This window comes from Streptomyces sp. SP17BM10, from assembly GCF_036322405.1.
In the GTDB taxonomy this organism is placed as follows: Bacteria; Actinomycetota; Actinomycetes; order Streptomycetales; family Streptomycetaceae; genus Kitasatospora.
The window spans coordinates 1-57,284 of record NZ_JAQYXB010000556.1 but is presented as its reverse complement, the minus strand read 5'-3'; the positions used below and the strand labels follow the sequence as shown (position 1 = coordinate 57,284).

Genomic DNA, 57,284 nt, shown 5'->3' with positions numbered 1-57,284 from the left:
TGACGTAGTAAGGGGTCTTGCCGGCGGTGAGGTCGGGCAGGAAGCCGAACGGGGCGATCTCGTTCGCGGTGCCCTTGGTGATCGAGACGGCCGTGGCGTCCACGGTCGAGCTCTTGCCGAGGTAGCGGCCGGTGCCGCCGAGCGCGAGCGGGTGGTCGTAGCTGACCTGCGTGACGTTGTTCCCGCCCGCGGTGACCGACGGCTGCGGGCCGTCCCCGGGCGCGACCGCCGCGCCCGACCCGGCGGGCGCGGGGGCGCCGGTGGCCGCGGAGGGGGCGGTGGTGGCGGTGGGCGCCGGGGTCGCGGTCGCGGGCGGCGCGGCCGGGGCGCCGCTGCCCGCCACCGGGTCGGCGTTGTCCGGGCCGCAGGCGGTCAACAGCAGCGCGAGCGCCGCGACCGGAACGGCGGCGCGGGCGGCCCGGGTTGTGAACCGGGTCTTCGTCATGGTCGTTCCCCCGTTGGATGATGTGGGTCGGTGGGCCCCGCCCGCCGGGCGTCCCGCTTTTGACATGTGGGCGCCGAACGAGAGGGGGTTGCGCCGGTGATGCTAGCGGCCGCCGGGGCGGTACCGGCCGGTTTTCTGGTGGCTCCGCTGCTGCGGGGCCTGGTGGCCAGGTTCGCCGTGTCCGAGGGCGAAGCGTGGTGCCGGACCTGCCCGTCGTGCGCGGCACCGACGCGGCTGCTGCCGCCGACCGGGCGCTGCCCGCGCTGCCGGCAACGGCTGGGCGCCGGCGCGTGGACGGTCGAGGCCGCCGCCGCGGCCGTCGCCGTCGCCGTGGTGCTCGCGGCGGACGGTTCGCCGGCGGCGGCGCTGGCCTGGGCGGCCGGGCTCGGCGTGGTGCTCGCCTTCGTCGACGGCCGGGTGCGCCGGCTGCCGTACCGGCTGACGCTGCCGCTGGCCGCCGGGCTCGCCGTGCTGCTGGCGGTGGCCGCCGTGGCCGAGGGCCGGCCTGGGGTGCTGGCGCGCTGCCTCTTGGTGGCGCTCGCGGCCGGGGCGCTGTTCGAACTGCCGGTCTGGCTGGGCCTGATGGGCCCGGGCGACTCCCCGCTGGCGTTCGCGCTGGGCGGTCTGCTCGGCTGGTACGGCTGGGGCGCGGCGTTCGGCGGGCTGTTCTTCACCGTGCTGCTGGCCGGCCTGTGGGCGGTGCTGAGGGCCGGCGCCGCCCTGGCGCGCCGCCGTCCGGTGCGCGGGCTCGACATTCCGGTGGGCCCCTTCCTGCTGCTCGGGACGCTGACGGCGGTGCTGGTGCGCTGAGCGCCGGAAAGGACGTGCGGACGGGGCCCGCAGCACCACGACCGGTACTGCGGGCCCCGCCGCCGGTGCGCGAGCTCCACCCTCAAGGAGCCGCGCGCCGGGGGGAGTTACGACATCCTGTGGACGAACGGGCCGACCGCGTTGGAGAACGCGTTGCCGTTGTTGGCGTCCCAGTTGGTGGACCAGGTCATCGCGCCGCGGATGGTCGGCCACGTGGCCGGCGGGACGAAGCTGCCGCAGTTCTTGCCGGTGGCCAGGCAGTCGAGCGCGTTGTTCACCACCGACGGGTCGACGTAGCCGCCGCCGGCCGCCTTGCCCGAGGCCGGGACCCCGATGCCGACCTGGTCGGGCCGCAGGCCGCCCTGGATGTGGGTGCAGACCTGCGAGGTGATGAAGTCGATCGTGCCCTGGTTGTAGACCTTGCCGTCGCAGCCGTTCATGCCGCCCGAGTTGTAGAACTGGGTGTTGACGACGGTCAGGATGTCCTTGGTGCCGAGCGCCAGCTGGAAGTAGGCGCCGGCGGTGCTGTACATCCCGATCGTCTCGGGCGCCATCGTCAGGACGAAGCCGGGGCCGACCTTGGCCTGCAGGGCGTGCAGCGCGTCGCCGAGCGGGCCGGGCTGGACGCCGTTCTCCAGGTCGACGTCGATGCCGTCGAAGCCGTAGTCCTTGAGGATCGCGGCGGCACTGTCGGCGAACGCGGCGCCGGCCGTGGCGTCGCCGACGTTGATCGCGCCGTTCTGGCCGCCGATGGAGAGGACGACCTTCTTGCCGGCCGCCTGCTTGGCCTTGATGTCGGCGCGGAACTGCGCGTCGGTGTAGCCACCGAGGGCCTTCGACAGGCCCGGGTCCAGCGTGAAGCCGATCGCGCCGGTCCGGGTCGGCACGGCGTCGGCGAAGGAGACCGCGATGATGTCGTAGGCGCTCTGGACGTCGGCCAGGCGCTGCGGCGTCGAGCCGTTGTCGAAGTTCTGCCAGTACCCGGTGACGGCGTGCGCGGGCAGACCGGTCGCCGGCGGCGTGGTCGGCGGGGCGGTCGGGGTCGCGGTGGCGGTCGGCGTGGTCGTGGGGGTCGGCGTGGCCGTCGGGGTGGGGCTCCGGGTCGGCGTCGGCGTCGCGGTGGCCGTCGCGGTCGGGCTCGGCGCCGGGGTGCCGCCCGGGCCCGTCAGGCTCACGTCGTCGGCGAGGTAGGCGGCCTGGCCGTACCAGCCGTGCAGGTAGAGCGTGATGCTGGTGGCGTTCGGGCCGGTGGTGAAGGTGGTGGCCAGCTGGTTCCAGCTGCTCTGGTTCGACCACACGCTCGGGTCGGTGGCGCCGGTGCCGCGCGCGCCGAGGTAGACGTACGGGCCCTGGACCCACGCGCTCAGCGAGTAGCTCGTGTCGGGCAGCACGCTGACGGTCTGGGTGCACTCGGCGGTGTCCGCCGCGCCCGGCGTGGCCTGGAGCGCGGCGCTGCCGGAGTGGACCGGGGAGGTGGCGGCGGTGGCGGTGGCGGTGCAGGTCCAGCCGGCCAGCCCGTTCTCGAAACCGCCGTTGGCGGCGAGCTGTCCGACGGCCGCGCTCGCGCCGCCGGCGAAGAGCGCGAGGCCGGTGCCGGCCAGCGCGAGGGCGGTCGCACCGGCGGCGACGGCCGGGAGGGGGGTGCGCCGGCGCTTGTGCGCGGGCTGGTTCGGCGTACGGGCCATGGGGTGACGCTCCTGGGGAAGGAGCGGCCGCCGCGGTGGGGGTCGCGGCGGCCGCGTGTGGGGGAGGGGAGGTCCGCGAGCATGCTGGAAGGGGAGGGACCGGGACCGTCGCGTCGATCTCGTTCCGTCCCGGATCAAAAGCTGGACTAGACCATTGCCGGGCGTCAAGCACCGGAACGTCGGCTTACGGTTTCCTTAAGGAACCGGAGACCGTTCCGTGGCCGTCGCCGTCGGCCCCGCCCCCCGGTCCGCGCCGCGCTCGCCGCGCTCGCCGCGACAGACTTCGTACAGGACCGTGACCAGACCGCTACCTGCGGCTTTCCCGGTCGCCCGCGCGCCGGAGTAGGCTGCGCCGGGGTGGTGACGCACCCGCCGAAATGAGTACGGAGGGGCCGACAACATGGGTCTGCGCGATGTCGTGGAACGCACGCCGGGGCTGCGCACCCTGCTGCACGGTGCGTACGGGCTCTACGGCCGCCGGGTCGAGGTCCACCTCGCCCGCACCCCCAACCACATCGGCGTGATCCTCGACGGCAACCGCCGCTGGGCCAAGGCCGCCGGCGGCTCCACCGCGTACGGCCACCAGCGCGGCGCCGACAAGATCAGCGAGTTCCTCGGCTGGTGCGACGAGACCAACGTCAAGGTCGTCACCCTCTGGATGCTCTCCACCGACAACCTCGACCGGCCCGCCGACGAACTCGTCCCGCTGCTCGGGATCATCGAGGACGCCGTCACCGGTCTCGCCGCCGCCCGCCGCTGGAAGGTGCACCCGGTCGGCGCGCTGGACCTGCTCCCGCAGCACACCGCCGACGTGCTCAAGCGGGCCGCCGAGGAGACCGCCGGGATCGAGGGCATCACCGTCAACGTCGCCGTCGGCTACGGCGGTCGGCACGAGATCGCCGACGCCGTCCGCTCGCTGCTCCAGGAGCACGCCGAGCGCGGCACCTCGATCGAGGAACTGGCCGGGATCCTGGACCCGGAGCACATCGCCGAGCACCTCTACACCCGCAACCAGCCCGACCCGGACCTGATCATCCGGACCTCGGGCGAGCAGCGGCTGTCCGGATTCCTGCTCTGGCAGAGCGCGCACAGCGAGTTCTACTTCTGCGAGGCGTACTGGCCGGCCTTCCGCAAGGTCGACTTCCTGCGGGCGCTGCGCGCGTTCGAGCAGCGGCACCGGCGCCTGGGGCTGTAGCCCCGGCGCCCTGCGACTGACCCCCCGTAGGGGTGGCCTACCCGGTCGCCGCGCGAGGCCAAACGTTCACCGGCAATGATCCGTCAGTTCGCCGAGGACGCGAATGCACCGCCCCTCGCCTGGGAATACTCCAGTCAGTCCGGTCCCGGGGCCATCGGGGCAGCGGGGCCGGCTTGCCGCGGGTGACGCAGGGTCATCCGCTCTGGAGGCCTAGTGGTCAGTTCCAAGAGCCGCCGGACACCAGACCGGCGCACGTACGTTCTCGACACCAGCGTGCTCCTGGCGGACCCTCTCGCCATGACCCGCTTCGAGGAGCACGAGGTCGTCCTCCCGGTGGTCGTCGTCACCGAGCTGGAGGCCAAGCGGCACCACCCCGAGCTCGGCTACTTCGCCCGCCAGGCGCTGCGCCTGCTCGACGACTTCCGCATCCGCCACGGCCGGCTCGACGAGCCGATCCCGGTCGGCGAGCTCGGCGGGACCATCAGGGTCGAGCTCAACCACTCCGACCTGTCGATACTCCCGGCCGGCTACCGCGCCGGGGGCGGCGAGGCGGACACCCGGATCCTCGCGGTCGCCCGCAACCTGCAGGCCGAGGGCTACGACGTCACCGTCGTGTCCAAGGACCTGCCGCTGCGGATCAAGGCCAGCTCGGTGGGCCTGCTCGCCGAGGAGTACCGGGCCGAGCTCGCGATCACCTCCGGCTGGACGGGCATGGCCGAGCTCCACGTCGCGGCCGACGACGTGGACGCGCTGTTCGCGGCCGGCCACGACGCCGCGGTGGACGTCGAGGGGGCCGCCGAGCTGCCCGTCCACACCGGACTGGTGCTCACCTCGGAGCGCGGCCGCGCGCTCGGCCGGGTGACCGGTGACGGCCGGGTCCGCCTGGTGCGCGGCGAGCGGGAGGCGTTCGGCCTGCGCGGGCGCAGCGCCGAACAGCGGGTCGCGCTGGACCTGCTGCTCGACCCGGACGTCGGCATCGTCTCGATGGGCGGCCGGGCCGGCACGGGCAAGTCCGCGCTGGCGCTGTGCGCGGGGCTGGAGGCGGTGCTGGAGCGGAGGCAGCATCGCAAGGTGATGGTCTTCCGGCCGCTGTACGCGGTCGGCGGGCAGGAACTCGGCTACCTGCCGGGCTCCGAGACGGAGAAGATGAGCCCCTGGGCGCAGGCGGTCTTCGACACCCTCTCCGCCGTCACCACTCCGGACGTGATCGAGGAGGTCATCGCACGGGGGATGCTGGAGGTCCTGCCGCTCACCCACATCCGGGGGCGCTCGCTGCACGACGCCTTCGTGATCGTGGACGAGGCGCAGTCGCTGGAGCGCAACGTCCTGCTGACGGTGCTGTCCCGGATCGGCCAGGGCTCGCGGGTGGTGCTCACCCACGACGTGGCGCAGCGGGACAACCTCCGGGTGGGCCGGTACGACGGTGTGGTGGCGGTGGTGGAGAAGCTGAAGGGGCATCCGCTGTTCGCGCACATCACCCTGACCCGCTCGGAGCGTTCGCCGATCGCGGCTCTGGTCACGGAAATGTTGGAGGACATTCACCCGTGATCCACACCTGACCGGACATAGTCGGACAATTCGGTGAACTTTGCACGTGGGGCCCGTTCCTGACGGAGCGGGCCCCGTCCGTTTCATCACATCGGGTACCTGTCTGTCCGGGGAACTCCCGTGCGGTGAATGTGACATGCGCCACGCGGGCGGGAATTGCGTCGAACGTGCCCGGTGCGGCATGGTGAGGGTTCTGTCAGGCCCCGCGTACGGCGCGGCAGGGCTTCCGGGAGACCGGAATCCGGCCCGGAAGGTCCGCCAACTCCGGTTGGCGGAAGCACAATTGAAAACCGATGAGCCGTACGCCGCCCGATCCAAACGCCCGGTCGCCTCACCTCGGCCGGACGTCGGGCCAGCACCTCCCGTGACCAGAGCATCTGCGGAGGTCCGTGCCAAGGGGCATGTTGCGTCCGCACGGTCACGCGTGGGCGATGCTGGAAGGAAACCATGTGACTCGGATCTCGGTCCGGGGAGTTGCTGTGGCCTCCGCCACCGCCGTCACCGCCGTCGGTGCCGTCGTGGGTGTGGCCTCGGGTAGCGAGGGCAAGACCACGCAGACGGTCGACGTCGCCGGCGCCACCCTGCTCGCCGAAGTCCCCTCCGGCTCCCAGGCGCAGGTCGTCAGCGACAACATCGGCCAGCAGGCGTCCGCCCAGCAGGCCTCCGCCGAGGCTGCCGCCAAGGCCGCCGCGGAGCAGAAGGCCGCCGAGGAGGCCGCGCGCCAGAAGGCCGCCGCCGACGCCCAGGCGAAGGCGGACGCGCAGGCCAAGGCCGACGCCGCCGCCAAGGCAGCCGCGGACGCCCAGGCGAAGCGGCAGGCCGACGAGGCCGCCAACCGCTCCAAGGCCCGCTCGGCCCTGGCCGCCACGGACAACAGCGCGCCGCCGGTCTCGGTCAGTCCGGGCTCGGTGCAGGACATCGCGCGGCAGATCGTCGGCAACGACACCCAGTTCCAGTGCTTCAGCCAGATCGTGAAGCGCGAGAGCGGCTGGGACTACACCGCGACCAACAAGAGCTCCGGTGCCTACGGCCTGGTCCAGGCGCTGCCCGGCTCCAAGATGGCCTCGGCCGGTGCCGACTGGCGCACCAACCCGGCGACCCAGATCCAGTGGGGCCTCAGCTACATGAACAGCCGCTACGGCAGCCCCTGCGGCGCCTGGTCGTTCTGGCAGGCCCACAGCTGGTACTAGGAGCCACCCCGCCCCGGCGGACTCCACGCATTGGTCACGGCCCCCGGCCGCTCACCCGCTGAGCGCCCGGGGGCCGTGTCGTTCCCGACCCCGCCGGGGCGGGCGGGCCGCGCCGCCCGGCCGCGCTGACCAACGCGCTCGCGGGCGGGGCGGTCCTGGGTGCGGACGCGGGGCGCGGGAAGGGGTCCTGGTTTGCTTCCCGCACCGGCCGGTCCGCCGGCGGATGGCTGGGGCCGCTCCGGCTACGGGGTCTCGCTCCGCTCTTGCCCATCGTCGCGCATCCGAAACATCACGTTTCGTTCCCTTTTGAGGGTTTTCGCCCGCCAGGCCGGTGCGTTCGAACCGGATCCCGCCGGGCCGAACCCGCCGGGCGGCCGGACTCGTTCCGTTCCGGGCGGGTAGCGTCATCCCTGACGGCCGTGGCGTGACGCACGGCGTACCGCCGGGCGACGGCGGACCGGCACGGGAGCGGTGGTAGCGAGGATGGCGCGGGGCGGGAAGGCCTTCAAGGCCGTGGCCAAGGGCATGGCCGTGGTGGCGAGCGCGGCCGCCGTGATCGAACGGCGCCGGCGTGCCGCGATGGCGGCCGATCCGCACGACGCCGTCGCGCTCCCGGGCGCCCTCCCGGCGACCGACCCGGCCGACGCACCGGGCGTATCCGGCGCGCCGGCCGCAGCCGCACCGGCCGCGGCCGACGCGGCCGGGCCGCTGCCCGTCCCGCGCACCGACTCCACTCCCGTCGCGCAGGCGCCGCCCGCCCCGGTGGAACCGGCCGGGCCCGCGCCGGTCGCGCCGGGCGCCCAGTTCGCACACCCTCGGGAGTACCACCCCGGTCGGCCCGCGACGCCGGTGGAGGCCGTTCCGTGGGGCCTGCGGGTGGCCGCGGAGTCCACGTGGCGGCTGCTGCTGCTCGGCGCCGCGCTCTACGTCGTCTTCTACGTCGTCGACATGCTGCGGCTGGTCGCCTTCTCGGTGCTGGCCTCGCTGCTGATCTCGGCGCTGCTGGAGCCCTCGGTCTCCTGGCTGCGCCGCCACGGCGTGCCGCGCTCGCTCGCGGCCGTCGGGGTGTTCCTGGGCGGGCTGGCCGGGATAGGGCTGGTCGGCTGGTTCGTGGTCTGGCAGGTCAGCACGAACCTGTCGGACGTCACCAGCCAGGTCCAGAAGGGTGTCATCCAGCTGCGGGACTGGCTGATCGAGGGCCCGCTGCACCTGACCCAGCAGCAGATCACCGACTTCGCCAACCAGATCACCAAGGCGATCACCACCAACACGGACCAGATCACCTCGGCCTCGCTCACCACCGCGCAGATCGCCGTCGAGGTGCTGACCGCGGTGCTGATGACCTTCTTCACCACGTTCTTCTTCATCTACGACGGCCAGAAGATCTGGAACTGGGCCCTGCGCGGACTGCCCCGGCACTCCCGCTTCGCGATGGCGGGCGCCGGGCCGAAGGCCTGGACGACGCTCACCGCGTACGTGCGCGGCACCGTGTGCGTGGCGTTCATCGACGCGGTCTGCATCGGCATCGGGATCGACCTGCTGGGCGTGCCGATGGCGATGCCGCTGGCCGTGATCATCTTCCTGGGCGCCTTCGTGCCGCTGGTCGGCGCGCTCGTCACGGGCACCGCGGCGGTCCTGATCGCCCTGGTCACGCAGGGCCCGTGGACGGCGTTGATGGTGCTGGTCGTGCTCGTCGCGGTGATGCAGATCGAGAGCCACGTGCTCCAGCCGCTGATCCTCGGGCGCGCGGTGCGGGTCCACCCGCTGGGCGTCGTGCTCGGCGTCGCGGCGGGCGGCATCATCGGCGGCATCGGCGGCGCGGTCGTGGCGGTCCCGCTGATCGCCGTCACCAACACCGTCGTGACCCACCTGCGCAAGCGCAACGAGGCCGGGCAGGCCGTCTTCACCGCGCTGGAGAACGCCCGCGAGGCCGCCGAGCGCACGGCGGCGACGCCGGTCGCCGCGCCCGGGTCCGCTCCCGCCCCGGCTCCGGTCGCCGACTGAGACGACGGAAAGGCCCTGCCGGACGAACCGTCCGGCAGAGCCCTTCGCGTGCGTGCGTCCGTCAGGCGTCGACGGCGGCGAGGGCGGCCTCGGAGTCGAGGACGCCGGCCACGGCCTGCAGCACGGCGGCGATCTTCATCGAGGCCTGGATGACCTCGCGCTCGACACCGGCCTTGCGCAGCACGGCCTCGTGCGAGTCGAGGCACTGGCCGCAGCCGTTGATGGCCGAGACGGCGAAGCACCAGAGCTCGAAGTCGACCTTCTCGACGCCCGGAGTGCCGATGATGTTCATCCGCAGACCGGCCCGCATGCTGCTGTACTCCTTGTCGGAGAGCAGGTGCAGCGTCCGGTAGTAGACGTTGTTCATCCCCATGACGGCCGCGGCGCCCTTGGCGGCGTTGTACGCCTCCGGGGAGAGGTTGGCCTTGGCCTCGGGCTCCAGCTCGCGCAGCACGGCGGGGCTGCGGGTGGCCATCGCGCAGGAGAGGACGGTGCCCCAGAGCTGCTGGGCGGGGAGGTCGGAGTTGCCGATGACCGAGCCCAGGTTGAGCTTGAGGTCCTTGGCGTAGTCCGGGAGGGCGGACTTCAGGTCGTCGAGGGCCATGGGTCAGCCCGCCAGCAGGGCCTGGGCGTCGAGGGTGTCCTCGCCCTTGTTCCAGTTGCAGGGGCACAGCTCGTCGGTCTGCAGGGCGTCCAGCACGCGCAGGACCTCCTTCGGGTTACGGCCGACGGAACCGGCGGTCACCATGACGAACTGGATCTCGTTGTTCGGGTCGACGATGAACACCGCGCGCTGGGCGGTGCCGTCGGCGCCCTCGACGCCGCAGGCCTGCATCAGCTCGTGCTTGACGTCGGCCAGCATCGGGAAGGGCAGGTCGCGCAGGTCCTTGTGGTCCTTGCGCCAGGCGTGGTGCACGAACTCGGAGTCGCCCGAGACACCCAGGATCTGGGCGTCGCGGTCGGCGAACTCGTCGTTCAGCTTGCCGAACGCGGCGATCTCGGTCGGGCAGACGAAGGTGAAGTCCATCGGCCAGAAGAAGACGATCTTCCACTTGCCCTCGTAGGACTTGTGGTTGATGTCGGCGAAGGCGTTCGCGGCGTCGAGGTCGACACAGGCCTTGAGGTCGAACTCGGGGAACTTGTCACCGATCGTGAGCACGTTCGCTTCTCCTGAAGTGAGACTGCGGGGAGTTGTCCGGATTGCGGACAGGGGTCCACGATTCCACATCGTGGACTGATCAGGGAAATAGCTACAATCGATGTGTCTGATCGGAGAGAGTTATCAATATCCCGTCCGCCGGCACCCCCGGCCCCGCCCGCAGCCCCCGGACTCCCACGGTCGCCCAGCTCAGGGCGTTCGTCGCGGTCGCCGAGCACCGGCACTTCCGCGAGGCGGCCGCCGCCACCGGCACCAGCCAGCCGGCGCTCTCCGGGGCGGTCGCGGCACTGGAGGAGTCGCTGGGTGCCCAGCTCATCGAGCGTACGACCCGAAAGGTGATCGTGACGCCACTGGGGGAGCGGGTGCACGCGCACGCCCGCCGGGTGCTCGCCTCGCTCCAGGCGCTGACGGAGGAGGTCGAGGCCGCGCGCCGCCCGTTCACCGGGCCGCTGCACCTCGGGGTCATCCCGACCGTGGCACCCTACCTGCTGCCCGCCGTCCTGCGGCTGGTCCGCGACCGCTTCCCCGAGCTGGAGCTGCACGTCCACGAGGAACGCACGCCCTCCCTGCTGGAGGGGCTGGCCGCCGGGCGGCTGGACGTCCTGCTGCTCGCGCTGCCGGCGGGCGGCACCTCGCCGACCCGGGACATCCCGCTGTTCGACGAGGACTTCGTGCTGCTGACCCCGCCCGGGCACCCGCTCGCCGGGCGGATCGACGTCCCGCGCGACGTGCTGCTCGACCTGGACGTGCTGCTGCTGGAGGAGGGCCACTGCCTGCGCGACCAGGCCCTCGACATCTGCCGCGAGGTCGGCGCCGACCCGGCCGGGTCGACCACCCGGGCGGCCGGCCTGTCCACGCTGGTCCAACTCGTCGCCGGTGGACTCGGGGTGACGCTGCTGCCCGCGACCGCCCTGGACGTCGAGGCCGGCCGCGCCGACCGGCTCGCCGCCGTCCGCTTCGCCGCCCCCGCGCCCGGCCGCCGCATCGGCCTGGCCACCCGCCCGGGCTCGGCCCGCAGCGCCGAGTACGACCGCTTCGCCGCGTCGCTGCGCGAGGTCCTCGTCGAACTCCCGGTCCGGATCGTCGAGTAGGGCGTGACCCGGTCAGGCGTGACGGGCGGGGCGTGACCCAGAGGGGCGTGAGTCAGCGGGGGATCTCCGCCGGCGCCCCCAGGCAGAGCCCGACGGTCGTCGCGACCAGCAGGTCGAGCGCCCGCACGGTGTCCGCCTCCGGCTCGGCGGCGGGGTCGGCGCCCAGTGCGAGGTAGCGCGCCGTCAGGCCGTCGAAGCCGCTGAGGAAGTGGACGGCGATCTCGCGCGCCGGCATCGGCAGGGTCAGCCCGTGCGCCGCCGCCAGGGCGGTGAGCATCTCGGTCGCCGTTCCCTCGACCTCGCGCTGGAGCGCGAGCATGATCTCCTGCAGGTCGGCGTCGCGCATCGCCAGCGAGCCGAACTCGCTGAGCAGCACGCAGCGCCCCTCCTCGCCGGTGGCGGCGTCCCAGAGCGCGTGCACGAGCGTGCGGACCTGCTCGCCGAACGGGCCGTCACCGGGGGACGCCGCCCGGACCTGACCGATGAAGTCGGCAGTCAGCTGCTCGACGACGGCTCGGTAGAGGTCCTTCTTGGTGCCGAAGGTGTAGTGCACCGTCGCCTGGGCCACGCCGAGCTCGGCCGCGATCGCCCGGGTGCTGCCGGCCGCGATGCCCTCGCGGCTCATCAGCTCGAGGGCTGCCTGCACCAGCTGGGGCCGCCGTTCTGCGGCGGGGACGTGTGCCATCCAGCCAGGGTATCGCCATGGTCGGACAACTGCGTCGAACGAATCTGTCGCCCGCTCGCGTCGCTCGACTTTGTCATCCGACAAAGTCGAGCGTACGGTGGGTCCGAGACCTGGTCAGGCACCCGCCTGCCCGACGACGGACCGAAGGGTCAGCCATGGCCACCTACCTCTACCGATTGGGCCGCGCCTGCTTCAGGCGCAGGCGGGCCGTCCTGGCCGTCTGGATCGCCGTGCTGATCGCCGTCGGCGGTGCCGCCGGGGCGTTCGCGGGCAAGACCAGCAACGAGTTCAAGGTGCCCGGCACCGAGGCGCAGGCGACCCTCGACCGGATCAAGGGATCCTTCCCGCAGCAGGGCCACGGCTCCGCGCAGATCGTCTTCGCCGCCCCGGCGGCCGACGGCATCAAGGCGCCGGACGCGGGCCGCGCGGTCAGTGAGGCCGTCCACCGGATCGCCGCCGTCCCCGGCGTGGCCGCCGCGCCCGACCCGTACGCCACCGGCGCGGTCTCGCCGGACGGCAGGGTCGCGATCGCGCTGGTCTCCTTCGACCGCAAGCTCGGCGACATCACCGACCGGCAGCGCGACGCGGTGCGGGCCGCCGCCGAACCGGCCCGCGCGGCCGGGCTGGACGTCGCCTTCGGCGGCGACGCGTACAACCGGATGGCCCAGGTCGACGGCGGCGAGGCGATCGGCCTCGCGGTGGCCGGCGTGGTGTTGGTGATCACCCTCGGCTCGCTGGTCGCCGCCGGGCTGCCGCTGCTCACCGCACTGGTCGGGGTCGGGGCGGCGATGGCCGGACTGCTCGCGCTCACCGGCTCGTTCGAGATCATCACCACCGCGCCGGTGCTGGCGCTCATGGTCGGCCTCGCGGTCGGGATCGACTACGCGCTGTTCATCCTCTCCCGCCACCGCCGCCACCTCGACGAGGGCCTGGCGCCCGAGGAGGCCGCCGCCCGCGCCACCGCGACCGCCGGCAGCGCCGTCGTGTTCGCGGGCCTGACCGTCGTCGTCGCGCTCGCCGGGCTCGCCGTCGCGGGCGTCCCGTTCCTCACCGTGATGGGCCTCGCCGCCTCCGGCGCCGTCGTCGTGGCCGTGCTGGTGGCGATCACGCTGCTGCCCGCGCTGCTCGGCTTCGTCGGCCGGCGGATCGACCGGCTGCCGGTCTGGCGGCGGGCCATGCGCACCGGCGGCACGACCACGATGGGCGAGCGCTGGGCCGGCTTCGTCGTGCGCCGTCCGCTGCCCGTCCTGCTCGTCGGCCTGGCCGGGCTCGGGGCCCTCGCGGTGCCCGCCGCGAGCCTCGACCTGGGGCTGCCGGGCGGTGGTTCGCAGGCCGCGGGGACGGACGCGCGCAAGGCGTACGACCTGGTGAGCGAGGGCTTCGGGCCCGGGTTCAACGCGCCGCTCGTCGTCGTGGTGGACGCGAAGGGCACGCCGCAGCCCGAGCGGGCGGTGCAGGGCGTGGCGGCGGAGCTGCAGACGCTGAAGGGCGTGCGGACGCTGCTGCCGCCGGCCGTCGACCAGGCCGGCGGGACGGCCCTGCTGACCGTCATCCCGCGGACCGGGCCCGACGACGAGGCCACCAAGTCGCTCGTCAACGAGATCCGCGACCAGCGCGCGGAGTTGAAGGCCTCGACGGGGGCCGGCATCGCCGTCACCGGCACCACGGCCGCCAACATCGACGTCTCCACCAAGCTCGGCCAGGCGCTGCCGCCCTTCCTCGCGGTCATCGTCGGCATCGCGACGGTGCTGCTGGCGCTGGCGTTCCGCTCGGTGCTCGTCCCGCTCAAGGCGGTGGCCGGGTTCCTGCTCAGCATCACGGCCTCGCTCGGCGCGGTGGTCGCGGTCTACCAGTGGGGCTGGCTGGACGGCCTGATCGACGTGCCGAAGGTCGGCCCGGTGGTGAGCTTCGTGCCGATCCTGCTGATCGGGGTGCTGTTCGGGCTGGCGATGGACTACGAGCTGTTCCTGGTCTCCGGGATGAAGGAGCAGCACGTGCACGGCATGGCGCCGCGCGAGGCCGTGGTGGCCGGGGTGCGGGGCGGTGCCCGGGTGGTGACGGCGGCCGCGCTGATCATGGTGGCGGTGTTCGGCTCGTTCGTCTTCGGCCACGACCCGATCGTCCAGCCGATCGGCTTCGCCCTCGCGGTGGGCGTGCTGGTGGACGCCTTCGTGGTGCGGATGGCGCTGGTGCCGGCCGCGATGGCGTTGTTCGGCAAGGCCGCGTGGTGGTTCCCGAAGAAGCTGGAGAAGCTCGTGCCCAGGGTGGACATGGAGGGCGAGCAGCTGATCGCGCGTCTGGAGCGGGAACAGGAGCGGGAGCCGGGGGCGGCGAAGCAGCCGGCCGGCGTCTGACCGGCCCCACGAGCGGTGCCCGGCGGGAGGAGATCCCGCCGGGCACCGCCGTCGTCAGGGGCGTTGCTGCACGGGCGTCGCTGCACGGGTGACTACTGCACGGGTGTTCCGGCAGGCGCGCTACTGCGGCAGTCGCTGCTCGAACCAGACCACCTTGCCGGTGCCCAGCCGGGTCGCGCCCCAACGGTCGGCGCAGCGGGCCACTATCTGCAGCCCGCGCCCCCGTTCGTCCTCGGGGCCGGTCCGGCGGGGGCGGGGCAGCAGAGGACTGTCGTCGCCGACCTCGCAGCGCAGCCGGGTGGTGCGCACCAGGCTCAGGGTGACCGGCCGGGTCGCGTGCTGGACGGCGTTGGTGACGAGCTCGCTGACCATCAGTTCGGTCGCCTCGCTGAGCTCACCGAGGCCCCAGCGGCGCAGCGTGTGCGCGGCCAGCCGGCGGGCCCGGCCCGGCGTCTCGTTGCGCGGCTGGAGGTACCAGTGCGCGACGTCCCCGGCCGGGATGCCGTCGAAGCACGCGCCGAGCAGGGCGATGTCGTCGCCGCGGTCGCCCGGCGGCAGGATCCGCAGCGCCTCCTGGCACAGCTGCTCGGGAGCGTGCCAGGTGGAGCCGGCGATCTTCGCACGGAGCAGTTCGAGGCCGTCGCTGAGCGGGCGGCTGCGGGTCTCGACCAGGCCGTCGGTGAACAGCAGCAGGGCCGAGCCGGGCGGGGCGGGCAGCTCGACGGAGTTGAAGTCGACCCCGCCGACGCCGATCGGCGCCCCGGAGTCGAGCTCGACCAGTTCGGCCGTCCCGTCGGGGCGCACGAGCACCGGCGGGACGTGTCCGGCGTTGGCGATCACCACACGGTTGGCGATCGGGTCGTAGACCGCGTAGACGCAGGTGGCCAGGTGCTGTTCGCGGCCGAGCCGCTGGGCCTGTTCGTCGAGGTGGTAGAGCACCTCGTGGGGCGGCAGGTCGAGCGCGGCCAGGGTCTGCGCGCTGGTGCGGAGCTGGCCCATGATGGCGGCCGAGGTGAGCGAGTGGCCCATCACGTCGCCGACGATCAGGGCGACCCGGTTGCCGGGCAGCGGCACGGCGTCGTACCAGTCGCCGCCGACCTGGGCGCCGCGCTCGCCGGGCAGGTAGCGCTGGGCGAGGCGCACGCCGTGCGGCTGCGGGAGGCGCAACGGCAGCATGCTGCGCTGGAGTTCGTTGGCTATCTCCCACTCGCGGGCGTACCGCAGGGCGGTGTCGACGGCCAGTCCGGCCTGGGTGGCGAGGTGGGCCGCGGTCGCGGTGTCGGCGGCGTCGAACGCCGGGCGGCCGGTGCGTTCGGGGGGCCGGCGGATCAGCACCAGCAGACCGAGCACGGCCTTGCGCCCGCGCAGCGGCAGCGCGAGGACGGACGTGCCCTCGCCGAGCCGGGCCAGCCCTCGGGCGCCGTACAGCTCGCGCAGCAGCGACTCGGTGCGCTCGGCGGCGGGCGTGCCGATCACGGCGGCCTCGGCGGGGCGGCGGCTGAGCAGGGCGTGGGCGAGGGCGCCGCCGCGGGTCACCGGGGTGGCGGGGCCGCCGTCGGCGTTCGAGCGGGTGCCCCAGCGGGAGCGCCGACGGTCCTCCGCGCCGCTCGGGCGGCCGCGGCGCCCGATCCGGGTGCCGGTGCTGTAGTGGATCCGCAGCTCGTCGGGGAAGCCGGGTTCGCGCTCGACGTTGGGCAGCGGGTCGCGCAGGTGGACGACGGCGGCGTCCGCGAGGGCCGGGACCAGCACCCGGCCGATGTTGCGCAGCGTCGCGGCGAGGTCGAGGGCGCTGTTGATCCGACGGGTCGCCGAGTCGAGCCAGCCGAGGCGCCCGGCCACGTCGTCACGGCCGGCCACCGCGGGTGCGCTGCGCGGCTGGGGGAGGGCAGGCGGCTGTCCGGCCTCGGTGTTGAGCTGGTCGCGCACGGCTGCCTGTCCTGGGCTCGGGGTGGGCTCTGGGCTGTTCTCGCGGTGTTCTGCTTGCTGGTCGCTTCCGCTGCCGCGGCTGTCGGCGTGCTCGGGAGCCGCCGGTCAGCCGACGCGTCGACAGCAGAGGAACAGTTGCTCCTCCGGCGGCAGCGAGGTACTGGCCGGCGCGTACGGGTGCCCCGAACACTCCTCCACGGCGAATCCGGACACGACCAGAACCCGTTCCAGATCCTCCCGCAGATACCCGCTGATCCGCAGCTCTCTGCCGAGGAACGGAAGCGGAACGTGATCCAGGTCGGCCTCGACCATCCCGAGCGCCAGCAGCCCGCCGGGCCGCAGCAACGTGTGCAGACGGCCGAGAACGGTCGGGATCTCGTCCTGCGGCAGAAGGATCAGTGAGAAGAACGCGGTGACGGCGGCGAACCCACCGGCGCCCTGCGGCCCGAGGCCGGGCACGTTCCAGACCCGCCCGGCGCGCTCGGTGCCCAGGTCGTAGAGGTCGATCCGGTGGAAGACGGGCGGGTGCTCCCCCGGATGGTGCGCCTCAGCGGCCAGCGCGAGCATCACGTCCGAGAGGTCTGTCCCGGTGACCCGCAGCCCGCCCGCCGTCAGCTGGCGGACCGTCGGCTCCCCGGTGCCGCAGCCGACGTCGAGCACCCGGGCGCCCGGCTCCAGTTGCGCCAGCAGCCGCCGCCCGCAGGCGAGCTGTCCGTCCTTGGCCGGGAACGCCTCGCCGTACCCGGCGCCGATCGTGTCGAAGGCGACCGCCTGCAACGCCCGCACGGCCCGGCGCCGCCGGGCGTCGGGCTCGTCGTCACCCGCGTCCTCGCCGATGGGGAACGGGTCCGATATCTGTCCGGTCGTCACGATAGAGAGGCACCCTTCCACCCTGGCCTCCGCCAGCCTGGCCGGCCGCTGCCGGTGGCGGTGCGTCACGCTCCCCGCATCACACTGACGGACTGCACTCCGCACGCTGAAATCTGGGCATTCCGAACTTCTGGCACGTCGCCGGCAGACACTTGTGTGTGCACTGGCATCTGAGAATATGCGTGATCACACCGCCGTGGGGTCCCTTTCCGGCCAACTCGTCGTTCTTGGGCCGTTGTGGACGGTGTTGCGGAAGCACGACGGTGCGGGCCGGGGTGGTGCGCGCCGGTCCCGCACGCCGCGTGGCGCGCTGGGGGCGTGGGTGCTGACCTGCGGTTTTCACCGGTCCGCAGGCTGACAATCGGACGTTTATCGAACGTCAATCGGCGCGGTGCACAGTATGACCAGCGCCGGGGAAGCGTTGAGGGCGCTCCCGCAGCCGGGGGGCTGCGGGAGCGCCGAACGCAACGCGAATCGGGGGAGGCCCTCCGCTGGGGGGTGGAGGCCTCACGGCGCCTGGGGAGAGGAAGAGGCAGGCTCGGTGTGCTGCTGGGAGATGAGGTCCGCCACGGGGGAGGCCTCCGGCACACCGAGCCGCGTGAAGATCGCGTGCGCCTCCCGCAGACACGCCAGCCCGCGGGCCGGCTGCGCGAGCGCGAGCAGCGCCTCGCCGAGCGCGGCGTTGGCCAGGCCCTGGCAGTAGGCGCCGTCGATCTCCTGGGCGATCGCCAGCGACTCGCCCGCCGCCTCGGCCGCCTCGCCGGCCCGCTCGCTCGCCAGCAGGCTCTCCGAGAGCCGGGCCAGCGTGTAGCCCTCGCGCAGGCGGTTCTGCTGCTCCTGGTAGAGCTTGTGCGCCTCGCGGAGGTGCGAGACGGCCTCCGCCGGGGCGCCCGTGGACGACAGGACGACGCCGAGCTGGTACAGCGTGTCCGCGAGGCAGGCGCCGTTGGCGGACCGGCGCGCCGCCGCCACCGCCTCCTGGGCGGACTCGACGGCCTGCGCCGTCCGCCCGACGTCGAGCTGGGCCCGCGCGATGTTCCCGAGCAGTCGCGCCGCGCCGATCGGCGCCCCGACGACACGGCTGATGGACAGCGCCTGCGCGAAGAACGGCAGTGCCTCGACGCTGCGGTTGGCGAGGCTCAGGATGATGCCGAGGGTGTTGACCACCATCGAGCGCAGCACGGTGACGTCGTCGGGCCCCTGGAAGGACAGGCTCCGGCGCAACGAACGCTCGGCGTTCTGGAAGTTGTTGCCGTAGTACTCCAGGGTGCCCAGCGCGAAGTGGACCCGGGACAGGGCCTGGGTGTCCCCGTGCGCCTGGGCGTTGGAGTCGGCGATCTCCAGCAGGCGGCGGGCCCGGGCCGCGTGGGTCGGGTCCTCGACGATGCTGTTGAGCGCGATCAGCAGGTCCAGGGCGGGCCGCAGCAGCGCGGGCGGGCCGCCGAGGGCGGCCTCCACCGTGCTCAGCAGCATGCCGACCTCGGCGCGCAGCCACTGCTGGGCGCCGCCGGCGGCCCGCAGGTCCAGCCCGGGCGCGGTCAGTTCGTCCAGCGGCTCGGGCAGCTGGTCCTCGGGCTCGATCACCCGGGCCGCGTTGTGCATGGTCGGCAGCAGGTGCGCCAGCAGCCGCTGGACCGCCCGCTGCTGGTCCGCGGTGTCCGCGATCTTCTCGTTCTGCCGCTGGGCGTAGAGCCGCAGCAGGTCGTGGTAGCGGTAGCGGCCCGGCGTGAAGCACTCCAGCATGTTGGCCTCGACCAGCGCCTCCGCCAGGTCCTCGGCCCGGTGCTCGTCCTGGCCCAGCAGGGCGGCCACCGCGTCGAGCGGGAGGTCGGGCGAGTCCACGAGCGAGAGCAGGCGAAAGGCCCGGGCCTCGTCCGGCCGCAGCTGGTTGTACCCGAGCCCGATGGTGGTCTCCACGGCCAGGTTGCCGAGCTGGAGCTCGTCGAGCCGCCGACGCTGGTCCGCTAAGCGACGGGCGAGGTCCGACACGCTCCACCGGGGCCGGCTCGCCAGCCGGGCCGCGGCGATCCGCACGGCCAGCGGGAGGAAGCCGCACGCGGTGACGACGGCCAGCGAGGCCTCGGGCTCCTTGGCGACCCGCTGCTCCCCGACGATCGCCGAGAACAGCGCCAGCGCCTCCTCGGGAGTGAGCTCCTCGACGTCCACCAGGTGGGCGCCGGGGATCCCGGCCAGCCGGGAGCGGCTGGTCGCCAGCACGGCGGAGCCGGAGACCCCGGGGATCAGCGGCCGCAGCTGTTCGGCGTCCTGCGCGTTGTCGAGCAGGATCAGCATCCGCCGGGTGGCGAGCAGGGAGCGGTACAGCGCCGAGCGCTGCTCCAGGGAGTCGGGTACCTCGGCGACGCCGAGGGCGTGCAGGAAGTCGCCCAGCACGACCGCGGGATCGGCCGGCGAGGCGCCCGCGCCGCGCAGGTCGACGTACAGCTGGCCGTCCGGGAACTCGGCCCGCACGCTGTGCGCCACGTGGACGGCGAGCGTGGTCTTGCCCACGCCGCCGATGCCCGCGAGCGACGTGACCACGACGGCCTGGCCGGTGGCGCTCTGCAGCACCGCTCTGAGCTCGCCGACGAGATCCGAGCGGCCGCTGAAGTCCGATACGTCCGCCGGCAATTGGGCCGGTGCCGGGATGTGGGCGGAGGCGCCGTCGCGGGATCCGGTGCCCACCGGTCCGGCGAGCGCGGGCGGGGTCAGCGCGGGGTCGCCGGCGAGGATCCGGGCGTGCATGGAGGAGAGCCCGGCCCCGGGCTCGACGCCCAGCTCCTCGATCAGGAGCTTGCGCGTGTCGGTGTAGACGCCGAGCGCCTCGGCCTGCCGCCCGCAGCGGTAGAGCGCGAGCATCAGCAGTTCGCGCAGGCGCTCGCGCAGCGGGTGTTCGGCCGTCAGCGAGCTCAGCTCCGAGACGACCTCGGTGTGCAGGCCGATCTCCAGCGCGGCCGTGCAGCACTCCTCCCACACCGAGACGTGGCGCTCGGCGAGCCGCAGCCGCTGGGCCTCCGCGTACGGTCCGGGCACGCCGGCCAGCGGCCGTCCGCTCCACAGCGCGAGGGCCGAGCGCAGCAGCCGGTGCGCCTCGAACGGGTCCCCGTTCGCGCGGGCCGAGGTGGCCTCCGAGGCGGTGGCCTCGAAGACCGCGAGGTCGATGGCCTCCGGCGGGACGCGCAGTGCGTAGCCGTCGCTGACGGAGACGAGGATCTCGGCCGGCGCGCGCACCTCCCGGTGCGGCTCGATGACGGTGCGCAGGCGGGAGACGTAGGTGCGCAGCGCGGCGATGGCCTGCGGTGGCGGGCGCTCGCCCCAGATCCCGTCGACGAGGTCCTGGGTGGCGACCGGGCGGCCGCGCTGGAGCAGCAGCGAGGTCAGGACGGCCTGTTGCTGCGGGGAGCCGAGCGCCAGCGGGTGCCGGTCGCGCCACGCCTGCATCGGGCCGAGCACCTGGAAGCGCAGCGCGTCGCGGTGCGGCGATTCCTGAGGCTCCATGAAATTCTCCCGATGACCTGTGGCGGGTGCCATCGCCCGGGTGCCGGATGGTCCCGTCGCGGTCGCATCAGCTTAGGCGGACGGCTGTAAACGCTGGAGCGCGGTACCAGCGGCGCAGTGTTTATAGGACATTTAACGGCTCCTACGATACTGTCCGGGCGCCTGGGTCAAGCCGGTCGGGCGCGAGTGGATCCCGAAGACCTGAAAGGCACCAGCCCATGGCTGAGACTCACCCCACCTCCTCTCCCGCTCCGTCGACCGCCGCGGCGGTGGACCCGTCCGCGGCCGCCAAGCCCGCGGACGCGGCGGTCGCCGACGCGGCCGCCAACGTGGCCGGGTACATAGTTCCGGCGGACGAGAAGCACGCCGACCCTCAGGAGCTCATGGGCGGCGACGCCGTCGAGCCCGCGGGCGCCGAGACCGCGGACGGCAAGCCGTACGAGCCGCTCGGGGCCATCAACAGCCGTCCGTGACCGATCGGCGTTTCCGGGCCCGGTGCCGCACGAGTTCGCGCGGCACCGGGCCTTTGCATTTGTCTGCGGCACGTGCCGGCGGGGGCGGCGGCGCGCATTGGCCCTTATTGCGCCCGATTGCCGTTCTCGGTGACCCTGTGGGCCGATTCGCGCGCCGGGGCACGCAAAGTGACCGGGGATATCCGTAACGTGCCGGTCGGCGCCGTCGGCGTTTCCGGAATACCGGGTTCAGTGGGAACTCGCTGCGGCCCGAATTGTTGGTGTTTGCCATGATTCTGCCGGTATTCGCGGCGGCCTGCCGGGCGTCGGTGGCCGGATTTCACCGGGTCCGGATCGGGGTCGGGGCCGTCGCCGGTCGGGGTGGGGGCCGGGTCGGGGGCCGGGGTGACGTGGGTCGGGTCGGCGGTCCATTCGCGGCCGCCGGGCTCGGGGCGGAGGTAGTGCTCGCCGCCGATGGTGTCCATGTAGATGCCGGTGCGCCCGGTCCTCCGGTCGAGGACGCGGTCACCCACGTGCGGCCGGTAGGCGGCGGCGTTGCGCTGAAGGGGGTTCACCGCACTCTCCCTTGCTCTGTGGTCGCCGTCCGCGCGTCCGTGGCGACGCCCGGTGACTACCCAGCATCTCTAGAGAAGCTAATATCTCTAGAGATGTCAACGGTCGTATCTCCTTACTTGCGGCCGCGGGCGCGCCTACGATTTCCGAGAGGGAGAGGGAGCGGCGATGACCGGTAGCAGTGGCGACAAGCAGCCCAAGTACCAGCGGATCGCCGACACGCTCAGGGCGGCCATCGACGCCGGCGAGTACCGCGCGGGCGACCGGCTGCCCGGCGAGAACGACCTCATGGACGAGTACGGAGTCGCCCGGATGACGGCCCGCCAGGCCCTCGGGATGCTGCAGAGCGAGGGCATCGCCGAGGCCCGCCGGGGCGCCGGGGTGTTCGTCCGGGACTTCCGTCCGCTGCGCCGGCGCGGCATCCAGCGGCTCGCGCAGGGCCAGTGGGGTTCCGGGCGGTCGATATGGTCCGCGGACATCGACCGGCGCACCCTCGTCGTCGACCAGGTGTCGGTCACCGAGCGCGGCGCGCCCGAGCACGTGGCCCGCGTCCTCGGCGTCGACCCGGGCGAGCCGATGTGCGTGCGCCACCGCCGCTTCGTCCTGGACGGCAAGCCGGTGCTGCTGTCCACGTCCTACCTGCCGGCCGGCCTGGTCGCCGGCACGGCGATCACCCGCGAGGACACCGGCCCGGGCGGCACCTATGCCCGCCTGGCCGAGATCGGCGCGAAGCCCGTCCACTTCCGCGAGGAGGTGCGCTCGCGCATGCCGAGCGCCGAAGAGGGCGTGCGCCTGGAGCTCACCGCCGGCACCCCGGTGATCCTGATCTGCCGCACCGCCTTCGCCGACGAGGGCCAGGTCGTCGAGCTGAACGAGATGATCCTCGACGCCGCGTCCTACGTCCTGGAGTACGACTTCGACGCCTGACGCCCGCCCACGGCGCCGGGCACACTGCCGCCGGCAGCGGTACGGGTTCCCGGTGCCGGCCGCCACGCCGTTGCGAACGTCCGGACGCCACCGCCCCGGGCGCGGGGAGCGGCCGGGGCGGTGGGGTGGGAGCAGGGGAGGGCTACTCCTTCGAGCGGACCCGCAGGTTGGTGATCAGCGGGCCCTCGGTGGTCTCGCGGAAGAAGTCGTTGCCCTTGTCGTCGACGACGATGAAGGCCGGGAAGTCCTCGACCTCGATGCGCCAGACGGCCTCCATGCCGAGCTCGGCGTACTCCAGGACCTCGACCTTCTTGATGCAGTCCTGGGCGAGCCGGGCCGCCGGGCCGCCGATCGAGCCGAGGTAGAAGCCGCCGTGCGCGGCGCACGCGTCGGTGACCTGCTTGCTGCGGTTGCCCTTGGCGAGCATGACCATCGAGCCGCCGGCCGCCTGGAACTGGTCGACGTAGGAGTCCATCCGGCCGGCGGTGGTGGGGCCGAAGGAGCCGGAGGCGTAGCCCTCGGGGGTCTTGGCCGGGCCCGCGTAGTAGACCGGGTGGTCCTGCAGGTACTTGGGCATGCCCTCGCCGGCGTCCAGGCGCTCCTTGATCTTGGCGTGCGCGATGTCGCGGGCGACGACGAGCGTGCCGGTGAGCGAGAGGCGGGTCTTCACCGGGTACTTGGACAGCTCGCTGCGGATCGCGGACATCGGCTGGTTGAGGTCGACGCGCACCACGTCGTCGTCGAGGTGCTCGTCGGTGGTGTCCGGCAGGTACTTGGCCGGGTCCGTCTCCAACTGCTCGAGGAACACGCCCTCCGCGGTGATCTTGCCGAGCGCCTGGCGGTCGGCGGAGCAGGAGACGGCCATGGCGACCGGCAGCGAGGCACCGTGGCGCGGCAGGCGCACCACGCGCACGTCGTGGCAGAAGTACTTGCCGCCGAACTGCGCGCCGATGCCGATCTTCTGGGTCAGCTCGGTGACCTTCTGCTCCAGCTCCAGGTCGCGGAAGCCGTGGCCGGTCTTCGCGTCGCCGGAGGTCGGCAGGGTGTCGAGGTAGTGCGCGGAGGCGTACTTGGCGGTCTTGAGCGCGAACTCGGCGCTGGTGCCGCCGATCACGATGGCCAGGTGGTACGGCGGGCACGCGGCGGTGCCGAGCGAGCGGATCTTCTGCTCCAGGAACGAGAGCATGCTCGCCTCGTTCAGGATGGCCTTGGTCTCCTGGTACAGGTACGACTTGTTGGCGGAGCCGCCGCCCTTGGCCATGAACAGGAACTTGTACGCGTCGCCGTCGGTGGCGTACAGCTCGATCTGGGCCGGCAGGTTGTTGCCGGTGTTCTTCTCGTCCCACATGGTCACCGGGGCCATCTGGGAGTAGCGCAGGTTGAGCTTGGTGTACGCGTCGTACACGCCGCGCGCGATGGCGGACTCGTCGGCGCCGGAGGTGAGCACGTTCTGTCCGCGCTTGCCCATGACGATCGCGGTGCCGGTGTCCTGGCACATCGGCAGGATGCCGCCGGCCGAGATGTTGACGTTCTTCAGCAGGTCCAGCGCGACGAAGCGGTCGTTGGGGCTGGCCTGCGGGTCGTCCAGGATGCGGCGCAGCTGGGCGAGGTGCGCGGGGCGCAGGTAGTGCGAAATGTCGTGCATCGCCTCGGCGGTGAGCAGGCGCAGCGCCTCGGGCTCGACCTGGAGGAAGGTGCGGCCGCCGGCCTCGAAGGTGGAGACGCCCTCGGAGGTGAGCTTGCGGTACGGGGTCGGGTCAGCGCCCAGGGGGAGCAGGTCGCTGTACTCGAAGTCTGGCGTGGGAGCCATGGGGGCGGTCCTTAGGTTTCCAGTGATCCGGCTGCGTCGGCGAAGCACCATCCAGGGTATGACCCGGTGGGAGCGGGCACGCGGACAGGGCAGCCTGCGTGACCGGGCTCACTCGGGCAGCAGTGCGAGCGACTAGTCTTGGCCCGTGGACAACTCGCCGTCGCAGGACGATCAGGGGCAGCCGCCCGTCCCGGCGCCCGTGCCGATGACCAAGCCCGAGAACCATCCCGAACCGAAGCCGCAGGCCCGGCCGGCGCCGGAGCCCGCGCACGCCCCGGTGGCCGAGGCCGACCTGCGAGCCTCGGACGCCGACCGCGAGCGGGTGGCCGAGCTGCTGCGCGACGCCTACGCCGAGGGCCGGCTGGACGTCGACGAGCACGCCGAGCGCATCGAGGCCGCGTACGCGGCGAAGACCCTGGGCGAGCTGGCGCCGCTCACCCGCGACCTGCCCAGCCACCGTCCGCTCTCCTTCGAGAAGCCGCCGCTGGACGCCCCCGCCCGCCCGTCCGCCCCGGCGCAGCCGCCGGCCCGTCAGGAGGCGCCGCAGATGGTGGCGATCTTCGGCGGTTCGTCCCGCAAGGGCCGCTGGCGGGTCGGTTCGCACCTGAAGGCGGTCGCGGTCTTCGGCGGCGTGGAGATCGACCTGAGCGACGCCGTCTTCGAGTCGCCGGAGGTCGTCATCGACGTCCTGGCGCTGTTCGGCGGTGTCGAGGTCCGGGTGCCGGAGAATGTCAGCCTGCACGGCGGCGGCGTCGGCATCTTCGGTGGCTTCGACGTCAAGGAGCAGACGGCGGCGGACCCTTACGCCCCGGTGGTGCGGATCCGGGGCACGGCGGTGTTCGGCGGCTGCGACGCCAAGCCGCGCCGGGGCAAGAAGCTCAAGGAGTGGGTGCGCAAGCAACTCGGCGCCGAGTGACGATGGTTGGCCGGTGCCCGTCCGGCCGCCGACCGGCGCGTGATCCGTCGGTGCCCGGCCGTGGGAGCAACTCCCGGCCGGGCACTCGGCGTTGCGGCGAGTGCAGTGGGTAGTCGATTGCGTGCAGTGTGCATGAATCGCGGCCCGGCGGGGTATTCCCTCTCGCACATCGCTTCTTGATACGGCTGCGCACCGGGGGCGGCCAGCGGCCGGCCCGGGGGTGGAGAGCGGGGGCTCGCAGCCGGGCAGGGGAGCGAGCTTCCCCGTGTCCGAGAGTCTCGTCAGGAGTACGGCCGTGCTGCATCCGATCGAGTCCCGCACCACCTCGCCCGTCGCCGCCGCGCAGCTGTTGGAGCCCCGCCCCGACAGCCGCCCGCAGTCGCAGGGCTCACCGGCCGGCCAGGGCCCCCATGGGGAGGACAACCCCTGGCACACCGGCGCCGCGTGCCGCCGGGACGAGGTGGGGCTGTTCTTCGCGCCGTCCAAGGAGCCGACGGCGGCCCGGCTGTCGCGCGAGGACCAGGCGAAGCGGGTCTGCGCCCGCTGCCCGGTGCTGCTGGAGTGCCGTGAGCACGCGCTGGCGCAGCCGGAGCCGTACGGCGTCTGGGGTGGGCTCACGGCCGCCGAGCGGCGCGTGGTGCTGGCCCGGCGCCGCCGCCGGGAGTCGGAGCTGCGCGAGGCGGCCCGGGTGTCGGCGGGCCGCCAGCGGATAGCCGGCTGACGACCCCGGCGCGCGCACCGGAACGCACCGCGGCCCCGGCGGAGGGGGATTGCGCCGGGGCCGCGGTGCGTCGAGCTGTGAACTCCTGGTCGTGGAGCCTCAGTTGGCGCGGTCGAAGTCGATCGCGCTGTAGGCCCGCAGCTTGGACAGCTTGTGGGTGGAGTGGATCTCGCGGATGGTGCCGCTCTTGGAGCGCATCACCAGGGAGCTGGTGGTGGCGGTCTCCGAGCGGTAGTGCACGCCGCGCAGCAGCTCGCCGTCGGTGATGCCGGTCGCGACGAAGAACACGTTCTCGCCGCTGACCAGGTCGTCCGTGGTGAGCACCCGGTCGAGGTCGTGCCCGGCGTCGAGGGCCTTCTGCCGCTCGGCGTCGTCCTTGGGCCACAGGCGGCCCTGGATCACGCCGCCCATGCACTTCATCGCGCAGGCGGCGATGATGCCCTCGGGGGTGCCGCCGACGCCCATCAGCAGGTCGACGCCGGTGCCCTCGCGGGCGGCCATGATGGCGCCGGCCACGTCGCCGTCCGAGATGAACTTGATCCGGGCGCCCGCCTCGCGGATCTGGCGGACCAGTCCGTCGTGGCGGGGGCGGTCCAGGACGACGACCGTGACGTCCTCGACGGCGCTGCCCTTGGCCTTGGCGACCCGGCGGATGTTGACGGCCGGCGGGGCGGTGATGTCGACGAAGTCGGCGGCCTCCGGGCCGGCGACCAGCTTGTCCATGTAGAACACGGCGCTGGGGTCGAACATCGTGCCGCGGTCGGCGACCGCGAGCACCGCGACGGCGTTGTTCATGCCCTTGGCGGTGAGCGTCGTGCCGTCGACCGGGTCGACCGCGACGTCGCACTCGGCGCCGGTGCCGTCGCCGACCCGTTCGCCGTTGTAGAGCATGGGCGCCTCGTCCTTCTCGCCCTCGCCGATGACGACCACGCCGTTCATCGAGACGGTCGAGACGAGCGTGCGCATCGCCTTGACGGCTGCGCCGTCCGCGCCGTTCTTGTCGCCGCGGCCGACCCACCGGCCGGCGGCCATCGCCGCCGCCTCGGTGACCCGGACGAGCTCGAGCGCGAGGTTCCGGTCGGGGGCCTCGGGCGCGACCTCCAGGGAACTGGGAAGGTGGTGCGGGTACTGCGTGGTCATCGTCGTTACCTCTCTGTACGCGACGGCCAGTGAGCGCCCGACTACTGCCTGGTCGAACGCCGTGGTGAGGGTCCTGCGATCGTATCTGCCTTACAGATGACTGTCTGTGGCGCGGGTCGCCACGCTCGGCCCCGATCCCTCCCGGTAACCACCGAATCGTCCCGCTTCACCCGTACGCGGGCACCCCGGGTGACCCGCCCGGTGTGTGGATGAGTCACCATGTGGGGGTGGCAGGAGAGAGCAAGGGCATGAGGGGCCGGCAGACCGTGCGGGACATGGTCCTGTCGATGCTGGCGGTCGGCGGCGTCGTGTGGATCGGGTACCTGTTCCTGCCGCACGACGCGGACAGTGTGCCCCAGCACAAGGTCGAGTACCGGGTCGAGGCGGCCACCGCGAAGCGCGCGGCGCCGTACAAGCTGGTCGCCCCGGAGGGGCTGTCCGACAAGTGGCGCGCCACGTCGGTCAGCTACCAGGCGGCCGCGCAGAGCAACGGCAAGGGCAACGCCTGGCACCTGGGCTTCGTCACGCCGTCCGGCCAGTACGCGGCGGTCGAGCAGAGCGACGTCCCGCGCGATTCGCTGGTGGCGGACAAGGTCGACGGCGCCAAGCCGGACGGCACCGCGGAGGTGGCCGGCCGCACCTGGGACCGGGTGCAGGGCCCCAAGGCCCGTGCGCTGACCTCGCAGGACGGCGGCGGCACGACGCTCCTGACCGGCACCGCCTCGTACGACGAGCTCGCCGAGCTGGCGCAGGCGCTGAAGTAACCCGCGCGGTCCAGAGCGCATGCGGAGGGGCCCGCACCGGATCTCCGGTGCGGGCCCCTCCGCATGAGCGGGCGCGTCAGACGGTGGTGACGACCTCGTCGTAGGCCAGGCGCGGCGAACGCGGGAACCAGGCGTCCTCGCCCGGCTTGCCGATGTTCACCACGGCCAGCACCGAGTGCTCGCCGTCGCCGAAGAACTCCTTGTTGATGCCCTCGGCGTCGAAGCCGGTCATCGGGCCGGCGGCCAGGCCGGCGGCGCGGACGCCGACGATGAAGTAGCCGGCCTGCAGGGCGCCGTTCAGGCGGGCGGAGTTCTCGCGGGCGGCGCGCTCCGAGAAGAAGACGTCCTTGGCCTGCGGGAAGTGCGGGAACTGGGTCGGCAGCTCCTCGTGGAACTCGTTGTCCACGGCCAGGATGGCGACCAGCGGGGCGGCGGCGGTCTTGGCCTTGTTGCCGTCCGCCAGGTGCTGGACCAGACGCTCGCGGCCCTCGGCCGAGCGGACCAGGACGACGCGCAGCGGCTGCTGGTTGAAGGCGGTCGGGCCGTACTTGACCAGGTCGTAGATGGCCTGGACCTGCTCCTCGGTAACCGGCTCGTCGGTGAAGGTGTTCGCGGTGCGCGCCTCGCGGAACAGCAGATCCTGAGCGGCGGCGTCGAGTACCAGGGCGTCGGTGGTCATGCTTGTGCACCTCATGCGGGAGGGGGTCGTCGGGGTGGCCGACCTCGGTCGGTCACTGCTCCCAACATAGGTGAAGTTTCAACTATTCCCAAGTGGTATGTGGCGCACATCACTTCGAAAGTGACGCCGGAGCCCCCCGGACCCGGTCACTGCCCGGCCCCGGCCCCCTCCTCGGCGGCCAGCGCGGCGTCCAGCCGGGCGCGGGCGCCGTCCAGCCAGCGCTGGCAGACCTTCGCCAGCTGCTCGCCGCGCTCCCAGAGCGCCAGCGACTCCTCCAGCGACGTGCCGCCGTTCTCCAGCTGCCGGACGACCTCCAGCAGCGCGTCCCGCGCGTGCTCGTAGCCGAGGGCGTCGTCCGCGCCCTGCGGCACCTCGCCGGGGCGGTCCTGATCCTGCTGCTCTGCCATGCGAGCCAGACTAGGGGCTGACGCCGACAGCGCCGGCACCACGGCCGCGCCGGGTGGAATCCGGGTGCGCACGGCCGCCCTCCGGCACTACCCTCCGCCGCATGATCGAGGTTCGCCCCGCCGTCCCGGCCGACGCGCCCGAGCTCGTCCGGCTGCGCAACCTGATGTTCGAAGCGATGCCGAGCATGGCCGCCCAGGCCGGCCCCGGTCCCTGGCAGGCCACCGCCGAACGGATGCTGCGCGAGCGCCTCGCCGTGCCGGCCGGCGCGCTCACCATGCCGTCCTTCGTCGTCGACGACCCCGCGCGGCCCGGCCGGCTCGCCGCCTGCGCCGTCGGGACGCTGGAGGAGCGGCTTCCCGCGCCAGGCAACCCGGAGGGCCGGTTCGGCTTCGTCTTCAACATCTGCACCGACCCCGGCCACCGGCTGCGCGGCTATGCCCGGGCCTGCACCGAGGCGCTGCTGCAGTGGTTCGACGACCACCGGGTCGGCCGCATCGACCTGCACGCGAGCAGCGGCGGCGAGGCGCTCTACCGCAGCCTCGGTTTCGGCGAGCACTCGACGGCGCTCTCCCGCCAGCGCTCGTACTAACCCGCGGACGGCGTCCCGGCGTCCACCGTGACGCCGAACCCGCCGCCCGCCACCCGGGCGTGCAGCGCCTCCCCGGAGGCGACCTGGGCCGGATCCGTCACCACCGCGCCGTCCGCCCGCTGGAGCACCGCGTAGCCGCGCTCCAGGGTGGCCGCGGGGGACAGCGCCACCACCCGGGCCAGCGTGTGCCCGAGGTCGCTCTGCGCGTGGTCCAGCCGGTGCCGCAGGGTGCGCCGGGCCCGCTCCAGCAGTCCGTCCACCTCCTGGCCCCGCCCGTCCAGCATCCGGTGCGGAGCGGCCAGCACCGGGCGGCTGCGCACGCCGTCCAGCCCGTGCTGCTCGCGCTCGACCCGCCCGTGGACGTACCGCCGGGCCCGGTCCCGCAGGTGCAGCACCTTGGCGAGCTCCTCGCCGACGTCCGGCACCACCCGTTTGGCGGCGTCCGTCGGGGTGGACGCGCGCAGGTCGGCGACGAAGTCCAGCAGCGGCTGGTCCGGCTCGTGCCCGATCGCGCTGACCACCGGCGTCCGGGCCGCCGCGACCAGGCGCACCAGCCCCTCGTCCGAGAACGGCAGCAGGTCCTCGACGCTGCCGCCGCCCCGGGCCACGATGATCACGTCCACCTCGGGGTGCTCGTCCAGCTCCCGGACGGCCGCGCCCACCCGCTCCACCGCGCTGACGCCCTGCACCGGCACGTTCCGCACCTCGAAGCGGACGGCCGGCCAGCGCCGCCGCGCGTTCTCCAGGACGTCCCGCTCGGCCGCCGAGCCGCGCCCGGTGACCAGCCCGACGCACTGCGGCAGGAACGGCAGCGGCTTCTTCCGCTCGGCCGCGAACAGGCCCTCCCCGGCGAGCCGCCGCTTCAGCTGCTCCAGCCGGGCCAGCAGCTCGCCGAGCCCGACCGGCCGGATCTCCGAGGCCCGCAGCGACAGCTGCCCGCGTGCCGCGTACCACTCCGGCTTGGCGTGCACGACGACCCGCGAGCCCTCCTGCACGACGTCCGCGACCTGCTCGAAGACCGACCGGAAGCACGTCACCGTGAGCGACACGTCCGCCTGCGGGTCGCGCAGGGTCAGGAACACCACGCCCGCCCCCGGCCGCCGGCTGAGCTGGGTGATCTGCCCCTCCACCCACACCGCGCCGAGTCGGTCGATCCAGCCGCCGATCAGCGCGGAGACCTTGCCGACCGGGAGCGGGGATTCGGGGGAGCTGCTGTTGGCCATGCGTACGAGGCTAGCGGCGCCCGCCGACAGCGTCCCCGCCCGTGCCGCCCGCGCCCACCGACCCCTGCACGGCCAGCACCATCAGACCGACCGCCAGCCACGCCACCCCGACGACCTGCGCCGTCGTCGACGCCTCGTACACCACCGCCCCGATCACCGCGATCCCCAGCACCGGCACCACCACGTGCCGCAGCCGGTCCCGCGAGCCGTGCCGCACCGCGTACCAGCCGACGACGGAGGCGTGCAGGAGCGCGAAGGCGGTGAGCGCGCCCACGTTCACCACCGAGGTGAGCCGGTCGAGTCCGTCGTCCAGGTTCGCCGCCCAGAGCGCCGCCGCCAGCGTGATCGCCGCCGCCGCGAGCAGCGCCCGGCGTGGCACCGCCGAGACCGGGTCGACCGAGCCGAGCACGCGTGGCAGCCGCCCCTCGCGGCCCATCGCGAAGACCAGCCGCCCGGCCGCCGCCTGCCCGGCCAGCGCCGCGAAGGCCGCGCCGATCGCCTTGCTCGCCGCCACCAGCACGTGCAGCCAGTGCCCGACGGCGTCCTCCACGGTGTCGTAGAACGCCGAGCCCTGCGCCGCCGGGTCGGCCGCCAGCCGCGCCGGGGCGAGCGGCTCCAGCAGCGCCGCCAGGTACGTCTGCGCGACGAACAGCACCCCGGCCAGCGCCAGGCACCACAGCACCGCCCGCGCCACCGCCGCCGACGCCCCGACCGCCTCCTCGACGAAGGTCGCGATCGCGTCGAAGCCCAGGAACGAGAGCACCGCGACGGAGACCGCCGAGATCACCGCCGTCGACGAGAAGGGGCCGACGGCGGTGAACGGCGTGTCCCAGCCGCGCCGGGCGCCGTCCCGGACCAGCACCACCACGGCCGCGACGACGAACACCGCGAGCACCGCGATCTCCAGGGCGAGCACCGCGAAGCCGACCGCCGCCGCCGTCCGGACCCCGATCAGGTTGAGCGCCGTGGTCACCACGACCGCGAGCGCCGTCCACACCCAGCGGGAGACGGCCGGCACCAGCGAGTGCAGCGCGATCCCGGAGAAGAGGTAGGCGACCGCGGGGATCAGCAGGTAGTCGAGCATCGCCATCCACCCGGCGACGAACCCGGCCCCCTCGCCGAGCCCGGCCCGCGCGTACGCGAACACCGACCCGGTCCGCGGCACCGCGCGCACCATCTGCGCGTACGAGAACGCCGTGAAGCCCATCGCGACCGTCGCCGCCAGGTACACCGTGGCGACGGCGCCGCGGCTCTTGGCGTCCAGCACGCCGAACACGCCGACCGGGGCCATCGGGGCGATGAACAGCAGCCCGTAGACCATCAGGTCGCGCATGCCCAGGCTGCGCCGCAGGCCGCCCGCGCCGCCCCCGGGGTCCTGCGCGAATCGCTCACTCATGAGCACCACATTTGAGCACCCGCGACCGGAACCGTCCGGATTGCGCCTCCCGTCGGCGCGGCTCCCCGCCGCCCGTACGATGGACCCATGTCCAACACCGCGCAGCGCCGTGTCCTGCTCGCCGCCCCCCGGGGCTACTGCGCGGGAGTCGACCGCGCCGTGATCGCCGTGGAGAAGGCCCTGGAGCAGTACGGGGCCCCCATCTACGTCCGCAAGCAGATCGTCCACAACAAGTACGTGGTGCAGACCCTGGAGAAGAAGGGCGCGGTCTTCGTCGAGGAGACGGAGCAGGTGCCCGAGGGCGCGATCGTCGTCTTCTCCGCGCACGGGGTCGCCCCGTCCGTCCACGACGAGGCGAAGGCCGGCAAGCTCGCCACCATCGACGCCACCTGCCCCCTGGTCACCAAGGTGCACAAGGAGGCCGTCCGGTTCGCCGACGAGGACTACGACATCCTGCTGGTGGGCCACGAGGGCCACGAGGAGGTCATCGGCACGATGGGCGAGGCCCCGGAGCGGATCCACCTGGTGGACGGCGCCGAGGACGTGGCCAACGTGCGGGTCCGCGACGAGTCCAAGGTCGTCTGGCTGTCCCAGACCACCCTCTCGGTGGACGAGACCATGGCGACCGTCGGCGAGCTGAAGAAGCGCTTCCCGCTCCTGGTCAGCCCGCCCAGCGACGACATCTGCTACGCGACCCAGAACCGCCAGGTCGCCGTCAAGCAGCTGGCTCCCGAGACCGACCTCCTGATCGTCGTCGGCTCCAAGAACTCCTCCAACTCGGTCCGCCTGGTCGAGGTCGGCCTGGAGTACGGCGCCAAGGCCGCCCGTCTGGTGGACTTCGCCGACGAGATCCAGGAGGAGTGGCTGGAGGGCGTCACGACCGTCGGCCTCACCAGCGGCGCCTCGGTGCCGGAGATCCTCGTCGACGGCGTGCTGGAGTTCCTGGCCGCGCGCGGTTACGACACGGTCGAGACCGTCAAGACCGCCGAGGAGCACCTGACCTTCTCGCTGCCCAAGGAGCTGCGCCGCGACCTGCGCGCCGAGGCCGCGGGCAAGCTGTAACCCAGTGCCGCAAGGTCCGGTGCCCCGCGCGGGGCACCGGACCTTCCTGCTGTGCGCGGCCGTGCGCCCTCTCGTAGTTTTGTGCACAGGCTGTGGACGACGGTCCGCGGCATCCGGCGGAGGGCGGTCGTGATGACGGCGGTATTCGGTGTGGACATCGGCGGTTCGGGCATCAAGGGCGCCCCGGTCGACCTGGGCCGCGGCGCACTGACCGAGGAACGCCACAAGGTGTTCACCCCGCGGCCGTCCGCCCCCGAGGCCGTGATCGCCGCGGTCCGGGAGGTGGTCCGGCACTTCGGCCACGAGGGCCCGGTCGGGCTGACCTTCCCCGGCGTCGTGGTGGACGGCCGCACCAGGACGGCGGCCAACATGGACAAGGACTGGATCGGCCTGGACGCCGAGGGGCTGTTCCGCGAGGCGCTGGACCTGCCCGCGACCGTCCTCAACGACGCCGACGCGGCCGGCCTCGCCGAGACCGCGCACGGCGCGGGCCGGAACCAGGCCGGCGTGGTGCTGGTGCTCACCTTCGGCACCGGCATCGGCAGCGCGCTCTTCGTGGACGGCGCGCTGGTGCCCAACACCGAGCTGGGCCACCTGGAGCTGCGCGGCAAGGACGCCGAGCGCCGGGCCTCCTCGGCCGCGAAGGAGCGGCACGAGCTGAGCTGGGAGCAGTGGGCCGGGCGGGTCGACGAGTACCTGGACCTGGTGGAGATGCTGTTCTCGCCGCAGCTGATCGTGATCGGCGGCGGGGTGAGCCGCAAGCACCAGAAGTTCCTGCCGCTGCTGCGCGAGCGCGGTGCCCGGGTGGTGCCCGCGGAACTGCGCAACGACGCGGGCATCGTCGGTGCCGCGATGGCCGCGGCGCGCGCGGCCGGCTGAGGGCGCCCGGGGGCGCGCCGCTCAGCGCGAGTGCTGGATCCGGCGCTGGGCGACGAACCGGGCGAGGACGATCAGTGCGGCCAGCCCGGTGCCGGTGAACAGCCAGCCGGCCCGCAGCGCGAGCCCGGTCGCGAGCGCCACCACCTGGGCGGTCACGCCCGGGGAGTCGACCGGCGCGAGCAGCGACAGCGCGAGCGCGAAGGCGATCGGGCCGCTGATCGGCGCGGCCAGCAGGTCGACGTAGCGCACCCGTACGGCCAGCTGGAAGCAGACGACCACGTAACCGAGGCCGAACAGCCAGCCGAGGCCGTCGAACAGCAGCCGGTCGGCCCCGGCCACCGCGAGGGTCGCCAGCACGCCGACCACGCCGGTGCCGACGGCGGTCAGCCGGGTGGGCCGCCCGGTGCGGCGCCGCCCGTAGATCCGGGCCTCCCCGCGCCCGCGCAGCGGCAGCCGCAGCCGCAGCTTCGGGGTGGCGGGGCGGGCGCTCGCGGGAGCCCCGGCCACCGGCCGCAGCCGGGAGGCGGGGGCCCCGGCGCCCTCGGGCCCGCGCCCCGGCCCGGGGACGGCGGCGCCCTTGCCGTTCGGCGGACGGCGTCTGGGCCCTGGCGGCTGGGTACGGATGCTCTGCTCCACCCGCCCAACGTACGGTCCGATCATCGCCACACTGTGTAATGGACCGTTCAGGCCTTGCTCCGTGTCTCCGGACGGAGTACTGATGTGATCGTCGTTCAGGTCCGCCGGCCCGCCCGGTCGGCGCCGGGCGGCACCGCGGCGACCGCCGTGCGATCCGCTCCACCGGGGGACCACCATGACCACCGATTTCAGGCTCGAACGGCTCCACCACGTCCAGCTCGACATCCCGGCCGGCGCCGAGGACGAGTGCCGGGCCTTCTGGGGCGACGTCCTCGGGATGACGGAGGTGGCGAAGCCGCCGGTGCTCGCGGCCCGCGGCGGCTGCTGGTTCCGCGGCGGCGGGCTGGAGGTCCACCTCGGCGTCACGCCGGACTTCCGGCCGTCCCTCAAGGGCCACCCGGGCATCCAGGTGAGCGCGCTGGACGCGCTGGCGCGGAGGCTGGCCGAGCACGGCCACGAGGTCGTCTGGGACGACGACCTGCCCGGCCACCGCCGCTTCCACTCCAGCGACCGGCTGGGCAACCGGCTGGAGTTCCTGGAGCCCCTGCCCGTGGCGACCGGGGCGTGAGCGGCTGCCCGTAGACTTGGGGGTCGGCCCGCACGGTGCCGGTCCAACTCCTCCAAGCCCCGGGACTGCGCTTCATGTCGCTCACGATCGGAATCGTCGGCCTGCCGAACGTCGGCAAGTCGACCCTGTTCAACGCCCTGACCAAGAACGACGTGCTGGCGGCCAACTACCCGTTCGCCACCATCGAGCCGAACGTCGGTGTCGTCGGCGTCCCGGACGCGCGGCTGGCCAAGCTCGCCGAGATCTTCGGCTCGCAGCGCATCCTCCCGGCCACCGTCGACTTCGTCGACATCGCCGGCATCGTGCGCGGCGCCTCGGAGGGCGAGGGCCTGGGCAACAAGTTCCTCGCGAACATCCGCGAGTCGGACGCGATCTGCCAGGTCGTGCGCGCCTTCACCGACCCGGACGTGGTGCACGTGGACGGCAAGGTGTCGCCCAAGGACGACATCGAGACCATCCACACCGAGCTGATCCTGGCCGACCTCCAGACCATCGAGAAGGTCCTGCCGCGGCTCCAGAAGGAGGCGCGCCTCAAGAAGGACACCGCCCCCGTGCTGGCCGCCGCCGAGGCCGCGCAGGCGATCCTGGAGACCGGCAAGACCCTCTTCGAGGCCGGCTTCGACACCGCCCCGATCCGCGAGCTGCACCTGCTGACGGCCAAGCCCTTCCTCTACGTCTTCAACGTGGACGAGGACGAGCTGGGCGACGAGGACTTCAAGAACGCCCAGCGCGAGTTGGTCGCCCCGGCCGAGGCGATCTTCCTGAACGCCAAGATCGAGTCCGAGCTGATCGAGCTCGACGACGCCGAGGCGCTCGAACTCCTCCAGTCGATGGGCCAGGAGGAGCCCGGGCTCGCCACCCTCGCCCGCGTCGGCTTCGACACCCTCGGCCTGCAGACCTACCTGACGGCCGGCCCCAAGGAGACCCGCGCCTGGACCATCAAGAAGGGCGCCACGGCCCCCGAGGCGGCCGGTGTGATCCACACCGACTTCCAGAAGGGCTTCATCAAGGCCGAGGTCATCTCCTTCGCCGACCTGGTCGAGACCGGCTCCATCGCCGAGGCCCGCAGCAAGGGCAAGGCCCGCATCGAGGGCAAGGAATACGTCATGCAGGACGGCGACGTGGTGGAGTTCCGCTTCAACGTGTGATCAAGTCATTACTGCATGTCACTTGATCTGGCAAGTGTGCAGGTCGGAGAGGGTCGGACTCCATGGAGTCCGATCCTCTCCTCATTTCCGTGCTGACTTGGTGCTGACTTGCGGGAGTCCATGCCGGCCGTCGATGCCCCCGAAGCTTCGATTGAGTGGTACGTTATTCGGTACCACTCGCCTAAGGGGGTTCGCGCCATGTCCATCACCGCGAGCGAGGCCCGCAGGGATCTCTTCCCGTTGATCAAGAAGGTCAACGAGGATCACGACGCCATCGAGATCGTGTCCAAGCACGGAAATGCCGTGCTCGTCTCCGCCGAGGACTACGCCGCCCTGCGTGAGGGCTCGTACCTCCTGCGTTCGCCGGCGAACGCGCGTCGCCTCCTCAAGGCGTACGACAACGCACTGAACGGCATAGGGCTCTCCGAACGCACGCTCATCGACCCGGACTCGGCTGATGCCGGGCGGGGTGTCGAGTGAGGCTCGTCTTCGAAGAGCAGGGCTGGGAGGACTACACGTCCTGGCTCAAGAACGATCGCAAGATGCTCGCGAGGATCAACAAGCTCATCGAGGACGTCCTGCGCGATCCGTTCACCGGGATCGGCAAGCCCGAGCCCCTGAAGTACCACCTCCCAGGGGCCTGGTCGCGGCGGATTGATGACGAGCATCGCCTCGTCTATCTGGTCACCGACCGGGAGATCATCATCCTGGCGGCCCGCTACCACTACTGATCCCCTGACCCGGCGTTCCGTCACGGTGCTGATTCCGTGCTGACTTGGGCCCTCAGAATCACCATTTTCGCAGGTCACAGCGCTGTGGTGGGAGTTCCGCTTCAACGTCTGATCGATCGATCGCCGTGAGCCGGATCGACCTGTCACATGCACGGGTCGAACGGGGCTCGCCTCCTTGAGGCGAGCCCCGTTGCGTTTTCTGTGCTGACTCGGTGCTGAGAGTGTTCCGTGTACACAATGCCGGATGAGGGGGCATGTCCGCGGTCACATGTGCTGGCTGTGCTGGACAAGGCCGCACCGTGCTGGACGGGTACTGGATGACCACTTCGGGGGCTGCGTTTTTGCAGGCCGCAGTGCTGTGATGGGCGTTCCGCTTCGGCTATCCGAGCAGGTGGGCGTTGACCGCCCGGGCCTCCGCCGCCAGCTCCGCCAGCTCGACCACCTCGACCCCGGCCGCCTCCAGGAGCGCCGTGCCCTGGCAGTCGGTCACGAACAGGTCCGGCTCGCGCCAGGCCACCACGACCCGTGGCACGCCCGCCGCGATGATCAGCCGGGCGCACGGCACCGGGCGCGACGCCCGCTGCCCGCACGGCTCCAGCGAGCTGTAGACCGTCGCGCCGCGCAGCCGCGGGTCGTCGGCCGGGAGCTTGCCGAGCGCGGCCTCCTCGGCGTGGTCGTGCGCGTCCACCTCGCGGCTGTACCCCTCGGCGAGCACCTCGCCGTCCGCGCCGACGACCACCGCGCCGACCGAGAAGGCCGTCCCGGAGGCCGGGCAGAGGCGGGAGAGTTCGACGGCCCGTCGGAGGTGGTCGAGGTCGGTGGTCACGGGGCGGGCTCCTTCGGGGCGTACCTGAGCAGGACGACATCGCCCACCGTACGTGCCTCCAGCAGGCGCATCCGCCGCGCCGGACCGCCCGGGAAGGCGGCCGGGTGGACGAACCGCGGCGCCCGCGCCTGGCCGACCAGCAGCGGGGCCACGGCCAGCTGGAGTTCGTCGGCCAGGCCCTGCGCGAGGAACTGGGTGTGCACGCTGCCGCCGCCCTCGACCATCAGGCGGCGCACGCCGCGGGCGCCCAGGTCGTCCAGCACCGCGCCGAGGTCCACCGTGCCGCCGAGTGCGACCACGTCGGCCAGCCCGTCCAGCGCCGGGCGCAGGGCCGCCGCGCCGGCGTCCGTCGTGTACGCGACCTTGTCGCCGCCGGTGTGCCAGAACCTCAGCGCCGGGTCGAGCGCGCCGCTCGCGCTGAGCGTCACCTTCAGCGGGTACGCGGGGCGGCCGGCCGCGACCCGGGCCGCCCGCCGGTCGGCGTCGTTGACCAGCAGGCGCGGGTTGTCGGTGCGCAGGGTGTTGCCGCCGACCAGCACCGCGTCGGCGGCGGCGCGCTCCTCGTCGACCCGGTCGAAGTCGGCGGCGTTGGAGAGCAGCAGGCGCTCGGGGGAGGCGTCGTCGAGGTGGCCGTCGAGTGAGACGGCGGCGCTCAGCAGGACGAAGGGGCGCGGGCCTGGCATGGGGCGGGACCGTTCTGTCGGGGGCGCCTCCACGGTACGGCGGGCGATGGGGGAGGCGCTGTCGAGCGGTCGATATGTGAGACGAATATTCTCGTCATACGAGAAGAGGAGTAGCGTCGGAGGCAGCCGAACTCGATCGAGGGGGATCCGATGAGCGGACCGTCCACCGTTTACACGCACGGCCATCAGGAGGCCGTGCTGCGCTCGCACCGTTCGCGCGGCGCGGCCGACTCCGCCGCCTACCTGCTGCCCGAACTGCGGCCCGGGCAGGCCCTGTTGGACGTCGGCTGCGGGCCCGGCACGATCACCGCCGACCTGGCCGAGCTGGTCGGCCCGAGTGGGCGGGTGGTGGCCGTGGACACCTCCGCCGAGGTGCTGGAGCAGGCGGCCGCGTACGTCGCCGGGCGGGGGCTCTCGAACGTCGTCTTCGAGGTCGCGGACGTCCACCGGCTGTCCCACCGCGACGGTGAGTTCGACGTGGTGCACGCCCACCAGGTCCTCCAGCACGTGGCGGACCCGGTGGCCGCGCTGCGCGAGATGCGCCGGGTGCTGGCACCGGGCGGCGTCGTCGCGGCCCGGGACGTCGACTACGCCTCGATGACCTGGTACCCCGAGGCGCCCGCGCTGGACGACTGGCTGGCGCTCTACCGGCGGACGGCGCGCCACAACGGCGGTGAGCCGGACGCCGGGCGGCGGTTGCTGTCCTGGGCCCGGGAGGCGGGCTTCGCCGAGGTCACCGCCACCGCCACCACCTGGACGTTCGCGACGCCCGAGCGGTGCACGTGGTGGGGTGGCATGTGGGCGGACCGGACGGTCGACTCGGCGTTCGCCCGCACGGCTGTGGCCGAGGGCTTCGCCGACCGGGCGGAGCTGGAGCGGATCGCGGCCGGCTGGCGGGAGTGGAGCGGCGCCGGGGACGCCTGGTTCTCGATGCTCCACGGCGAGGTCCTGGCGCGCGGCTGAGGACGGGGCGCGGGCGGGGGAACAAAGGGCGGGCAGGCGTTCGAAAAGATCGGGTAAAGTCGCGCGACCGTTCGTTCTCGGGCCCGTTCGGGCTCCGAGCCGCGTGCCGAAGGCCGCCGGACGGCGCAGAACGCCGAGCTGACGCCCGCACCGCCGGGCCCGGGGGAGTCCACGTGTCCAAGCCCGATCCCGACGCGCCCGTCCCCGGGCCGGAGCACCCCGCGCCCGCCGACGGCCCACCGGAGCGGGTCGACCTCGACAAGAAGGCGGCCCCGCCGGCCGGGGCGCAGCAGCCCGCTGACGCACCGGCGGACCGGGTGGACCTCGGCAAGACCGACACCCCGCCGGCTCCCGCCGACGCTCCGACCCCCGCCGACACTCCGGTCGCCGACGCTCCGGCCCCCGCCGACACGACCCCACCCGCCGACCCGTGGGCCGCCCCTACCGGGGCCCCGCCCCTGGCTCCGCCCCCGCCGCCGCCCGGCGGGCCCGCGGGGCCTGCCGCGCCCACCGGGGGCTGGGCGTCGGTCCCGCCCGGCGCGTACTCCGGCTTCCAGCCCGGTCACCCGTACGGCTACCCCCAGCCCCCCAAGCAGGTCAACGGCTTCGCCATCGGCGCCCTCGTGACCGGCCTCACCTGCACCTGGCCGGTCGCGATCGTGCTCGCGATCGTCGCGATGGTCCAGATCAGGAGGCGCGGCGAGCGCGGCATAGGCATGGCCGTGACGGGCCTGGTGTTCGGCGTGTTCGGCGTCATGGTCACCGCGTTCGCCGTCCTCAGCGCCGTCGTGGCCCCGGCCCCCGTCGACCGCGCCGGCTCCGGCGCGCCGTCCAGGGCCCCGTCCGGCTCGGTCCGCTGGTCCGCCCTCAAGTCCGGGGACTGCTACAGCTCTCCGGACGGGGGCAGCCGGACGGACCCGGACGGCGGCGACGAGACGGTGTACTGGGTCCGCAAGGTGCCCTGCTCCGCCCCGCACCACGGCGAGGTGGCCGGCACCGCCGGGATCCCGGTGGGCGCCACCCCGGTCTACCCGGGCGAGTCGGTGATCCGTCAGCGCGCCGCCGAGCTCTGCCGCCCGGTGCTCGACACCTACGCCCTCGACCCGTGGGCGATCCCGGACGGCATGGACGAGATCTACCTCTACCCGACCAGCGGCAACTGGAAGTCCGGCGAACGGTTCGTCACCTGCGCCTTCGAGGACCGCGACGCCGAGCACGTGGGCTCCGTCCGCACCGACCGCCTCAGCCTGACCTCCGCCCAGCTCGCCTACCTGGAGGCCGTCCGCGGCTTCAACACGGCCTACGCGGACCAGCCCAAGGGCGAGGTCGCGACGGCCGGCGCCGAGTACGTGAGCTGGGCCCGGCGGATGGCGGCCGCCTCCCGCACCGAGGCCGAGCAGCTGTCCCGCACGACGACGCTCTGGCCGGACGCCGCGAAGCCCAAGGTCGCGGCGCTGGCCGCCGCCCAGCGGGACGCCGCCACCGCCTGGGACTCCGCCGCGCGGACGAGCGATCCGACCGCGCTGGAGGGCGAGATCCGGCGGGCGAAGCTGCTGACGGCCAAGACCACCCCGCTCAGCGTGGACGCCCGCCGCGAGCTGGGCCTGTCCACCGGCGAGCAGGCGCCCGACCTCCGGGTCTGAGGCGCCGTCTTACCCGGAGTTAACCGGGCCCGTACCTGCCGGTAGCGAGCCGCCCGTACGGTTCCGGTCAGGTATCCCCGGCCCGACCCCCACGCAGGCCGGGGATACGCTCGCGCCATGAGCACCTTTCGGGTGATGCGGCAGGACGACAACGGCAACCGCTTCGTCGTCGCACGGGGGCTGGCGAAGGACGAGGCCGAGCGCCTCGCGGCCGAGTTCGAGGCCCGCGGCCACAAGCAGCTCTACTGGACCGAGGCCGAGAGCGCGGCCGGGAGCGCCGCCCGGGACGCATAGGCTCGGTGGCATGAATCCCGGGACCGTGAACATCGAGGAGCAGGACGCCGTCCGGATCGTGATCGGCGGCGTGATCGTCCGGGCGGGGCGGGTGCTGGCCGCGCGCCGCGACACCCCGGCGGAGGTGGCCGGGCGCTGGGAGTTCCCGGGCGGCAAGGCAGAGCCCGGCGAGACCGAGGCCGAGGCGCTGGAGCGCGAGCTCCTGGAGGAACTCGGCGTGCCGACCCGGGCGCTGGAGCGGCTGCCCGGAGCGTGGACCGTCCGTCCGGGCCTGGAACTGCACTTCTGGGGCGCCGAGCTGCTCGACGGCGACCCCCGCCCGCTCCTGGAGCACGACGAGCTGCGCTGGCTCGGCCCGGACGAGCTGGACTCCGTCGACTGGCTCGACCACGACCGGGAGGTCCTCCCGCACGTCGCCGGACTCCTGCGCGGCTGAGTTCCCGTCCGCCGGCGCGGCCCCGGCTCCCGGCGCCGCGCCAGGTCGGTCAATCGGACAAGACGACCCGGAAGCCGGGATAGCCTGGGGTTCTGCTGGGTATGTCACTTTTCGGCACGTTTCGTCACCATCGGTGAGCCGCCCCAGCCGGCGGCGCCGATCCCGACCAGAGCCGGAGGCCCCGTCGGTGTCGAATACCGGTAACGGCGGCGGGGGAGTGCGGCGGACAGGCACCGCGGGGAGCGCCGCCGCCCGCGCCCGGCTGCGCCGCGGCGCCCGTCCGGCCGCCCCGCGGCCGTCCGCCGGCCGCCGCCGGGGCCGCGGGCCCGCCGCCGTCACCGAGGCCGCCCCGGGCGGTGCCGAGGCCGGCACCCCGCGGCCCGCGCCGACCCTCGACGTCCCCGGCAGCGGGGTCCGGCCCGGCCTGCGCAGCCGCCCCGGCCGCCCGTTCCCCGGCGGCCCCACCGAGCCGCCGGGCGGGCCCGGCGCCCCGGCCGAGGGCAGCCTGCTCGACATGCTGAAGGTCGCCATCGCGATCCTCGACACGGCCGGCCGCGTGGTGCTCTGGAGCCCCGCCGCCGAGGAACTGCTCGGCTGGCCGAACGAGCTGCTGGTCGGCCGCCGGATCGACGAACTCATCCCGGACCACGAGCAGGTCGTCCGGATCCAGGCCGCCATCCAGGACACCCTGCGCAACGGCCGCTGGGCCGGGCCCGCCGAACTGCGCGACCGCGACGGCGTGCCGGTCGCCGTGGACGCCCGGATCTCGTTGCTGGTGGACGGCGACGGCACCCCGTTCCTCCAGGTCAACCTGGCCGAGGCGGCCGCCGTCCGGGCCGTCGAGCGTGACCTCGCGGTGCGCGACGCGCTGTTCGAGCAGTCCCCGCTCGGCATCGCCGTCCTCGACACCGACCTGCGCTACACCGCCGTCAACCAGACCCTCGCCGAGATGAACGGCGTCGCCACCGACGACCACGTCGGCCGCACCACCGGCGAGACCCTGCCCGAGCGCGCCGCCGACGAGATCACCGCCATCCAGCGCCAGGTGCTGGCCACCGGCGAGCCGGTCATCGACGTCACCCTCGCCTCGCCGGTCACCGCCCGCTCCGGCTACCGCTCGATCTCCTACAGCCGGATGACCGACCGCTCCGGCCGGGTGCTCGGCATCTCCGGCACCGTCATGGACGTCACCGAGCGCTACCGGGCCGTCGCCAAGGTCGAGCACGCCCGCCGGCGGCTCTCCCTGCTCAACGAGTTCGGCTCGCGCGTCGGCGACCTCCTCGACGCCGCCCGGATCGCCCAGGAGCTGGCCGGCTCCGTCGTCCCCCGGCTCACCGACCACTCCGCGGTGATCCTTCTGCAGGCCGTCGCCCACGGTGACGACCTGCCCCGGCACGGCCACGACCGGCGCACCTCGCTGCTCCAGCTCGGCACCGCCTCCGTCCAGGACGGCCCCGAGGTCGAGGTGATGCTGCGCCGCGGCGCCCGGATCACCTTCGCCGAGGACTCCGCCTGCGGCCGGGTGCTGCGCACCGGTGTCCCCGAGCTGCTCTCCGGCGCCGACCAGCTGAACGACGTCACCTACCCGGGCGACCCGAAGATGCAGGCCGCCCACGACCTCGGCGTGCACTCGATGCTCGTCGTCCCGCTGCGCGCCCGCGGCATCGTGATCGGCCTGCTGCTGGTCAGCCGGGCCGGCTACCGCGAGGGCTTCGACCGGGACGACCTCGCCTTCACCGTCGAACTCGCCGACCGGGCCGGCAGCTCCCTCGACAACGCCCGCCTCTACGCCCGCGAGCGCACCGCCGCGCTCACCCTCCAGCGCACCCTGCTCCCGCAGCAGGTCCCGCAGCCCACCGGGGTCGAGGTCGCCTACCGCTACGTGCCCGGCTCCAGCGGCACCGAGGTCGGCGGCGACTGGTTCGACGTCATCCCGCTGCCCGGCGACCGCACCGCGCTGGTCGTCGGCGACGTCATGGGCCACGGCCTGCGGGCCGCCGCGACCATGGGCCGGCTGCGCACAGCCGTCCGGGTGCTCGCCGCCCTCGACCTGCCGCCGGACGTACTGCTGCGGCACGTCCACGAGCTCGCCGACGACCTCGCCCAGGGGCCGGACGAGGCGCTGCTCGCGACCTGCGTCTACGCCGTCTTCGACCCCGGCACGGCCCGGCTGACCGTCGCCAAGGCCGGGCACATCCCCCCGGTGCTCGTGGTGCCCGGCCAGGAGACCGAGGGGCCGACCCGCACCGGCAGCCTGCTGCCCGGCGGCACCGGCCGGATCCTCGACCTGCCCTCCGGCGCCCCGCTCGGCGTCGGCGGCGTCCCGTTCGAGTCGGTCGAACTGAAGATCCCCGAGGGCAGCCTGCTCGCGCTGTGCACCGACGGCCTGGTCGAGTCCAGGGACAAGGACCTGGACGTCGGCCTCGGCCGGCTGGTCACCGTCCTCCAGGCGCCGCACGCGTCCATCCAGGCCGCCTGCGAGGCCGTCCTCGACACCATGGAACAGGGGCGCGAGCCGGACGACGTCGCGCTGCTGCTGGCCCGGCTCGGCCACGGCCAGGCCGGCACCCCGACGGCCGGCTGGACGCTGCCCGCCGAGCCCACCGCGGTCTCCCGGGCCCGGCGGCTGGTGCGCTCCACGCTCGCCGAGTGGGGCGTCGAGGCGCTGACCGACACGGCGGAGCTGCTGGTCAGCGAGCTCGTCACGAACGCCGTCCGGTACGCCAGTGCGCCGATCGGGGTCCGGCTGACGCTCGGCGAGACGCTGCTGGTGGAGATCTCCGACCCGCTGCCCGACCCGCCGCGCGAGCGGCACGCGGCCGAGGCCGACGAGGGCGGCCGGGGCCTGGAGCTGGTCCGCCGGCTCGCGCTGCGCTGGGGTGCCAGGGCCGAGGGCATCGGCAAGGTGGTCTGGTTCGAGCAGGCGCTCCCGGGTAATGAGCCCGACGAGCCGTGAGGCGCGCAGCGGGCGAGGGCGTGAGCCGGCGCGGAGGACCAGCGGGACGCGAGTAGAACGGGGCTGCATATGCCACCTGGCGGCCAGGGGGAGCGCGCACTCCGGAAGGGGGCGCGGGCGTGGCATTGTGGTTGCGCGGGTGGTAGGACAAAAACCTTCGCCCGATCTGATGTTGTGATGTTGAGGGCGTGTGAACGTACCCCTCGATGATGAATACTCGGTCTTCTCGACATCCGGACGGTCGCGGGTTGGAGGGGTCGGTCCGTTGAACAGCACCCCGGCGCGGAACGCGCCGAGCAGCAGCGGTCATGCCGCCGTGCCCGGGCAGGCCGGTTCACCGCACCTGCCCGCCCCGGCGGTGGCCCGCGCGGCCGCCGCGGCCGAGGGCCGCAACGGCGCCGCCGCTGCCCACGCCGGCACCCACGCGGGCGCCGGCTCGGTCTACGACTACATCCGGGTCGCGACCTTCGCGATCGGCCCCGACGGGCGGATCAGCCAGTGGAGCGAGCGCGCCGCCGAGTTCTTCGGCGTCCCCGCCACCGACGCGCTCGGCGCCGACCCGATCACCACGTTCGTCCCGCGCGAGCTCTGGCAGCGCGGGCGCGCCCGGCTGGAGCGCACCCTCGGCGGCGAGGAGTGGACCGGCACCACCCCGTACCTCGACGCCGCCGGCGGCGAGGGCCTCGCCGAGCTGTACCTGATGCCGGACACCGCCCTGCCCGCCGGCGCCACCTGTCTGGCCGTCGACCTCGGCCGGCTGCGCCGGGTGGAGACCGACCTCGCCGCCTCGGAGGCGGTTTTCGGCCAGACCCCGACCGGCTTCGTCCTGTTCGACGACCGGCTGCGCCTCCAACGCGTCAACGACGCCTTCGCCTCCGGCATGGGCCTCGCCCCGGTCGACCTCGAGGGCCTCACCCCGCACGACCTCTTCCCGCCCTCCGAGGCCGACCGGCTCAGCGCCGCCCTGCGCAAGGTCCTCGCCACCGGCGAGCCCGTCTTCGACCTGCGCTTCCACGGCGTCGTCCCCACCCGCGAGGGCAACCGGCTCTGGGCCGTGTCGCTCTACCGCCTCAACGGCGCCGCCGGGCAGCCCATCGGCGTCGCCGGGCAGGTCTCCGACGTCACCAGCCGGCACGTCGCCGAGCGCGAGGCCGACGGCGTCCGCCGCAACCTCGCCCTGCTCAACGAGGCCAGCGCGCACATCGGCTCCACCCTCGACCTGGAGACCACCGCCAAGGAGCTGCTGGACGTCGTCGTCCCGCCGTTCTGCGACCTCGCGACCGTCGACCTGTACACCGCGCTGCTCTCCGGCGAGAGCGTCCCGAGCGCCGGGCGCCTGGGCGACACCGTCCTCACCGACGGCAGCGGCGAACTGCGCCGGGTCGCCGTCTCCAGCGTCGTCGGCGGCGCCTCCTCGGTGCTCGGCTCGGTCACCGGCCTGCCCATCGCCGAGGCCGGCGGCACGCTCTGCTACCCGCGCCGCTCCCCGCACGCCCGCGCCCTGCGCACCGGCCGCAGCGTCGTCCCCGAGCCCGGGCCCGACCCGCTGCTGCGCTCCACGCTGATCGTCCCGCTGGTCGCCCGCGACCAGGTCCTCGGGCTCGTCCAGCTCTCCCGCGCCATCGGCAGCGAGCCCTTCGACGCCCGCGACGTCGCCATCGCCGAGGAGCTCGTCGCCCGCGCCGCCGTCTGCATCGACAACGCCCGGCTCTACCGCCGCGAGCACGAGCGGGCCCTGATCCTCCAGCGCAGCCTCCTGCCGCCCGGCAACCCGGCCGCCAGCGGCCTGGAGATCGCCTGCCGCTACCTGCCCAGCAACAACAACACCGAGGTCGGCGGCGACTGGTTCGACGTCATCCCGCTGCCCGGCAACCGCACCGCGCTCGTCATCGGCGACGTCATGGGCCGCGGCCTGCGCGCCGCCGTCGCCATGGGCCAGCTGCGCACCGCCGTGCGCACCCTCGCGATGCTCGACCTCGACCCCGCCGAGGTGCTCGGCGCCCTCGACGAGATCGCCCGCGGCCTCGGCGACGACTCGGTGCCGGCCGGCCCGGCCAGCCCGTACGGGCGCCTGACCTCGACGGCCGACGAGGAGGCCCGCGAGGTCTACCTGGCCACCTGCGTCTACGCCGTCTTCGACGCCGTCACCCGGCGCTGCGTGTTCGCCAACGCCGGCCACCTGCCGCCCGTCCTGCTCAGCCCGGGCGAGCCCGCCCGGATGCTCGACGTGCCGCCCGGCCTGCCGCTCGGCGTCGGCGGAGAGCCCTTCGAGGAGGTCGAGCTGACGCTGCCCGACGGCGCCGTCCTCGGCCTGTACACCGACGGCCTCGTGGAGAGCCGCAAGCACCAGCTGGACGAGGGCCTGCGGGCCTTCCGCACCGCGCTCTCCGCCGAGGGCAAGGGCCTGGAGGACCTCTGCGACCACGTCCTCGGCGAGCTCAACCCGCACCACGGCGAGGACGACATCGCCCTCCTGATGGCCCAGGTGCACGCCTTCCCCGAGGACAGCGTCGGCAACTGGTTCCTGCCGCCGGAGCCCACCTCCGTCGCCAAGGCCCGCGAACTCGCCTGCAGCTGGCTGCTCGCCCGCGGTCTGGACGAGCTCGTCGACACCACCGAGCTGCTCGTCAGCGAGCTGGTCACCAACGCGCTCAAGCACGGGCGCGGCGAGATCCGGCTGCGGCTGCTGCGCGACCGCGGCATGGTCTGCGAGGTCTGGGACGACGGCTACGCCCAGCCCCGCCAGCGCCGCGCGCAGGAGACCGACGAGGGCGGGCGCGGCCTGCAGCTCGTCAGCCTGCTCGCCGAGCGCTGGGGCAGCCGGCGCACGCCCAAGGGCAAGATCGTCTGGTTCGAGCTGGCGCTGTGACGCGGACCCGGCCACGGCGCCGGGGATCGGCCGTCCGGGTGCAGTCGCCCGGTGCTCCGACGTGTCGGCGCGGGCGCGCCCGGCCGGTCGGCGTTCGATGGCCGCCATGCGCGTCCGCCAGCTCACCGCCGCAGCCGCCGCGCTGCTGCTCGCCGCCGCCCTCGGCGGCTGCTCCGACCGCCCGGCCCCGGCGCGGCCCCCGGCCCCCGAGCCCGTCCCCGAGGTCAGCGCCGCCACCGGGGACGTCCGGCCCGCCGACCGCGCCGCCGTCCGGGACGGCGGGACGCTGCGCTGGGCGGTGGACCGCGTCCCCGCGACGCTCAACGTCTACCAGCCCGCCGCGACCGGCGACTCGGCACTGCTCGCCCACGCCCTCTACCCGTCGCTCTTCCGGCCCGACGGGCACGGGCGGCTCGTCCCCGACCCCGACTACCTGGCCGGCGCCGAGTCCACCCCGCCGGGGCGCCAGCCGCAGGTCGTCACCTACCGGCTCAACCCGCACGCCGTCTGGAGCGACGGCACCCCGCTGACCGCCGCCGACCTGATCGCCCAGCGGGCCGCGCTCTCCGGCCTCGACCCGGCCTACCAGGGCGGCCACCCGGCCGGGTACGACGCCATCGACTCGATCGGCCAGGGCGCCGACCCGCACGAGGTCAAGGTCACCTTCCGGCGGCCCTGCGCCGACTGGCCGGCCCTCTTCGGACCGCTCTACCCGGCCGCCGAGACGTCCACCGCGGCGGCGTTCAACCAGGCGCTCGCGGGCGGCGGCCACCTCAGCGCCGGGCCGTACGTGCTGTCCCGCTACGACGCCGAGGACGGCCGGGTGACGGTGGTGCGCAACCCGCTCTGGTGGGGCGAGGAGCCGAAGGCGGACCGGATCGACTTCCTCGCGACGGCCCCCGAACGGCGCCTCGACGCCCTGGACCAGGACCGGCTGGACATCGCCCCGGTCACCGTCGCGGTGGACCGGGCGCTGCCCCCGGCGCCGTCCGCGAGCCCCTCCGCGGCCGCCGCGCCGCCCGCCGCCGCCCCCGAGGCGGCCGCGCTCGCCCTGCGGCGGGCCGAGTCCCTGCCCGGGATCACCGTGCACCGGGCCGCCGCCGCCTCCCTCACCCAGCTCACCTTCAACGCGGCCCGGGCCCCGCTCACCGACCCCGCGCTGCGCCTCGCCCTCGGCCGGGCCGTCGACCGGCGGCGGGTGGCCGCCGCGGCCCTCACCCCGCTCGGCATCGCCCCGGCCGCGCTGGGCAGCCACCTCTTCGCGGGTGACCAGGACGGCTACCGCGACAACAGCGCGTCCGCCGGCCCCGCCGACGCCGCCCGGCTCTTCGACGAGGCCGGGTGGAAGCGGCCGGACGGCGGCGGCCCGCGGACCAAGGACGGCAAGCCGCTCGCCCTCGCCCTGCTCGTCCCGGCCGGCTCCGCGACCGCCGAGCGCACCGCCGACGCCCTCACCGCCGGTCTCGCCGAGCAGGGCGTCGCCCTGCGGAAGGTGACCGCGTCCGCCGACAGCTTCGTCAAGGACCACCTCGCGGTGGGGGACTACGACCTCGCCCTGTTCTCCTGGCCGGCCGGCCCCAGCCCGGCGAGCGAGCAGCGGCCCGCCTACGCCAAGCCCCGGCCGGACCCCGACGGCACCCTCGACCCGGGCAGCAACTACGCCCGCAGCGGCACCGAGGAGATCGACCACCTCTTCGACCGGGCGGCCGGCGAGCTCGACCGAGCCACCCGTCTGGACCTGCTCCAGGAGGCGGACGTCCGGATCTGGCAGCTCGGTCACTCGGTGCCGCTCTACCAGCGGCCGGAGCTGGTCGGGGTCCGCTCGGGCGTGGCCGGGGCCGGGGTGTGGGGCTTCGACTGGCCGCGCTTCCAGGACGTCGGGTGGGCCGTGACGCCGTAGTCCGGCGTGACCTCGCTGTGATCTTGATCCCGCCGGACGGGCTCGTTTCTGCCCCGGTGCGCCCTTCCCCGTACCATAGGAGAAAGCCGAGGCATGTCCAGATGCCCGGCGGGTGGACCGGTAGTAGCAGGCGAACGGGTGGCAGCGGCCGATCAGCGGCCGCAAGTGCGCGTCTCGCGGCCGGGCGCCGTAACCCACGATTCCGGGAGAATCCGCTAGGCATGCCCACGCGCAACGACATCCGTAACGTCGCCATCGTCGCCCACGTCGACCACGGCAAGACCACCCTGGTCGACGCCATGCTCAAGCAGGCCGGCGCCTTCGCCGCCCACCAGCAGCTCGACGACCGCATGATGGACTCGAACGACCTGGAGCGCGAGAAGGGCATCACCATTCTCGCGAAGAACACGGCGGTCAAGTACCACCCCAAGGACGGTGGCGCGCCGATCACCATCAACATCATCGACACCCCGGGCCACGCCGACTTCGGTGGCGAGGTCGAGCGCGGTCTGTCGATGGTGGACGCGGTCGTGCTCCTCGTCGACGCCTCCGAGGGCCCGCTGCCGCAGACCCGCTTCGTGCTCCGCAAGGCGCTCACGGCCCGTCTGCCCGTCATCCTGTGCATCAACAAGACGGACCGCCCGGACTCCCGGATCGACGAGGTCATCAACGAGACCTACGACCTCTTCCTGGACCTGGACGCCGACGAGGACCAGATCGAGTTCCCGATCGTCTACGCCTGCGCCCGTGACGGCGTCGCGTCGCTGACCAAGCCGGAGGACGGCACCGTCCCGGCCGACAGCACCAGCCTGGAGCCGTTCTTCTCCACCCTGCTGGAGCACGTCCCGGCCCCGAGCTACGACGAGGACGCGCCGCTCCAGGCCCACGTCACGAACCTGGACGCCGACAACTTCCTCGGCCGCATCGCGCTGCTGCGCGTCGAGCAGGGCGAGCTGCGCAAGGGTCAGACCGTGGCCTGGATCAAGCGCGACGGCTCGATCCAGAACGTCCGCATCTCCGAGCTGCTGATGACCGAGGCGCTCACCCGCAAGCCGGCCGAGGTCGCCGGCCCCGGTGACATCTGCGCCGTCGCCGGCATCTCCGACATCATGATCGGCGAGACCCTGGCCGACCCGGAGAACCCGGTCGCGCTGCCGCTGATCACGGTGGACGAGCCGGCCATCTCGATGACCATCGGCACCAACACCTCGCCGCTCGTCGGTCGCGGTGGCAGCGGCAAGGGCGCGGACGCCAAGTCCGGTGCCAAGGTGGACCGCAAGGTCACCGCCCGCCAGGTGAAGGACCGCCTGGACCGCGAGCTGATCGGTAACGTCTCGCTGCGCGTCCTGGACACCGAGCGCCCGGACGCCTGGGAGGTGCAGGGCCGTGGTGAGCTGGCGCTGGCCATCCTGATCGAGACCATGCGCCGCGAGGGCTTCGAGCTGACCGTCGGCAAGCCGCAGGTGGTCACCAAGGAGGTCAACGGCAAGACGCACGAGCCGGTCGAGCGCCTCACCGTGGACGTCCCCGAGGAGCACATGGGTGCCGTCACCCAGCTCATGGGCGTCCGCAAGGGCCGGATGGACAACATGTCCAACCACGGCTCGGGCTGGGTCCGCATGGAGTTCGTCGTGCCGTCCCGCGGCCTGATCGGCTTCCGCACCGAGTTCCTCACCAGCACCCGAGGCACCGGCATCGCCCACTCGATCCACGAGGGCCACGAGCCGTGGTTCGGCACGCTGACCACCCGCAACAACGGCTCGCTGGTCGCCGACCGGGCCGGCGTGGTCACCGCCTTCGCGATGACCAACCTGCAGGAGCGCGGCGTGCTCTTCTGCGAGCCGGGCACCGAGGTGTACGAGGGCATGATCGTCGGCGAGAACTCGCGCTCCGACGACATGGACGTGAACATCACCAAGGAGAAGAAGCTCACCAACATGCGGTCCTCGACCGCTGACGTGGCCGAGTCGATCGTCCCGCCGCGCAAGCTCTCCCTGGAGCAGTCGCTGGAGTTCTGCCGCGAGGACGAGTGCATCGAGGTGACCCCGGAAACGGTTCGCATCCGCAAGGTCGTCCTCGACCAGAAGGACCGCGGCCGCACCGCTTCGCGCGCCAAGAAGGCGTGATCCTGACGGTTTGATCGGCCTTTGGCCGGAAAGCTTCGCCCCCCTTTCCACTGGAGAGGGGGGCGAACTTTTTCAATCACCCCAAGTTGTCGATGCGCGTATAAACGGAATAGCGCCTATCACACTGGGGTGTCCGCTGAGCGAACATGACAGTCCGTCATTCATGACGACTGTCCGTTTGGTACCTGTCTGGCTATGTCTCATATGTCCGGTTTTCGAAACTTACCGACCGTTCATGTGACCTAATTGAGATCGGCAGTGGTCACTTTCGTGTCCGTGCGTGACGGATAGTGGAGCCAGTCAGGCTCGGGTCAAGGGTTAACGCGCAGGGGTGCGCGCCGAAACCACGAGCGCGGACGGCACAGCGGATCCGGTATCAACCAACCGCGGTGCTCTCCTCGTTGGATAGTCGATTTCAGGAGGCATCCCCCATGCGTGGTGCAACCCAGACCAAGTGGCTCGTCGCGGCGACCGCGATCGCCCTGGCCGCGACCGCTTGCAGCACCAGCTCGAAGAGCAGCGACTCGGCCTCGAAGGACGGCGGCAGCATCGCCGTCCAGTCCGGTGAGCCCCAGCACGGTCTGGTTCCGCAGAACACTGCGGAGTCCGAGGGCACCGAGATCGTGTACAACCTCTTCACCGGCCTGGTCAAGTACGACATCCAGACCAACGCGCCGAAGCTCGACATGGCCGAGTCGATCGACTCCCCGGACTCCACCGTGTGGACGATCAAGCTCAAGGACGGCTACACCTTCCACAACGGCGAGAAGGTCACCGCCAAGTCCTTCGTGGACGCCTGGAACTGGGGTGCCAACCAGGACAACGCCGCCGAGGGCCTGCCCTTCTACGACAAGATCCTCGGCTCCGAGGAGCTGGCTCCGGGCAAGGGCAAGACCCCGACCGCCAAGGAGCTCAAGGGCCTGAAGGTCGTCGACGACAAGACCTTCACCGTCACCCTGAAGGCGCCGTTCTCGCAGTTCAAGACGATGCTGGGTTACAACCCGTTCTACCCGCTGCCGACGGCGTTCTTCAACGACCCGAAGGCGTTCGGCGAGCACCCCATCGGCAACGGTCCCTTCCAGATGGACGGCGACTGGGAGCACAACAAGCAGATCAAGGTCAAGCGTTACGACAACTACGGTGGCACCAAGGCCCACCTGCAGAGCGTGACCTTCAAGATCTACGACAACCTGGACACCGCGTACAACGACCTGCGCGCCGACAACATCCAGGCCACCAACAAGCTCCCGATCTCCGCGATGTCCACCGTCGCCAGCGAGTTCGGCGACCGCTACATCAACAAGCCGGAGTCGGGCATCGGCTACATCGGCTTCCCGATCGCCTACAACCCGGCCTACCAGAAGCCGGAGATCCGCAAGGCGATCTCGATGGCGATCGACCGCGACTCGATCACCAAGACGATCTTCGCCGGCACCCGCGTCCCGGCCTCGGACTTCGTCAGCCCGCTGATCAACGGCTACCGCAAGGACGCTTGCGGCGACGCCTGCAAGTACGACCCGGCCAAGGCCAAGGACCTCTTCACCCAGGCCGGCGGTCTGCCGAACAACACCCTGGAGCTCGGCTACAACGCCGACGGCGGCCACAAGGAGTGGATCGAGGCCGTCGGCAACCAGCTGAAGAAGAACCTCGGCATCGAGGTCACCTTCAAGCCGTTCGAGAAGTTCGGCAAGATCCTGGACGCGCTGCAGGCCAAGCAGTACCAGGGCGCCTTCCGCATGGCCTGGTCGATGGACTACCCGTCGATCGAGGACTACCTGCGCCCGATCTTCTCGAAGGTCGCCATCGACAGCGGCTCGAACTACGGCGGTTACGTCAACGACCAGTTCGAGAACCTGCTGAACCAGGCCGACGCCGCGAAGACCGAGGACGAGGGCATCAAGCTCTACCAGCAGGCCGACGACATCCTGATCAAGGACATGCCGTACATCCCGGTCTACACGTACCAGTCCTCCGCTGCGTACACCAAGAAGATCAAGAACTTCAACACGGATGCGCAGATGCGCTTCGACCTGGCTGCGATTGAGATGGCCGGCTGATCCGGTAGTCAGACGATCGGGGGCGGGTGGACCGGACCACAGTCCGGCTCCGCCCGCCTCCCTTCCTTGTCCGAAAGTATGGAGGTCTGATGGGCCGCTATGTGATCCGCCGGTTGATACAGGCGATCCCTGTTCTCATCGGTGCGACGTTTCTGATCTATTTCATCGTCTTCTCGCTGCCGGGTGACCCGGTGCAGGCGCTGGCAGGTGAGAAGCGCGCCGACCCGATCGTGGCGGAGATGATCCGTCAGAGGTACCACCTGAACGATCCGTTCCTCGTTCAGTACTGGAACTACATCTCGGGTGTGTTCCAGGGCAACCTGGGCGAGAGCCTGACGGGTCGCAGCGTGAGCGACATGATCGGTGAGGCCTTCCCCTACACCCTCAACCTCGGCCTGGTGGCGTTCGTCATCGAAACGGTCGTCGGTGTGGCGGCGGGTGTCATGGCGGCCCTGCGCAAGGGCAAGTTCCTCGACCAGCTCGTGCTCCTCAGCACCCTGCTGGTCATCTCGGTGCCGGTCTTCGTCACCGGCTTCATCCTCCAGCTGGTGCTCGGCGTCCAGCTGAAGAACTCGTACGGCATCGACTTCTTCTCGGTCTCGTTCAACGAGGACGACGGGCTCCGCGCCTACCTGCTGCCGGCGTTCGTGCTCGCGTCGCTCTCGCTCGCGTACGTCGCCCGACTGACCCGCACCAGCCTGATGGAGACCATGCGCGCGGACTACGTCCGCACCGCCGTCGCCAAGGGCCTGAAGCGCCGTCGGGTGATCGGCCGGCACGCCCTGCGCAACGCCCTGATCCCGATCGTCACCTTCCTCGGCGCTGACCTCGGTGGCCTGATGGGCGGCGCGGTGATCACCGAGAAGATCTTCAACATCCACGGTATCGGCGGTCTGCTCGCCCAGGCCGTGTACCAGAAGCAGGGCACGATCATCGTCGGCGTCGTCACGCTGCTGGTGCTGATCTACCTCCTGACCACCCTGATCGTGGACATGCTGTACGCCGTGCTCGACCCGAGGATTCGCTATGAGTGACACCATCACCAAGGACGCCTCGGCGCCGGCCGGGGACAACAACCCGAAGGCCGCGCCGGCGAAGGATCAGAAGCCGGAGCGCGTCGCCAGCCTCTGGTCGGACGCGGTCCGCGACCTGCGCCGCAACCCGCTGTTCATCATCGGCGGCGTGCTGGTGCTGGCGCTGATCGTGATCTCGATCGTGCCGCAGTGGTTCACCGACGGCAGCCCGTTCGACAACAACGCGTGCGACCTGTCGCACTCGCTGGAGCGTCCGAGCGCCGACCACTGGTTCGGCTACGACGTCCAGGGCTGCGACAACTACACCCGCACCATCTGGGGCGCCCGCAACTCGATCATCGTCGGCATCCTGACCACCACCCTGGTCACCGTGGTCGGCTCCCTCCTCGGCCTGCTGGCCGGCTGGAAGGGCGGGATCATCGACTCGGTCCTGTCGCGGTTCACCGAGATCTTCTTCTCGATCCCGACCCTGCTCGGCGGCATGCTGATCATGTCGATGCTCGGCAAGGGCAACGCCTACACCGTCTCCCTGGTGATGGCCGTCCTCGGCTGGCCGCAGATCTACCGCATCATGCGCGCCTCGGTGCTGGCGAACAAGAACAACGACTACGTGATGGCCGCCCGCGCCCTGGGCGCCGGTGCCGGCCGGATCACCTTCCGGCACATCCTGCCGAACGCCATCGCGCCGGTCATCGTGGTCGCCGCGATCAGCCTGGGTGTCTACATCGGCGCCGAGTCCGCCCTGTCGTACCTGGGCATCGGCGTCCAGTCGCCGGAGATCTCCTGGGGTCTGATGATCAGTGACGCCCAGGTCCGCTTCCTGGCGGCCCCGCACGTGCTGCTCTTCCCCGCCGCGGTCCTGAGCGTCACCGTGCTGGCCTTCATCATGCTCGGCGACGCGGTGCGCGACGCCCTCGACCCGAAGCTCCGCTGAGAGAAGAGGTGACGACCCGATGACCACCGTGATCGAGAAGAACCAGAAGAGCGGCCGGCTCGAAGTTGGCACCCCGCTGCTGGAGGTCAAGGACCTCCACGTGGAGTTCCACACCCGGGACGGCGTCGCGAAGGCCGTGAACGGAGTCAACTACTCCGTGGCCGCCGGTGAGACCCTGGCGGTGCTCGGCGAGTCCGGCTCCGGCAAGTCGGTGACCGCCCAGACCATCATGGGCATCCTCGACATGCCGCCCGGCAAGATCAGCCAGGGCCAGATCCTCTACCGCGGCCAGGACATGCTGGCCATGAAGGAGGAGGAGCGCCGGCTGATCCGCGGCCAGAAGATCGCGATGATCTTCCAGGACGCGCTGTCCTCGCTGAACCCCGTCATGACCGTCGGCGCCCAGCTGGGCGAGATGTTCCGGGTGCACCGCGGCGCCTCCAAGAAGGAGGCCCGGGAGAAGGCCATCGAGCTGATGGAGCGGGTCCGCATCCCCGCCGCCAGGCAGCGCGTCGGCGACTACCCCCACCAGTTCTCCGGCGGCATGCGCCAGCGCATCATGATCGCCATGGCGCTCTCCATGGAGCCCGACCTGATCATCGCCGACGAGCCCACCACCGCCCTGGACGTGACCGTCCAGGCCCAGGTGATGGACCTCCTCGCCGAACTGCAGGCCGAGTACAACATGGGCCTGATCCTGATCACCCACGACCTCGGCGTGGTCGCCGACGTCGCGGACAAGATCGCCGTCATGTACGCCGGCCGGATCGTCGAGACGGCCCCGGTGCGCGACCTGTACGCCAACCCGGCGCACCCGTACACCAAGGGCCTCCTGCGTTCCATCCCGCGCCTGGACCAGAAGGGCCAGGAGCTGTACGCGATCAAGGGTCTGCCCCCGAACCTGCTGAAGGTCCCGGCCGGCTGCGCGTTCAACCCCCGCTGTGACGTCGCCACCGACCTGTGCCGCACGGAGATCCCGGCGCTGCACCAGGTGACCGACAAGGACGGCAAGGAGCTCACCGGCCGCCGCAGCGCGTGCCACCTCTGGAAGGAGACCCTCCATGGCTGAGCCCATCCTGGAGGTCAAGGACCTGGTCAAGCACTACCCGCTGACCCAGGGCATCCTCTTCAAGAAGCAGGTCGGCGCGGTCAAGGCGGTCGACGGCATCTCCTTCGACCTGATGAAGGGCGAGACGCTCGGCATCGTCGGCGAGTCCGGCTGTGGCAAGTCCACGCTGGCCAAGGTGCTGATGAACCTGGAGCGGGCCACCTCCGGCCAGGTGCTGTTCAAGGGCGAGGACATCTCCAAGCTGACCGGCCAGGCCCTCAAGGCCGTGCGCCGCAACATCCAGATGGTGTTCCAGGACCCGTACACCTCGCTGAACCCGCGCATGACGGTCGGCGACATCATCGGGGAGCCGTTCGAGATCCACCCCGAGGTGGCTCCGAAGGGCGACCGCCGCAAGGCCGTCCAGGACCTCCTG

48 protein-coding genes and 1 pseudogene (1 of these 49 running past the window's edge) are annotated in these 57,284 nt (G+C 72.6%); 32 read left to right on the top strand and 17 right to left on the bottom strand.

Going from position 1 to position 57,284, the window contains the following annotated elements; all coding sequences use genetic code 11:
- A protein-coding gene (locus PUR71_RS14460; RefSeq protein ID WP_329927381.1) for a hypothetical protein crosses the window boundary here: on the bottom strand, window positions 1–445 show its 5' portion. The gene continues 278 nt to the left of window position 1, outside the view; the window shows 445 of its 723 coding nt (coding positions 1–445); its start codon is at window positions 443–445; its stop codon lies beyond the left edge, outside the window.
- Between the two features lie 138 nt (window positions 446–583).
- Here PUR71_RS14460 and PUR71_RS14455 point away from each other — a divergent pair, with 138 nt between their 5' ends.
- Window positions 584–1,255, top strand: coding sequence for a prepilin peptidase (locus PUR71_RS14455; RefSeq protein WP_329927380.1), 672 nt, complete (start codon window positions 584–586; stop codon window positions 1,253–1,255).
- Between the two features lie 107 nt (window positions 1,256–1,362).
- Here the strand turns inward: PUR71_RS14455 and PUR71_RS14450 are convergent, their stop codons facing one another.
- Window positions 1,363–2,940 carry a chitinase gene (locus tag PUR71_RS14450; RefSeq protein WP_329927379.1) on the bottom strand — a complete coding sequence of 526 codons (1,578 nt, stop codon included), beginning with the start codon at window positions 2,938–2,940 and terminating at the stop codon, window positions 1,363–1,365.
- Window positions 2,941–3,340: 400 nt separating this feature from the next.
- On the opposite strand from PUR71_RS14450, the gene PUR71_RS14445 reads away from it, so the two are divergent.
- From PUR71_RS14445 to PUR71_RS14430, 4 genes are all read left to right on the top strand, one after another.
- Complete coding sequence (locus tag PUR71_RS14445; RefSeq protein WP_329927378.1) at window positions 3,341–4,135, top strand: isoprenyl transferase; 795 nt, start codon at window positions 3,341–3,343, stop codon at window positions 4,133–4,135.
- A gap of 213 nt (window positions 4,136–4,348) precedes the next feature.
- Window positions 4,349–5,683 (top strand): PhoH family protein, encoded by a 1,335-nt coding sequence (locus PUR71_RS14440; RefSeq protein ID WP_329927377.1) that lies wholly within the window; start codon window positions 4,349–4,351, stop codon window positions 5,681–5,683.
- 449 nt (window positions 5,684–6,132) lie between these two features.
- Complete coding sequence (locus PUR71_RS14435) at window positions 6,133–6,873, top strand: transglycosylase SLT domain-containing protein (RefSeq protein WP_329927376.1); 741 nt, start codon at window positions 6,133–6,135, stop codon at window positions 6,871–6,873.
- Window positions 6,874–7,356: 483 nt separating this feature from the next.
- A complete protein-coding gene (locus PUR71_RS14430; protein ID WP_329927375.1) occupies window positions 7,357–8,877 on the top strand; it encodes an AI-2E family transporter in 1,521 nt (506 codons plus the stop codon).
- A gap of 61 nt (window positions 8,878–8,938) precedes the next feature.
- Here PUR71_RS14430 and PUR71_RS14425 read toward each other — a convergent pair whose 3' ends face one another.
- Together PUR71_RS14425 and PUR71_RS14420 are read right to left on the bottom strand one after the other, a co-directional pair.
- Complete coding sequence (locus PUR71_RS14425) at window positions 8,939–9,481, bottom strand: alkyl hydroperoxide reductase (protein WP_329927374.1); 543 nt, start codon at window positions 9,479–9,481, stop codon at window positions 8,939–8,941.
- A 3-nt stretch (window positions 9,482–9,484) separates the two neighbouring features.
- Window positions 9,485–10,036 (bottom strand): peroxiredoxin, encoded by a 552-nt coding sequence (locus PUR71_RS14420; protein WP_329927373.1) that lies wholly within the window; start codon window positions 10,034–10,036, stop codon window positions 9,485–9,487.
- Window positions 10,037–10,164: 128 nt separating this feature from the next.
- On the opposite strand from PUR71_RS14420, the gene PUR71_RS14415 reads away from it, so the two are divergent.
- On the top strand, window positions 10,165–11,127 hold the full coding sequence (locus PUR71_RS14415; RefSeq protein WP_329927411.1) for a LysR substrate-binding domain-containing protein: 963 nt from the start codon (window positions 10,165–10,167) through the stop codon (window positions 11,125–11,127).
- Between the two features lie 52 nt (window positions 11,128–11,179).
- Here PUR71_RS14415 and PUR71_RS14410 read toward each other — a convergent pair whose 3' ends face one another.
- A complete protein-coding gene (locus PUR71_RS14410; protein ID WP_329927372.1) occupies window positions 11,180–11,812 on the bottom strand; it encodes a TetR/AcrR family transcriptional regulator in 633 nt (210 codons plus the stop codon).
- A 155-nt stretch (window positions 11,813–11,967) separates the two neighbouring features.
- Between PUR71_RS14410 and PUR71_RS14405 the strand changes: the two genes are divergently transcribed.
- On the top strand, window positions 11,968–14,166 hold the full coding sequence (locus PUR71_RS14405) for an MMPL family transporter (protein WP_329927371.1): 2,199 nt from the start codon (window positions 11,968–11,970) through the stop codon (window positions 14,164–14,166).
- A 120-nt stretch (window positions 14,167–14,286) separates the two neighbouring features.
- Here PUR71_RS14405 and PUR71_RS14400 read toward each other — a convergent pair whose 3' ends face one another.
- The 3 genes from PUR71_RS14400 to PUR71_RS14390 form a co-directional block, all read right to left on the bottom strand.
- The gene (locus PUR71_RS14400; RefSeq protein WP_329927370.1) at window positions 14,287–16,092 is read right to left on the bottom strand and encodes an ATP-binding SpoIIE family protein phosphatase; all 1,806 of its coding nucleotides are present in this window, start codon (window positions 16,090–16,092) and stop codon (window positions 14,287–14,289) included.
- A gap of 105 nt (window positions 16,093–16,197) precedes the next feature.
- Window positions 16,198–16,929, bottom strand: a complete 732-nt coding sequence (locus PUR71_RS14395) for a methyltransferase domain-containing protein (protein WP_443077448.1) — start codon at window positions 16,927–16,929, stop codon at window positions 16,198–16,200.
- A 540-nt stretch (window positions 16,930–17,469) separates the two neighbouring features.
- A complete protein-coding gene (locus PUR71_RS14390; RefSeq protein WP_329927368.1) occupies window positions 17,470–20,457 on the bottom strand; it encodes an AfsR/SARP family transcriptional regulator in 2,988 nt (995 codons plus the stop codon).
- A gap of 218 nt (window positions 20,458–20,675) precedes the next feature.
- Between PUR71_RS14390 and PUR71_RS14385 the strand changes: the two genes are divergently transcribed.
- Window positions 20,676–20,930, top strand: a complete 255-nt coding sequence (locus PUR71_RS14385; protein WP_329927367.1) for a hypothetical protein — start codon at window positions 20,676–20,678, stop codon at window positions 20,928–20,930.
- Between the two features lie 104 nt (window positions 20,931–21,034).
- Here PUR71_RS14385 and PUR71_RS14380 read toward each other — a convergent pair whose 3' ends face one another.
- Window positions 21,035–21,484: a hypothetical protein gene (locus tag PUR71_RS14380; protein WP_329927366.1), complete on the bottom strand. Its 450-nt coding sequence runs from the start codon at window positions 21,482–21,484 to the stop codon at window positions 21,035–21,037.
- 166 nt (window positions 21,485–21,650) lie between these two features.
- Between PUR71_RS14380 and PUR71_RS14375 the strand changes: the two genes are divergently transcribed.
- Window positions 21,651–22,409: a GntR family transcriptional regulator gene (locus PUR71_RS14375; protein ID WP_329927365.1), complete on the top strand. Its 759-nt coding sequence runs from the start codon at window positions 21,651–21,653 to the stop codon at window positions 22,407–22,409.
- Between the two features lie 142 nt (window positions 22,410–22,551).
- Here the strand turns inward: PUR71_RS14375 and PUR71_RS14370 are convergent, their stop codons facing one another.
- Window positions 22,552–24,219 carry a fumarate hydratase gene (locus PUR71_RS14370; RefSeq protein WP_329927364.1) on the bottom strand — a complete coding sequence of 556 codons (1,668 nt, stop codon included), beginning with the start codon at window positions 24,217–24,219 and terminating at the stop codon, window positions 22,552–22,554.
- A gap of 205 nt (window positions 24,220–24,424) precedes the next feature.
- Between PUR71_RS14370 and PUR71_RS14365 the strand changes: the two genes are divergently transcribed.
- Together PUR71_RS14365 and PUR71_RS14360 are read left to right on the top strand one after the other, a co-directional pair.
- The gene (locus tag PUR71_RS14365; protein WP_443077447.1) at window positions 24,425–25,135 is read left to right on the top strand and encodes a DUF1707 SHOCT-like domain-containing protein; all 711 of its coding nucleotides are present in this window, start codon (window positions 24,425–24,427) and stop codon (window positions 25,133–25,135) included.
- Window positions 25,136–25,481: 346 nt separating this feature from the next.
- Window positions 25,482–25,856 carry a WhiB family transcriptional regulator gene (locus PUR71_RS14360; RefSeq protein WP_443077446.1) on the top strand — a complete coding sequence of 125 codons (375 nt, stop codon included), beginning with the start codon at window positions 25,482–25,484 and terminating at the stop codon, window positions 25,854–25,856.
- A gap of 99 nt (window positions 25,857–25,955) precedes the next feature.
- Here the strand turns inward: PUR71_RS14360 and glpX are convergent, their stop codons facing one another.
- Complete coding sequence (gene glpX, locus PUR71_RS14355) at window positions 25,956–26,996, bottom strand: class II fructose-bisphosphatase (protein ID WP_329927361.1); 1,041 nt, start codon at window positions 26,994–26,996, stop codon at window positions 25,956–25,958.
- Window positions 26,997–27,244: 248 nt separating this feature from the next.
- Between glpX and PUR71_RS14350 the strand changes: the two genes are divergently transcribed.
- Window positions 27,245–27,760, top strand: coding sequence for a DUF4245 domain-containing protein (locus tag PUR71_RS14350; RefSeq protein WP_329927360.1), 516 nt, complete (start codon window positions 27,245–27,247; stop codon window positions 27,758–27,760).
- A 76-nt stretch (window positions 27,761–27,836) separates the two neighbouring features.
- On the opposite strand, the gene PUR71_RS14345 is transcribed toward PUR71_RS14350, so the two are convergent.
- Together PUR71_RS14345 and PUR71_RS14340 are read right to left on the bottom strand one after the other, a co-directional pair.
- Window positions 27,837–28,439, bottom strand: coding sequence for a malonic semialdehyde reductase (locus tag PUR71_RS14345; RefSeq protein WP_329927359.1), 603 nt, complete (start codon window positions 28,437–28,439; stop codon window positions 27,837–27,839).
- Window positions 28,440–28,585: 146 nt separating this feature from the next.
- Complete coding sequence (locus PUR71_RS14340; RefSeq protein WP_329927358.1) at window positions 28,586–28,846, bottom strand: exodeoxyribonuclease VII small subunit; 261 nt, start codon at window positions 28,844–28,846, stop codon at window positions 28,586–28,588.
- Window positions 28,847–28,947: 101 nt separating this feature from the next.
- Here PUR71_RS14340 and PUR71_RS14335 point away from each other — a divergent pair, with 101 nt between their 5' ends.
- Window positions 28,948–29,436, top strand: coding sequence for a GNAT family N-acetyltransferase (locus PUR71_RS14335; protein WP_329927357.1), 489 nt, complete (start codon window positions 28,948–28,950; stop codon window positions 29,434–29,436).
- On the opposite strand, the gene xseA is transcribed toward PUR71_RS14335, so the two are convergent.
- Together xseA and PUR71_RS14325 are read right to left on the bottom strand one after the other, a co-directional pair.
- A complete protein-coding gene (xseA, locus tag PUR71_RS14330; RefSeq protein WP_329927356.1) occupies window positions 29,433–30,659 on the bottom strand; it encodes an exodeoxyribonuclease VII large subunit in 1,227 nt (408 codons plus the stop codon). The genes PUR71_RS14335 and xseA overlap by 4 nt on opposite strands.
- A 10-nt stretch (window positions 30,660–30,669) precedes the next feature.
- Window positions 30,670–32,055: an APC family permease gene (locus tag PUR71_RS14325; protein ID WP_329927355.1), complete on the bottom strand. Its 1,386-nt coding sequence runs from the start codon at window positions 32,053–32,055 to the stop codon at window positions 30,670–30,672.
- Window positions 32,056–32,142: 87 nt separating this feature from the next.
- Here PUR71_RS14325 and PUR71_RS14320 point away from each other — a divergent pair, with 87 nt between their 5' ends.
- Both PUR71_RS14320 and ppgK read left to right on the top strand, forming a co-directional pair.
- Window positions 32,143–33,117, top strand: a complete 975-nt coding sequence (locus tag PUR71_RS14320) for a 4-hydroxy-3-methylbut-2-enyl diphosphate reductase (protein WP_329927354.1) — start codon at window positions 32,143–32,145, stop codon at window positions 33,115–33,117.
- A 132-nt stretch (window positions 33,118–33,249) separates the two neighbouring features.
- A complete protein-coding gene (gene ppgK, locus PUR71_RS14315) occupies window positions 33,250–33,996 on the top strand; it encodes a polyphosphate--glucose phosphotransferase (protein ID WP_329927353.1) in 747 nt (248 codons plus the stop codon).
- Between the two features lie 21 nt (window positions 33,997–34,017).
- On the opposite strand, the gene PUR71_RS14310 is transcribed toward ppgK, so the two are convergent.
- Window positions 34,018–34,632: a DUF6542 domain-containing protein gene (locus PUR71_RS14310; protein WP_329927352.1), complete on the bottom strand. Its 615-nt coding sequence runs from the start codon at window positions 34,630–34,632 to the stop codon at window positions 34,018–34,020.
- 175 nt (window positions 34,633–34,807) lie between these two features.
- On the opposite strand from PUR71_RS14310, the gene PUR71_RS14305 reads away from it, so the two are divergent.
- From PUR71_RS14305 to PUR71_RS14290, 4 genes are all read left to right on the top strand, one after another.
- Window positions 34,808–35,200 carry a VOC family protein gene (locus PUR71_RS14305; protein WP_329927351.1) on the top strand — a complete coding sequence of 131 codons (393 nt, stop codon included), beginning with the start codon at window positions 34,808–34,810 and terminating at the stop codon, window positions 35,198–35,200.
- A gap of 74 nt (window positions 35,201–35,274) precedes the next feature.
- Window positions 35,275–36,348: a redox-regulated ATPase YchF gene (gene ychF, locus PUR71_RS14300; RefSeq protein ID WP_329927350.1), complete on the top strand. Its 1,074-nt coding sequence runs from the start codon at window positions 35,275–35,277 to the stop codon at window positions 36,346–36,348.
- Between the two features lie 198 nt (window positions 36,349–36,546).
- Window positions 36,547–36,828, top strand: coding sequence for a type II toxin-antitoxin system Phd/YefM family antitoxin (locus tag PUR71_RS14295; RefSeq protein ID WP_329927349.1), 282 nt, complete (start codon window positions 36,547–36,549; stop codon window positions 36,826–36,828).
- Window positions 36,825–37,079, top strand: coding sequence for a Txe/YoeB family addiction module toxin (locus PUR71_RS14290; RefSeq protein ID WP_329927348.1), 255 nt, complete (start codon window positions 36,825–36,827; stop codon window positions 37,077–37,079). Before PUR71_RS14295 ends, PUR71_RS14290 begins: the two co-directional genes overlap by 4 nt.
- Window positions 37,080–37,458: 379 nt before the next feature.
- On the opposite strand, the pseudogene PUR71_RS14285 reads toward PUR71_RS14290, so the two are convergent.
- A pseudogene (locus PUR71_RS14285) lies at window positions 37,459–38,588 on the bottom strand (dihydrofolate reductase family protein).
- Window positions 38,589–38,738: 150 nt separating this feature from the next.
- On the opposite strand from PUR71_RS14285, the gene PUR71_RS14280 reads away from it, so the two are divergent.
- The 13 genes from PUR71_RS14280 to PUR71_RS14220 form a co-directional block, all read left to right on the top strand.
- The gene (locus PUR71_RS14280; RefSeq protein WP_329927347.1) at window positions 38,739–39,551 is read left to right on the top strand and encodes a methyltransferase domain-containing protein; all 813 of its coding nucleotides are present in this window, start codon (window positions 38,739–38,741) and stop codon (window positions 39,549–39,551) included.
- A gap of 173 nt (window positions 39,552–39,724) precedes the next feature.
- Complete coding sequence (locus tag PUR71_RS14275) at window positions 39,725–41,194, top strand: DUF4190 domain-containing protein (RefSeq protein WP_329927346.1); 1,470 nt, start codon at window positions 39,725–39,727, stop codon at window positions 41,192–41,194.
- 117 nt (window positions 41,195–41,311) lie between these two features.
- On the top strand, window positions 41,312–41,488 hold the full coding sequence (locus PUR71_RS14270; RefSeq protein ID WP_329927345.1) for an SPOR domain-containing protein: 177 nt from the start codon (window positions 41,312–41,314) through the stop codon (window positions 41,486–41,488).
- Between the two features lie 10 nt (window positions 41,489–41,498).
- Window positions 41,499–41,924: an NUDIX domain-containing protein gene (locus PUR71_RS14265; protein WP_329927344.1), complete on the top strand. Its 426-nt coding sequence runs from the start codon at window positions 41,499–41,501 to the stop codon at window positions 41,922–41,924.
- A 187-nt stretch (window positions 41,925–42,111) separates the two neighbouring features.
- Window positions 42,112–44,880, top strand: coding sequence for a SpoIIE family protein phosphatase (locus PUR71_RS14260; RefSeq protein ID WP_329927343.1), 2,769 nt, complete (start codon window positions 42,112–42,114; stop codon window positions 44,878–44,880).
- A 265-nt stretch (window positions 44,881–45,145) separates the two neighbouring features.
- Window positions 45,146–47,749, top strand: coding sequence for a SpoIIE family protein phosphatase (locus tag PUR71_RS14255; protein ID WP_443077444.1), 2,604 nt, complete (start codon window positions 45,146–45,148; stop codon window positions 47,747–47,749).
- Between the two features lie 106 nt (window positions 47,750–47,855).
- The gene (locus tag PUR71_RS14250) at window positions 47,856–49,649 is read left to right on the top strand and encodes an ABC transporter family substrate-binding protein (RefSeq protein ID WP_329927342.1); all 1,794 of its coding nucleotides are present in this window, start codon (window positions 47,856–47,858) and stop codon (window positions 49,647–49,649) included.
- 221 nt (window positions 49,650–49,870) lie between these two features.
- Window positions 49,871–51,775, top strand: coding sequence for a translational GTPase TypA (gene typA / locus PUR71_RS14245; RefSeq protein WP_329927341.1), 1,905 nt, complete (start codon window positions 49,871–49,873; stop codon window positions 51,773–51,775).
- A gap of 431 nt (window positions 51,776–52,206) precedes the next feature.
- Window positions 52,207–53,832, top strand: coding sequence for a peptide ABC transporter substrate-binding protein (locus PUR71_RS14240; RefSeq protein ID WP_329927340.1), 1,626 nt, complete (start codon window positions 52,207–52,209; stop codon window positions 53,830–53,832).
- Window positions 53,833–53,921: 89 nt separating this feature from the next.
- Window positions 53,922–54,866, top strand: coding sequence for an ABC transporter permease (locus PUR71_RS14235; protein ID WP_329927339.1), 945 nt, complete (start codon window positions 53,922–53,924; stop codon window positions 54,864–54,866).
- Window positions 54,859–55,800: an ABC transporter permease gene (locus PUR71_RS14230; RefSeq protein WP_329927338.1), complete on the top strand. Its 942-nt coding sequence runs from the start codon at window positions 54,859–54,861 to the stop codon at window positions 55,798–55,800. The genes PUR71_RS14235 and PUR71_RS14230 overlap by 8 nt, the downstream gene beginning before the upstream one ends.
- 19 nt (window positions 55,801–55,819) lie before the next feature.
- Complete coding sequence (locus PUR71_RS14225; protein WP_329927337.1) at window positions 55,820–56,869, top strand: ABC transporter ATP-binding protein; 1,050 nt, start codon at window positions 55,820–55,822, stop codon at window positions 56,867–56,869.
- A partial coding sequence (locus PUR71_RS14220; RefSeq protein ID WP_329927336.1) for an ATP-binding cassette domain-containing protein occupies window positions 56,862–57,284 on the top strand: 423 nt, incomplete at its 3' end. The genes PUR71_RS14225 and PUR71_RS14220, both read left to right, overlap by 8 nt.

Coding starts and splice junctions, on each gene's coding strand:
- PUR71_RS14450 (WP_329927379.1), bottom strand. CDS start 2,940: ATGGCCCGTACGCCGAACCAGCCCGCGCACAAGCGCCGGCGCACCCCC.
- PUR71_RS14445 (WP_329927378.1), top strand. CDS start 3,341: ATGGGTCTGCGCGATGTCGTGGAACGCACGCCGGGGCTGCGCACCCTG.
- PUR71_RS14430 (WP_329927375.1), top strand. CDS start 7,357: ATGGCGCGGGGCGGGAAGGCCTTCAAGGCCGTGGCCAAGGGCATGGCC.
- PUR71_RS14425 (WP_329927374.1), bottom strand. CDS start 9,481: ATGGCCCTCGACGACCTGAAGTCCGCCCTCCCGGACTACGCCAAGGAC.
- PUR71_RS14410 (WP_329927372.1), bottom strand. CDS start 11,812: ATGGCACACGTCCCCGCCGCAGAACGGCGGCCCCAGCTGGTGCAGGCA.
- PUR71_RS14405 (WP_329927371.1), top strand. CDS start 11,968: ATGGCCACCTACCTCTACCGATTGGGCCGCGCCTGCTTCAGGCGCAGG.
- PUR71_RS14390 (WP_329927368.1), bottom strand. CDS start 20,457: ATGGAGCCTCAGGAATCGCCGCACCGCGACGCGCTGCGCTTCCAGGTG.
- PUR71_RS14385 (WP_329927367.1), top strand. CDS start 20,676: ATGGCTGAGACTCACCCCACCTCCTCTCCCGCTCCGTCGACCGCCGCG.
- PUR71_RS14375 (WP_329927365.1), top strand. CDS start 21,651: ATGACCGGTAGCAGTGGCGACAAGCAGCCCAAGTACCAGCGGATCGCC.
- PUR71_RS14370 (WP_329927364.1), bottom strand. CDS start 24,219: ATGGCTCCCACGCCAGACTTCGAGTACAGCGACCTGCTCCCCCTGGGC.
- PUR71_RS14365 (WP_443077447.1), top strand. CDS start 24,425: ATGACCAAGCCCGAGAACCATCCCGAACCGAAGCCGCAGGCCCGGCCG.
- glpX (WP_329927361.1), bottom strand. CDS start 26,996: ATGACCACGCAGTACCCGCACCACCTTCCCAGTTCCCTGGAGGTCGCG.
- PUR71_RS14350 (WP_329927360.1), top strand. CDS start 27,245: ATGAGGGGCCGGCAGACCGTGCGGGACATGGTCCTGTCGATGCTGGCG.
- PUR71_RS14345 (WP_329927359.1), bottom strand. CDS start 28,439: ATGACCACCGACGCCCTGGTACTCGACGCCGCCGCTCAGGATCTGCTG.
- PUR71_RS14340 (WP_329927358.1), bottom strand. CDS start 28,846: ATGGCAGAGCAGCAGGATCAGGACCGCCCCGGCGAGGTGCCGCAGGGC.
- PUR71_RS14335 (WP_329927357.1), top strand. CDS start 28,948: ATGATCGAGGTTCGCCCCGCCGTCCCGGCCGACGCGCCCGAGCTCGTC.
- xseA (WP_329927356.1), bottom strand. CDS start 30,659: ATGGCCAACAGCAGCTCCCCCGAATCCCCGCTCCCGGTCGGCAAGGTC.
- PUR71_RS14325 (WP_329927355.1), bottom strand. CDS start 32,055: ATGAGTGAGCGATTCGCGCAGGACCCCGGGGGCGGCGCGGGCGGCCTG.
- PUR71_RS14320 (WP_329927354.1), top strand. CDS start 32,143: ATGTCCAACACCGCGCAGCGCCGTGTCCTGCTCGCCGCCCCCCGGGGC.
- ppgK (WP_329927353.1), top strand. CDS start 33,250: ATGACGGCGGTATTCGGTGTGGACATCGGCGGTTCGGGCATCAAGGGC.
- PUR71_RS14305 (WP_329927351.1), top strand. CDS start 34,808: ATGACCACCGATTTCAGGCTCGAACGGCTCCACCACGTCCAGCTCGAC.
- ychF (WP_329927350.1), top strand. CDS start 35,275: ATGTCGCTCACGATCGGAATCGTCGGCCTGCCGAACGTCGGCAAGTCG.
- PUR71_RS14295 (WP_329927349.1), top strand. CDS start 36,547: ATGTCCATCACCGCGAGCGAGGCCCGCAGGGATCTCTTCCCGTTGATC.
- PUR71_RS14280 (WP_329927347.1), top strand. CDS start 38,739: ATGAGCGGACCGTCCACCGTTTACACGCACGGCCATCAGGAGGCCGTG.
- PUR71_RS14270 (WP_329927345.1), top strand. CDS start 41,312: ATGAGCACCTTTCGGGTGATGCGGCAGGACGACAACGGCAACCGCTTC.
- PUR71_RS14265 (WP_329927344.1), top strand. CDS start 41,499: ATGAATCCCGGGACCGTGAACATCGAGGAGCAGGACGCCGTCCGGATC.
- PUR71_RS14250 (WP_329927342.1), top strand. CDS start 47,856: ATGCGCGTCCGCCAGCTCACCGCCGCAGCCGCCGCGCTGCTGCTCGCC.
- typA (WP_329927341.1), top strand. CDS start 49,871: ATGCCCACGCGCAACGACATCCGTAACGTCGCCATCGTCGCCCACGTC.
- PUR71_RS14240 (WP_329927340.1), top strand. CDS start 52,207: ATGCGTGGTGCAACCCAGACCAAGTGGCTCGTCGCGGCGACCGCGATC.
- PUR71_RS14235 (WP_329927339.1), top strand. CDS start 53,922: ATGGGCCGCTATGTGATCCGCCGGTTGATACAGGCGATCCCTGTTCTC.
- PUR71_RS14230 (WP_329927338.1), top strand. CDS start 54,859: ATGAGTGACACCATCACCAAGGACGCCTCGGCGCCGGCCGGGGACAAC.
- PUR71_RS14225 (WP_329927337.1), top strand. CDS start 55,820: ATGACCACCGTGATCGAGAAGAACCAGAAGAGCGGCCGGCTCGAAGTT.